The organism is Neobacillus driksii (genome assembly GCF_013409995.1).
Lineage (GTDB): Bacteria > Bacillota > Bacilli > Bacillales > Cytobacillaceae > Neobacillus > Neobacillus driksii.
This window is the reverse complement of record NZ_JACCBX010000001.1, coordinates 583,480-641,150: the sequence shown is the minus strand read 5'-3', so window position 1 is coordinate 641,150 and position 57,671 is coordinate 583,480. Positions and strand designations below refer to the sequence as shown.

The 57,671-nt window shown below is 35.2% G+C and carries 56 protein-coding genes and 1 riboswitch (2 of these 57 only partly in view); of the genes, 11 read left to right on the top strand and 45 right to left on the bottom strand.

Annotated features, from left to right (window positions below; translation table 11 throughout):
* The 29 genes from F4694_RS02930 to F4694_RS02795 form a co-directional block, all read right to left on the bottom strand.
* Positions 1-779, bottom strand: the 5' portion of a protein-coding gene (locus F4694_RS02930; protein ID WP_179595393.1) for an acyltransferase family protein. Its footprint begins 334 nt before the window's first position; the window shows 779 of its 1,113 coding nt (coding positions 1-779); its start codon is at positions 777-779; the stop codon falls past the left edge of the window.
* Positions 780-850: 71 nt separating this feature from the next.
* Positions 851-2,413 carry a lipopolysaccharide biosynthesis protein gene (locus tag F4694_RS02925; RefSeq protein WP_179595392.1) on the bottom strand — a complete coding sequence of 521 codons (1,563 nt, stop codon included), beginning with the start codon at positions 2,411-2,413 and terminating at the stop codon, positions 851-853.
* A gap of 85 nt (positions 2,414-2,498) precedes the next feature.
* Positions 2,499-3,572 carry a glycosyltransferase gene (locus F4694_RS02920; RefSeq protein ID WP_179595391.1) on the bottom strand — a complete coding sequence of 358 codons (1,074 nt, stop codon included), beginning with the start codon at positions 3,570-3,572 and terminating at the stop codon, positions 2,499-2,501.
* A 38-nt stretch (positions 3,573-3,610) separates the two neighbouring features.
* On the bottom strand, positions 3,611-4,750 hold the full coding sequence (locus tag F4694_RS02915) for a polysaccharide pyruvyl transferase family protein (protein WP_179595390.1): 1,140 nt from the start codon (positions 4,748-4,750) through the stop codon (positions 3,611-3,613).
* A gap of 29 nt (positions 4,751-4,779) precedes the next feature.
* Complete coding sequence (locus F4694_RS02910) at positions 4,780-5,862, bottom strand: EpsG family protein (RefSeq protein ID WP_218895488.1); 1,083 nt, start codon at positions 5,860-5,862, stop codon at positions 4,780-4,782.
* A 20-nt stretch (positions 5,863-5,882) separates the two neighbouring features.
* Positions 5,883-6,911 (bottom strand): glycosyltransferase, encoded by a 1,029-nt coding sequence (locus F4694_RS02905; protein WP_179595388.1) that lies wholly within the window; start codon positions 6,909-6,911, stop codon positions 5,883-5,885.
* A 20-nt stretch (positions 6,912-6,931) separates the two neighbouring features.
* Positions 6,932-8,077: a CapA family protein gene (locus tag F4694_RS02900; RefSeq protein WP_179595387.1), complete on the bottom strand. Its 1,146-nt coding sequence runs from the start codon at positions 8,075-8,077 to the stop codon at positions 6,932-6,934.
* Between the two features lie 16 nt (positions 8,078-8,093).
* Positions 8,094-9,254 carry a glycosyltransferase gene (locus F4694_RS02895; protein ID WP_179595386.1) on the bottom strand — a complete coding sequence of 387 codons (1,161 nt, stop codon included), beginning with the start codon at positions 9,252-9,254 and terminating at the stop codon, positions 8,094-8,096.
* 2 nt (positions 9,255-9,256) lie between these two features.
* Positions 9,257-10,198 carry an ATP-grasp fold amidoligase family protein gene (locus F4694_RS02890; protein WP_179595385.1) on the bottom strand — a complete coding sequence of 314 codons (942 nt, stop codon included), beginning with the start codon at positions 10,196-10,198 and terminating at the stop codon, positions 9,257-9,259.
* Between the two features lie 4 nt (positions 10,199-10,202).
* Positions 10,203-10,982, bottom strand: a complete 780-nt coding sequence (locus tag F4694_RS02885; protein WP_179595384.1) for a glycosyltransferase family 2 protein — start codon at positions 10,980-10,982, stop codon at positions 10,203-10,205.
* A gap of 19 nt (positions 10,983-11,001) precedes the next feature.
* Complete coding sequence (locus tag F4694_RS02880; RefSeq protein ID WP_179595383.1) at positions 11,002-11,994, bottom strand: SDR family oxidoreductase; 993 nt, start codon at positions 11,992-11,994, stop codon at positions 11,002-11,004.
* 1 nt (position 11,995) lies between these two features.
* The gene (locus F4694_RS02875; protein WP_179595382.1) at positions 11,996-13,369 is read right to left on the bottom strand and encodes a nucleotide sugar dehydrogenase; all 1,374 of its coding nucleotides are present in this window, start codon (positions 13,367-13,369) and stop codon (positions 11,996-11,998) included.
* A 130-nt stretch (positions 13,370-13,499) separates the two neighbouring features.
* Positions 13,500-14,636: a glycosyltransferase family 4 protein gene (locus F4694_RS02870; protein WP_218895487.1), complete on the bottom strand. Its 1,137-nt coding sequence runs from the start codon at positions 14,634-14,636 to the stop codon at positions 13,500-13,502.
* Positions 14,596-15,615, bottom strand: coding sequence for a transketolase family protein (locus F4694_RS02865; protein WP_179595380.1), 1,020 nt, complete (start codon positions 15,613-15,615; stop codon positions 14,596-14,598). Before F4694_RS02865 ends, F4694_RS02870 begins: the two co-directional genes overlap by 41 nt.
* Positions 15,597-16,433 (bottom strand): transketolase, encoded by an 837-nt coding sequence (locus F4694_RS02860; protein ID WP_179595379.1) that lies wholly within the window; start codon positions 16,431-16,433, stop codon positions 15,597-15,599. The genes F4694_RS02865 and F4694_RS02860 overlap by 19 nt, the downstream gene beginning before the upstream one ends.
* The gene (locus F4694_RS02855) at positions 16,430-17,380 is read right to left on the bottom strand and encodes an aldo/keto reductase (protein ID WP_179595378.1); all 951 of its coding nucleotides are present in this window, start codon (positions 17,378-17,380) and stop codon (positions 16,430-16,432) included. Before F4694_RS02855 ends, F4694_RS02860 begins: the two co-directional genes overlap by 4 nt.
* On the bottom strand, positions 17,361-18,098 hold the full coding sequence (locus F4694_RS02850) for a sugar transferase (protein ID WP_179595377.1): 738 nt from the start codon (positions 18,096-18,098) through the stop codon (positions 17,361-17,363). Before F4694_RS02850 ends, F4694_RS02855 begins: the two co-directional genes overlap by 20 nt.
* 221 nt (positions 18,099-18,319) lie before the next feature.
* Positions 18,320-18,655, bottom strand: a complete 336-nt coding sequence (locus tag F4694_RS02845) for an XRE family transcriptional regulator (protein ID WP_179595376.1) — start codon at positions 18,653-18,655, stop codon at positions 18,320-18,322.
* A 50-nt stretch (positions 18,656-18,705) separates the two neighbouring features.
* Positions 18,706-18,897 (bottom strand): hypothetical protein, encoded by a 192-nt coding sequence (locus F4694_RS31690; RefSeq protein ID WP_218895486.1) that lies wholly within the window; start codon positions 18,895-18,897, stop codon positions 18,706-18,708.
* Positions 18,898-18,907: 10 nt separating this feature from the next.
* The gene (locus F4694_RS02840) at positions 18,908-20,734 is read right to left on the bottom strand and encodes a polysaccharide biosynthesis protein (RefSeq protein WP_179595375.1); all 1,827 of its coding nucleotides are present in this window, start codon (positions 20,732-20,734) and stop codon (positions 18,908-18,910) included.
* 369 nt (positions 20,735-21,103) lie between these two features.
* On the bottom strand, positions 21,104-21,760 hold the full coding sequence (locus F4694_RS02835; RefSeq protein WP_179595374.1) for a CpsD/CapB family tyrosine-protein kinase: 657 nt from the start codon (positions 21,758-21,760) through the stop codon (positions 21,104-21,106).
* A gap of 10 nt (positions 21,761-21,770) precedes the next feature.
* A complete protein-coding gene (locus F4694_RS02830) occupies positions 21,771-22,475 on the bottom strand; it encodes a YveK family protein (protein WP_179595373.1) in 705 nt (234 codons plus the stop codon).
* Positions 22,476-22,712: 237 nt separating this feature from the next.
* On the bottom strand, positions 22,713-23,903 hold the full coding sequence (locus F4694_RS02825) for a nucleotidyltransferase domain-containing protein (protein WP_179595372.1): 1,191 nt from the start codon (positions 23,901-23,903) through the stop codon (positions 22,713-22,715).
* A gap of 145 nt (positions 23,904-24,048) precedes the next feature.
* On the bottom strand, positions 24,049-25,848 hold the full coding sequence (locus F4694_RS02820) for an ABC transporter ATP-binding protein (RefSeq protein ID WP_179595371.1): 1,800 nt from the start codon (positions 25,846-25,848) through the stop codon (positions 24,049-24,051).
* 49 nt (positions 25,849-25,897) lie between these two features.
* Positions 25,898-26,356: a lasso peptide biosynthesis B2 protein gene (locus tag F4694_RS02815; protein WP_179595370.1), complete on the bottom strand. Its 459-nt coding sequence runs from the start codon at positions 26,354-26,356 to the stop codon at positions 25,898-25,900.
* Positions 26,357-26,388: 32 nt separating this feature from the next.
* Positions 26,389-26,691: a lasso peptide biosynthesis PqqD family chaperone gene (locus F4694_RS02810; RefSeq protein ID WP_179595470.1), complete on the bottom strand. Its 303-nt coding sequence runs from the start codon at positions 26,689-26,691 to the stop codon at positions 26,389-26,391.
* Positions 26,692-27,621 (bottom strand): phosphoenolpyruvate carboxykinase (ATP), encoded by a 930-nt coding sequence (locus tag F4694_RS02805; protein WP_179595369.1) that lies wholly within the window; start codon positions 27,619-27,621, stop codon positions 26,692-26,694.
* Between the two features lie 156 nt (positions 27,622-27,777).
* Complete coding sequence (locus tag F4694_RS02800) at positions 27,778-27,909, bottom strand: paeninodin family lasso peptide (protein ID WP_179595368.1); 132 nt, start codon at positions 27,907-27,909, stop codon at positions 27,778-27,780.
* Between the two features lie 15 nt (positions 27,910-27,924).
* Complete coding sequence (locus F4694_RS02795) at positions 27,925-29,862, bottom strand: lasso peptide isopeptide bond-forming cyclase (protein WP_179595367.1); 1,938 nt, start codon at positions 29,860-29,862, stop codon at positions 27,925-27,927.
* 395 nt (positions 29,863-30,257) lie between these two features.
* Positions 30,258-30,374, top strand: a riboswitch (SAM riboswitch).
* A 257-nt stretch (positions 30,375-30,631) separates the two neighbouring features.
* Between F4694_RS02795 and F4694_RS02790 the strand changes: the two genes are divergently transcribed.
* The 7 genes from F4694_RS02790 to F4694_RS02760 all read left to right on the top strand — a co-directional run bounded on the left by F4694_RS02790 (position 30,632) and on the right by F4694_RS02760 (position 40,738).
* Positions 30,632-31,747: a methionine biosynthesis PLP-dependent protein gene (locus F4694_RS02790; RefSeq protein ID WP_179595366.1), complete on the top strand. Its 1,116-nt coding sequence runs from the start codon at positions 30,632-30,634 to the stop codon at positions 31,745-31,747.
* Positions 31,747-32,934, top strand: a complete 1,188-nt coding sequence (metC, locus tag F4694_RS02785; RefSeq protein ID WP_179595365.1) for a cystathionine beta-lyase — start codon at positions 31,747-31,749, stop codon at positions 32,932-32,934. The genes F4694_RS02790 and metC overlap by 1 nt, the downstream gene beginning before the upstream one ends.
* Before the next feature lie 2 nt (positions 32,935-32,936).
* Positions 32,937-34,796, top strand: coding sequence for a bifunctional homocysteine S-methyltransferase/methylenetetrahydrofolate reductase (locus F4694_RS02780; RefSeq protein ID WP_179595364.1), 1,860 nt, complete (start codon positions 32,937-32,939; stop codon positions 34,794-34,796).
* On the top strand, positions 34,777-38,226 hold the full coding sequence (gene metH / locus F4694_RS02775) for a methionine synthase (RefSeq protein ID WP_179595363.1): 3,450 nt from the start codon (positions 34,777-34,779) through the stop codon (positions 38,224-38,226). Before F4694_RS02780 ends, metH begins: the two co-directional genes overlap by 20 nt.
* Before the next feature lie 196 nt (positions 38,227-38,422).
* The gene (locus tag F4694_RS02770) at positions 38,423-38,836 is read left to right on the top strand and encodes a MarR family winged helix-turn-helix transcriptional regulator (protein ID WP_179595362.1); all 414 of its coding nucleotides are present in this window, start codon (positions 38,423-38,425) and stop codon (positions 38,834-38,836) included.
* A gap of 13 nt (positions 38,837-38,849) precedes the next feature.
* Positions 38,850-40,052, top strand: a complete 1,203-nt coding sequence (locus F4694_RS02765; RefSeq protein WP_179595361.1) for an MFS transporter — start codon at positions 38,850-38,852, stop codon at positions 40,050-40,052.
* Positions 40,053-40,174: 122 nt separating this feature from the next.
* Positions 40,175-40,738 (top strand): FAD-dependent oxidoreductase, encoded by a 564-nt coding sequence (locus F4694_RS02760; protein ID WP_179595360.1) that lies wholly within the window; start codon positions 40,175-40,177, stop codon positions 40,736-40,738.
* Positions 40,739-40,778: 40 nt separating this feature from the next.
* Here the strand turns inward: F4694_RS02760 and F4694_RS02755 are convergent, their stop codons facing one another.
* From F4694_RS02755 to F4694_RS02725, 7 genes are all read right to left on the bottom strand, one after another.
* Positions 40,779-41,189 carry a hypothetical protein gene (locus F4694_RS02755; RefSeq protein WP_045519128.1) on the bottom strand — a complete coding sequence of 137 codons (411 nt, stop codon included), beginning with the start codon at positions 41,187-41,189 and terminating at the stop codon, positions 40,779-40,781.
* Positions 41,190-41,310: 121 nt separating this feature from the next.
* On the bottom strand, positions 41,311-41,463 hold the full coding sequence (locus F4694_RS02750) for a hypothetical protein (protein WP_179595359.1): 153 nt from the start codon (positions 41,461-41,463) through the stop codon (positions 41,311-41,313).
* A gap of 12 nt (positions 41,464-41,475) precedes the next feature.
* Positions 41,476-42,696, bottom strand: coding sequence for a helix-turn-helix domain-containing protein (locus F4694_RS02745; RefSeq protein ID WP_179595358.1), 1,221 nt, complete (start codon positions 42,694-42,696; stop codon positions 41,476-41,478).
* Positions 42,697-42,844: 148 nt separating this feature from the next.
* A complete protein-coding gene (locus F4694_RS02740; protein WP_179595357.1) occupies positions 42,845-44,110 on the bottom strand; it encodes a S8 family serine peptidase in 1,266 nt (421 codons plus the stop codon).
* A gap of 273 nt (positions 44,111-44,383) precedes the next feature.
* Positions 44,384-45,322, bottom strand: coding sequence for a magnesium transporter CorA family protein (locus F4694_RS02735; RefSeq protein ID WP_179595356.1), 939 nt, complete (start codon positions 45,320-45,322; stop codon positions 44,384-44,386).
* A 207-nt stretch (positions 45,323-45,529) separates the two neighbouring features.
* Positions 45,530-46,414 carry a cation diffusion facilitator family transporter gene (locus F4694_RS02730; RefSeq protein ID WP_179595355.1) on the bottom strand — a complete coding sequence of 295 codons (885 nt, stop codon included), beginning with the start codon at positions 46,412-46,414 and terminating at the stop codon, positions 45,530-45,532.
* A 26-nt stretch (positions 46,415-46,440) separates the two neighbouring features.
* A complete protein-coding gene (locus tag F4694_RS02725) occupies positions 46,441-46,584 on the bottom strand; it encodes a hypothetical protein (protein WP_179595354.1) in 144 nt (47 codons plus the stop codon).
* Positions 46,585-46,675: 91 nt separating this feature from the next.
* Here F4694_RS02725 and F4694_RS02720 point away from each other — a divergent pair, with 91 nt between their 5' ends.
* Positions 46,676-46,903: a YozQ family protein gene (locus F4694_RS02720; RefSeq protein WP_179595353.1), complete on the top strand. Its 228-nt coding sequence runs from the start codon at positions 46,676-46,678 to the stop codon at positions 46,901-46,903.
* A 46-nt stretch (positions 46,904-46,949) separates the two neighbouring features.
* Here the strand turns inward: F4694_RS02720 and F4694_RS02715 are convergent, their stop codons facing one another.
* Positions 46,950-47,705: a TraR/DksA C4-type zinc finger protein gene (locus F4694_RS02715; protein ID WP_179595352.1), complete on the bottom strand. Its 756-nt coding sequence runs from the start codon at positions 47,703-47,705 to the stop codon at positions 46,950-46,952.
* Positions 47,706-48,086: 381 nt separating this feature from the next.
* Here F4694_RS02715 and F4694_RS02710 point away from each other — a divergent pair, with 381 nt between their 5' ends.
* The gene (locus F4694_RS02710; RefSeq protein ID WP_179595351.1) at positions 48,087-48,260 is read left to right on the top strand and encodes a hypothetical protein; all 174 of its coding nucleotides are present in this window, start codon (positions 48,087-48,089) and stop codon (positions 48,258-48,260) included.
* The gene (locus F4694_RS02705) at positions 48,244-49,605 is read left to right on the top strand and encodes an amino acid permease (RefSeq protein ID WP_179595350.1); all 1,362 of its coding nucleotides are present in this window, start codon (positions 48,244-48,246) and stop codon (positions 49,603-49,605) included. Before F4694_RS02710 ends, F4694_RS02705 begins: the two co-directional genes overlap by 17 nt.
* A gap of 39 nt (positions 49,606-49,644) precedes the next feature.
* Here the strand turns inward: F4694_RS02705 and F4694_RS02700 are convergent, their stop codons facing one another.
* The 8 genes from F4694_RS02700 to F4694_RS02665 all read right to left on the bottom strand — a co-directional run bounded on the left by F4694_RS02700 (position 49,645) and on the right by F4694_RS02665 (position 57,449).
* Entirely contained in the window at positions 49,645-50,271 is a 627-nt protein-coding gene (locus F4694_RS02700) for a LysE family transporter (protein WP_179595349.1), read from the bottom strand.
* Between the two features lie 113 nt (positions 50,272-50,384).
* Entirely contained in the window at positions 50,385-50,816 is a 432-nt protein-coding gene (locus F4694_RS02695; RefSeq protein ID WP_257029084.1) for a GtrA family protein, read from the bottom strand.
* The gene (locus tag F4694_RS02690) at positions 50,785-51,822 is read right to left on the bottom strand and encodes a glycosyltransferase family 2 protein (RefSeq protein WP_179595348.1); all 1,038 of its coding nucleotides are present in this window, start codon (positions 51,820-51,822) and stop codon (positions 50,785-50,787) included. The genes F4694_RS02695 and F4694_RS02690 overlap by 32 nt, the downstream gene beginning before the upstream one ends.
* Positions 51,823-51,841: 19 nt before the next feature.
* Positions 51,842-53,515, bottom strand: a complete 1,674-nt coding sequence (locus F4694_RS02685; RefSeq protein ID WP_179595347.1) for a DUF6044 family protein — start codon at positions 53,513-53,515, stop codon at positions 51,842-51,844.
* 144 nt (positions 53,516-53,659) lie between these two features.
* Positions 53,660-53,812, bottom strand: a complete 153-nt coding sequence (locus F4694_RS02680; protein ID WP_179595346.1) for an aspartyl-phosphate phosphatase Spo0E family protein — start codon at positions 53,810-53,812, stop codon at positions 53,660-53,662.
* Positions 53,813-53,962: 150 nt separating this feature from the next.
* Positions 53,963-54,367: a YugN-like family protein gene (locus tag F4694_RS02675; protein WP_179595345.1), complete on the bottom strand. Its 405-nt coding sequence runs from the start codon at positions 54,365-54,367 to the stop codon at positions 53,963-53,965.
* 88 nt (positions 54,368-54,455) lie between these two features.
* On the bottom strand, positions 54,456-55,802 hold the full coding sequence (locus F4694_RS02670) for a glucose-6-phosphate isomerase (protein ID WP_179595344.1): 1,347 nt from the start codon (positions 55,800-55,802) through the stop codon (positions 54,456-54,458).
* A 483-nt stretch (positions 55,803-56,285) separates the two neighbouring features.
* Positions 56,286-57,449 carry an iron-containing alcohol dehydrogenase gene (locus tag F4694_RS02665; RefSeq protein ID WP_179595343.1) on the bottom strand — a complete coding sequence of 388 codons (1,164 nt, stop codon included), beginning with the start codon at positions 57,447-57,449 and terminating at the stop codon, positions 56,286-56,288.
* Between the two features lie 129 nt (positions 57,450-57,578).
* Here F4694_RS02665 and F4694_RS02660 point away from each other — a divergent pair, with 129 nt between their 5' ends.
* On the top strand, positions 57,579-57,671 hold the 5' end (the start) of the coding sequence (locus tag F4694_RS02660; protein ID WP_034674139.1) for a DUF378 domain-containing protein. The gene runs 138 nt beyond the window's last position; 93 of the gene's 231 nt are visible here — the first part of the coding sequence; it begins with the start codon at positions 57,579-57,581; the stop codon falls past the right edge of the window.

Here is a 57,671-nt window from a genome sequence, read left to right as displayed (position 1 = left end):
TATAAACCGTAGTGGAAAGTAGTAGGGACAAAATTATTAATGTACATTCCAATTAAAAGACTTAATAATGAAGAGATTTCAAATAGAGTAAAATACTTCTGATATTTATTCCAATTTATAGGCTGTTTTATAAAAAGAATAGCAATTAATGTTCCAATTATAAATTCAATCATTCTAAATAATGGAAATATATATAATAACCACCCCTTAATTAAGCTATCACTAAAACCAATAGCGAATGTGGTTGCTACTAACAATAAAATGACTATATATATAAGAGGTTTTAAACCATTTAAATTAAACTTATTGTAAAAATAAATTATTATAGGCATGCAAAGATAGAAGAATATTTCATTTGATAGACTCCAAGAAACGCCATTAAAAGAAAAGTAAACCTCTCTTATTGGAAAAAAACTGTGTAAAAGCATAAGATTCGGTATTGCTTTTGCCAATGTTATTAATGTACTTTCCAAAAAGGCTTTATATAAAAGGGGTAATGATAAAATAAATGTAAGAATGTGTACGGGGTATATCCTTGCGAATCTTGAGATTAAGAATTTTGAAGTGTTATATTTATTAAGTGGGTTAAACTTATCATGATAATTATATGTTAAGATAAATCCCGATAAAATAAAGAAAAAAGATACACCCATGGATCCTTCATAAAAGATATGTACATATAACCATTCCAAATAATTGTATTCTTTAAAGTAACTAAGGTGCGAAAAAAAAACTGCTAATGCAGCAAAAAATCTAAATGAAGTTAATGGTTTTAACACTGAAATTACCCCTTCTACCTTTTATTATGTTTTAAACATGATTGAATCTTAAATCACACAACAAAATCATGTTAATTATTAAGTTTCACTTTCAATTTATTTTTATAGAATAGTCTGGAAAGGAAATTTTTTATAATGGAGTAACAGTATTTAAATTCTTTTGTCCTAAAGAACAAAACTGTAAAAATAATATTAGGTAACAAAATACAAATTATAATAGAAATAAAAAATCCACTCCACGTCTCATTTAGAAACAGATTACAGATAATTTTAGTCAACCAACCAGTCGCTACAAGCAAAAGAAAAAAGGATACATATTTTAAATAAAAAGGCAAAACGGATCGTTTGTATCCATGCTTAAATAGAAAATATGGTTCGAAAATAGTAAAAGTTAGCAATCTTGAAATTGCTGTTCCAAGGAATACTCCCAATACTCCTAGATATTGAACAAGAATTATGGATAATATTATATTTATTATGGCAGCAATTATTGGAATATATAATAACTGCTTAAAGATTCCCATAGTGGTTCTAAATAGATAAACAGCATTTTGCATTCCTCTCATATAGAAATTAATTATTAAAACTAACAAAATTCCATATGAAATTTTATAGTTAGTTCCTAACCATAATGATACAAAAGGATTACATAAAATCCACAAGCAAATACTACAAAAGCCAAATAACCAAAAGTTTGCAATATTTAAAGTAGAGAATACAAAAAAACTTTTAGAATTATCCTCTTTAGCATTTAAATTTCCTATACTAGCAGTTAATGAATTAAATATTTGTGTTACAACCATATCAATTGCACCTATAATTAAATTAAAATTTGCAATTATTCCCACCCATGTAATACCAACAAAAGATGAAATAATTATATTATCTGAACCATGAAGAACAACTCCAAAAAATTTAAAAGTAAAGATAGATGCCATATTTGTATAAATACTTTTTTTCACTTCATTTGAAACTTTTTCGTTCTTACCATACTTTAAAAATGGATATAATCTATCTACTTTTATAGAAATAACTAAGTTGTTAATTATTGTATATAATGTTTGTATAATTAAAAATAAAATATAACTTTTAAAAACAATTAAAATAAGAATCTGTAATAGTGTTTTTAAAATAGAAAAAGTATTTTGGTAAATAGTGATAACATATTCTTTTTGATCAGCAATTATAATTGACCGTTTATATGAAAATAAGTATGAAAATACCGAATCAAGCAAAAACAATAGGTAAATTATAGTCAGGTAAGGAATATTTGTATTCTCTTTAATAATAGAATCTAAAAAAGGAATAATACTTATACCAATAAAAGCTACAAAAGTAGCAATTATTCTATAAACTTTTGCATACAAATTTATTAATGCAGAGATTTCAGAAGTATTATTCTCTGCAACTGGTTTATATAGAGAATAAATAATTGCACTTCCTATCCCCAATTCAGCCAAAGATAACATTAATAAAATATTACTAAATAATCCATTTATCCCTAGATAAATTAATCCAAGAGAATTAATAAAAAAAGATCTACTAACAAAGCTTAAAATAAGACTAATAAACTGGAATGCAACCCCTGTTCCAATATTTCTTATCGAGTTTTTTATTCTACTTTCATTATTCATAATTATCTCCATTTATCTACAAAATCTTCATAATACTTTATATTTTATTTTTTATATAACAAAAAAGATATTATTCTCTTAAAGGCTAAACATTAATATTATATTTCTTACCTGCATTCATTATTGTTAGCTTAGCCACAAGGTTATAACACCCTAATGTAAAAAAAATACTAATTAATTTAAACTTAATACTTGAGATAAATTTCATATTGGATGCTCTTATAAATATAGAATTCCCCTTGATAAAACCGATATCCTTAAATACTTTCATGAAATAAGCATCACTTCTTAATCCTTTATAAAAGTTTGCTATTTCTTTTATTTCCATCCCGGATTTATAAGATAACTGTAACCCGTTAAAAAGGTAGGTAAGTAAAATACAAATAAAAATCTCATCTTTATAGTGATCATTTAATCTTTTTTTCGAAACAAAACTGTAATGCTTATTTGTGAGCCTTAATAATTGGATATGTCTAATTTTAGATGGTGTTCTCTCTAATGACCCTGGTCTAACAAAATAATAGTAGAGGGATTGATTAATAATAGTAATTTTTTTTGTAAAACACAAAAAATATAAATTAAATAGTACGTCCTCCCCCCACCTTTCCTCACTATCATAGTTAATTTGGTTGTTTCTTATGACTGAAGTCTTATATAAACGATTCCAAACATTATGTCCCCAAATTCCTGTATAAAAATACTTTCTAAAAAATTCTTTTATTCCTATATGGTCTATTGAGATATTTAGATTTTCGATTTCCTTTTGTTTTGGGCCTACAATTTTCCCATTATCATCTACACGGATATAATTGCACATTACGATATCAGAATTGTTTTTAACCGCTTCTTTATATAAAACCTTGCACATATCTTTATGAATCCAATCATCAGAATCTACACATGCTATGTAGTCACCAGCAGCTACATCCAAAGCTGCTTTTCTAGCCGAGGCAATCCCACCATTCTCCTTATGAATAACGATTATTCTTTTATCTATTTGTGCATACTCATCTGCAATATTTCCACTGTCATCAGGAGATCCATCATCAACTAAAATTATTTCTATGTCCTCTAGAGATTGATTAATTATACTCTCAATACATCTTTTTAAATATTTTTCGACTTTGTAGATTGGAACAATAACACTTACTTTTGGCATATAATATCTCCTTTAAATAAAATAAGAAAAGAGTAAATTTAACATACTCTTTTCCTATTACTATTGATATCTAAAGATTTACTGAGATAATTAATTGAAGTCTCACGTAACTCTAATATTTTTTTTCTTGATTCCGTAAAATCCAAAGTTAAAATCTCTTCTTCTTTTGGACATTTATCATATAGTATTCGAGATAAGAGTCCGATTGTTTTTAAAAAATCAATTTTCCTTGAATCAGTATTGTTTACTGTTTTATTATCAGTATTTCCAACTGCTACAAAAAATGGCTTTTCAAAAATATTTGCAAAAACAGTTCCATGAAAAGAATTTGTGTAAATTAAAGAAGCATTTTTAAAAAGGCCAATAAACTCCTGTGGTCCAGTACTAAACCGAGTAGTATAACCTTTTAATATATCTCTTATATAATCATTTAAGATTACAACATCATAGCCCGTTTTGGTCTTAAGATATTCTAGATATCTTTTATCTCCCATGTTATTCTCTAAAAAATAACATAAAATATATGGCCTTTTAATATTTGGCTCAATGGCGATTTCGGACCAATCATTAGCAGATAAAAGCAATGTTGGATCTAACACAATTTCTGCTTTTTCATTAACTAAATCTTTTATAAAGTGTGCACCTTGTTCTTCACGAACAGATAATCTATCAATCTTTACAATAAAATCTTTTAGTTTGTTTATGATTGTTTGATTAAAATATGTAGTACCAAAACTTGGACCATAGGCTATTTTTTTCTTCCCTTCAGGTACAAATGTTAGAAAATAAGCGTCTTCATAGTCTGGACAGTTCATATTCCATACCTGATCACTTCCACAAATGTAATAATCATATTGAGGGGGATTTTTTTTGAGTTGATCTGTGCTATTATATTCAACTGGTCCTATATTTAACTTTTCAACCATAAACTGTTCAAATCTTTTACCTTTCTTCTTAAGCTCTCTATAGAAAATAAGCTTAATCAAGTTCTTCGGGATTACTGAAAGTCGGTTACTCTTTAAGAATATTTTATACATGCTTTTTTGTTGATGTGAACGGAAGTTTATTGTCTCCGCTTTAAAACCCAAATTTCCAACTACCCTCCTTAAAGCATAAGCCTGTAAAGCAGAACCATAATTATGTGCACCATGAAAATTTATTAAACCCACTGACTTCATATTATTTCTCCTTTTAATAAGATTTTTATTTAGCTTAATCTGAAAATTAACTGAAAATCGTTTTTAAACATATATACCATTTCGTAATAGAAATAAAAAGTAAATAATACAAAACATAAGTAATATAAAAAGCGCCTTGCTTTTTTATCAAAACCTGAATGAATAATCCATGGTATTAGTAAAATATTATATATTTGGAAGTAAAAACATATTCTTGCAATTATCCAACTATAAGAAGCAAATATCATTACGATTAAATTCAGCATAGAAAAATTAACAATTATATCTGATTTATCCCAATATACCTTTAACCTATCCCTTACAATATATGCTAATATTACGGGTACGGCTTGAACCAAAATACGGATAATATTAACACCATTTCCTTGGTTAAAATAATTAAGATTACTTTCAAATCGACTTTCTCCCAATGCTCCAGATACTAATGGTAACAATGTATTAAAGCCTAAATATCCAGCAATTGAAATTACAATAATCAAGAATGTTGACCAACTCCATGCTTTTCTCCTAACTATAAAATAAACCGGAATCATAATCAGCGCTGATGAATGTAATGATGCGGCTAGTAATACCACCAAAAAGTATTGTTTAAACTTAGCATTAAGGATTAGATAAGTGGCTGCAAATATTACTGAGGCAGCTAAAAACTGCCTTATTCCATTCATTGATAATGCAAAACAACCAGTTGTTATAAATAGAAATATTCCCATTTCAAATTGAACACAATATTTGTACAATGTCCTGAAAATTAAAATGTTTATTATGACTGCTGTTATAATTATTAAAGTCTGGGGATGGCTTGACATCAAATTTAATACCCACATTAATACAGCAAAACCTTTATCTTTATAATTTATAAAATACTCCCAATTATTAATTTTTATATATTGTGCCTTATAAACACCTGTATCTACAAAGTTATTTCTGAATGCTGCCACAAAAGTAACAACAAAAAAAGATAATACTGCAAATGCCTTATTAATGCTTTTCTTCGTTATCAAACTACCATTGGGAACTGCTTGTATTTCAGCTATTAATCCACAGTAGTAAGATAATAACAACATTGGTAGTAGTATCGTCACATCAATCACCCACTATATTTCAATTAAACTTACCCCCCAATACGTTTCATCCGTAAAGTGCTTAAAATCAACAATAGTCCACTTAATTTGGCACGAATTAAAATAAAGTATATACGTCTTTTAAAGTTATCATCTGATAACTGCATATTAACAGCATCTATAACACCGGGAGTTTTAATGATCCGTGAAATTTCCTCAATCTTTCGAAAAAATGATTTAGTATTATTTTTTTTAGCTTCGTTGTCAATTGAACCGAGCACAGCACCTATCAGGGCGTTATCTAATCTTAATTTTGCAGTATCAAATAGTCCCTGGGCTTGAAAGAATTGACGACAATACCTATTTAGTTTTAACAGTTGATCCCATTTTTTGTTTCGATACACATTTGACAAAGAAGCTGAATTATAGAAATAGTAATATAAATTTTCATTAATTACAGTAACACACTTTGCTGTAGAAATAGCATGAAGATTAAAAAGGATATCCTCCGCAAAAAACTCTCTTTCAGAAAAAAACCAATCTTCCTTTATCAATGTTTTTTTATATAATTTCAATGTGATAAAACCAGTAAGATAATCCTCCTCAACCCAATTTTTTCTTCCTGCCATTTTCACTAAAATATCTTCCCTTATTTGGTCAGTCTTGTAAACTCCAGGTTTAACCGGAATAGACTTTGCATACTTTACATTATCCACTACAGTTGAATATGAACACATACATATATCTGCTGCATCTTCGATAATTTTATTATATAATCTCTTATACATATCCCTACTGACCCAGTCATCAGAGTCAACGAATGCTATATATTCACCTCTTGCCACTTTAAAACCAGCTAATCTTGCAGAAGTTAATCCACCATTTACTTTATGAATAATTTTAATTCTTTTATCTTTTTGTGCGTAATCCTCACAAATAATCCCAGATCTATCCGTTGAACCATCATTTACAAGTAATATTTCAATATCTTTGTATGTCTGGTGTATTAAGCTATCTATACAACGTTTTATGTATTGCTCAACATTGTAAACAGGTACAACTATGCTAATTAAAGACATAGTCTCCCTCCTCTGTTTTACTAATTATCGGCATTAAAATTTCGTAGACTGGTCTGGACAACCTCATTATGTGCTTCACAACGTATTAAATTATGAACTACGCGAGTTCTTCTATTAGAATAGAAAAATTTTATTATAATGTTATTAACCCTTTTGTTGATAGCCGTGACAACTCTTCCATGACCAAAAAGCATCGGCAGGTATTCTGCCTGTTTAGACTGACAAAACGATTTCCATGACTCTTTAACAAAGCTTGAATTAAGTATTTGCGTAGATCTTTTATTAAACCTTTTCATAAAATCATCGACTGTACTATCATCCAATAGATCAACTGCATTTGTTTTTGTAGCTTTAATAGGTATATACGACACATTCGTTTCCCTATCTGATAAATTAATTCTAACTAATAACCCTTCATTCCAAGTTTGGGAATTGGATTTATAACCAAACAAGGTATTCCCTTGACCATATAAGATTGTTCCACCCTGATATTTTTCCTCACATCCAACACAGTGACTATGTTGGCATAAAACAATATCAGCCCCTGACTCTATCATTCTGCGGGATTTCTTTTGCAAATCAGGACTAGGATATTGATAGTATTCAATCCCTCCATGATATAAGACAATTACATAATCACACTGCCGCTTCAATGCTCGAATTTCATCAAAACTGTAATATAGATCAAATGCATTTGCTCCCATGTTTGTCTCTGATGCATAATTAAATTCATGTTCTGCATAAGCTAAAAAACCTACGTTCCATCCATTAACGTTTTTAATCAAAGGTGCTTTAGCATTTTTTTCATTTGTCCCTGCGCCAACAAATGAGATACCCTTTTCCTTGCATATTTGCATAGATAGAGCAACACCCGCATCTCCATAATCCCTTATATGATTATTTGCCATACCTAAAACTTGAAATCCTACACTCTTAAACCCTTTTATACTTTCGGGTATAAGTTTAAAAGAAGGACCTGTTTTTATTATCGGATCACCATGTTCTAAAAAAGGTGCTTCAAGGTTACCAATTAATAAATCAGACTTATTAAACTCTTGAATCAACCTATTAAAAACGGGTTCCACGTTTTCTTTAGCAAGTAACATCTGCATTTCAGGTGTTGGACAAAGGTCTCCGCATATTAAAATACTGGAATCTTTTTTCATTTCTTGATCTCCTCTACTAACTATAGTAAAGCTCTTCAACTCTTTTAGTATTTTCGACCACATCAAAACCAAGTTCTGCCAGCTTTTTATATATTTTTTCCTTGTCTAATATTTTGGAATTTAATTTATCCATAATAGTCTCAGCCCACTCTTCTGCATTAAAATCATCCATAAATTCAACTAAATTAAGTCCCATGTCAACATTTTTTGGAAATCCATCCGATAAAACACAAGGAAGTCCAGATGCCTGTGCTTCTGCAGCAACCATTCCAAATCCTTCATGGCGGGATGGACTAACAAAAATATCAAAAGAGGAAAGTACATTTTGTATATCATTTCTATTACCTAAGAACACAACTTGTTCTTGAAGTCCAAATTTCTCAATCTGCCATTTCACTTCATTCATGTATTGTTCATCATCAATTCGTCCTGCACAAACCAAAATACAATCTACTTCTTTCTCCTTAAGTATTTTCATTATTTCAATTAAAAAGCCAATATTTTTTGATCTATTTATTCTTCCAACATTACCAATTACAATTTTATTATCAAATGCCTTAATACTTTCACGAATTTTTGTCCGTGTATCATTAGAAACTTCTAAGAAGGATGAAACATTTATTGCATTATTTATTATTACAGCTTTTTTTTCAATCCACGGAAAAAATAAACTCTTTGCTGCAGGTCTGGAACAAGCCCATAAGTCTGTTGCAAAAAGGCTAATTAGAATTTTTTGGAATTTAAGCTCTATTAAATGAGGTAATACCTTTAATAAACTACCTCTATAGTTAATATCGGCATGGGAATGTACAATAATTTTTTTTATTTTACATAATCTAGCACAAAGAGCAATAACTCCCCCCTTAGAATTTAAATGTACATGTAAAATATCAGGTTTCCCATTTTCCTTTATGATTTGTTTAAAGGCTTTAATAAATCTCGTTATCCCTAAATCCCACTGCGCAGTAACATATAAAAGCCTACCTCCACGTTTTATAATTTCTTCATCAAAGTCACCTTTTGGTAAATCTTTATTGGCTTTAACATTAACTAAAAAATCAAATTCTACGTTTGCAGAAATATTCCTATAAATATCCATTAACATAATTTCTGCTCCGCCAGTATTCATAGTACCTACAACATGCAAAACCTTGATTTTTTCTCTCTCAGTACTCATATTCAATTATTCCTCTCAGGTAGAACAAGCCAGCTTCCAACGATTTCGTCATATTTAGATGGACGGAAATCTGGAGTACCACTTGCAGGGAAAAATGTAAGCTCTCCAAAATAAATTTTCCCATTAACATTATAAAAATCTGCTCGCACATAAGGAAAAGGTTGAGACAATGTTCTTGCAATCTCAACCATCTTGGAAAAATTCTTAGGTTTTTCAAATTTGATATTAGGGTTATGGGGAATATCTTTTCCAAATGGAAGCAAATTCCAGTCCAAATCGTAAAAGTTTCTATAATTTTGTTTATCAAACCTGCCTACGTCTACTTGAACAAACTTCGGTTCTCCATTAAAACAAAAGAACTTATAATCTAAGAGACTGCCAAGTTGATCCTCAATATATTCTTCACAAATGATTCTTGGTTTAATATCTTTATAAACCCATTCTCTTCCATACCAGTATAGGTTTTGTCTCATCCAACTTTTCATTATTAATTTCCAAGATCTCCAGTTAATTTTACTCTTGTCTTTACATATGATATTCCAGGCGCTACCATGACTTCCTTTTAGAACAAATTTATCGGGTAAAGCAGATAAATCGATATCGTCAACATTTTCATATGAATTAATTAAAGGATTTAAAATCTCACCATATCCACATTTAGTTACATAATCTCGCACACTGTATTTATCAGCACATTGGGTCATTAATGGATCACGGTAGTAAAGCTTGAGCCATTGAAGTTTTTCACTAAACTTAGTCGGATTATCAAGATTAGGTACTTGATTTACGTGTGATTTATAGAGTATATCTATTGCTTGTTTATCCGTATACTTTTTTATTTCCTTCTCACCCTGTATCCGTCTTCTTTCATTCCAAACAAGTAATATCCATGGGTTTTTCTTCACCCATCTAAATCTTTTCTTAAATTCTTTAACTATTGCCATTTCATCATCCCTTTAATATTTTCGACCTATATGAAAACATTATCTGTCGTGGAATCAGTCCTACAATTACTGGTCTTAACGCTAAAGGATAATATCTTAAAGGAAAGTTTAATAGGCGATATCCATATAATCTAGTTTGCATTTCATGTATACGATATATCAATTTTTTTCTTTTAAAACTATTCATATCCTCTCTCACTTTATACAGACCCTCTTGTAGAACGTAGCCATTAAATCCAGCTTTATAAAAGCGGAACCAGAGGTCCAAATCTTGTCCTCTTATGGTCCTTTTTAAAATAGAGTAGCCACCCAGCTGTTGATATACTTCTCTTTTAGCCATTATCGTAGCATGTGCAAACGGTACGTTCGTCAATAGAGAATACATATCTGGTTGTTTATCAATACCTCTAGGTATTCCTTCAATATTATTATCGAAGGGTATCATCAGAGTACTTACAAGATCATATTCCGGATTATTTTCAAGAAAATCCACTTGCTTTTCAAATCTTTCTGGAACCGAAATGTCATCTCCATCCATTCTTGCAATATAATCGCCTATTGCATACTTTAAGCAGTGGTTTAATGTCACCGCCAAACCGGAATTCTTTTTATTTTTTATTAAAAAAACCTTTTCTGGAAAACTTTTTCTATAATTCTCAGCAACTTGGACAGTATCATCTGTGGAACCATCATCACACATAATTAATTCCCAATTTTTATAAGTTTGAGCCAAAATTGATTCAATAGCTTGAGATAATGTATCTGCACAATTATAAATTCCCATAATTATAGAAATTTTTTTATTAATAGCTCTTCACTCCTAATAAATTTTCCTTGTACCACTCAATCGTTAATTCGAGCCCTGTTGTAAAGTCATATTCAGGATGATAATCTAGAAGATTCCTTGCTTCGCTTATATCAGCAATGGAATGCTTAATATCCCCTTCTCTATTAAGTCCGAAAATAGGTGTTATCTCTTTACCAAGTAATGTTGATATCTTTCTATAAACATCCATTAAATTTTCTCTATCACCGTAAGCAATATTAAAAGATTTTCCACAGGCTTCATAAGGTGCTAAACAAGCTTTTAAATTTGCCTCAATCACATTATCTATGTACGTAAAGTCCCTTGATTGTTCGCCATCACCATTTATGGTTGGTGAATCATTTACTAATAGTTGACTAACAAATTTAGGAATCACTGCTGCGTATGCTCCGTTGGGGTTTTGGTGTTTGCCAAACACATTAAAATATCTAAGACCAATACACTCTAACCCATAAATATCTGTATAAAGTTTTCCATATTCCTCATTAATTTTTTTAGTCAAAGCATATGGAGAAAGTAAATTCCCTTCATCTCCTTCCACTTTTGGTAAGTTAGGAGAATCACCATACACTGATGATGATGATGCATATATAAACCTTTTTACATGAGAAATCCTTGCTGCTTCCATCATGTTTGCCGTACCCTTTACATTATTTTCTTCATATATTAATGGTTGTTTCATTGATCTCGGAACTGATCCTAAAGCCGCCTGATGAAGAACATAGTCGATATTTGTACAAATTACTTTACATGTATCAAAATCCCGAATATCACCCTCTACGAACTCAAAATTAGGATTACTTAGATGTTTTTGTATATTATCTATGTTTCCAGTTGAAAAGTTATCGATTCCCCTTACTTTATACCCCTTATTTAATAAGGCATTAACAATATTTGAGCCGATAAATCCTGCTGCACCTGTAACTAAAAATTTTGTACCTGTAAGGAAATTTATATTTTTGTAGCCCATTTTATAGCCTCCAGTATAAATAATTCATATTCTCTGCTTTCTTTCTATCAAATAATCCCTTGACATCTATTAATACAGCATCTTTTTCAAAAGACTCTTTAGATAGTAATGCTACTCCACCTCTAATGTCTGTATTGACTTCTGCCCGTTGTCTATACATGGTTTTTATTAGTTTTAAATCCAAACTCTTAAATTCTTCATGAGGTACAGCTATAATGATGGCATCAAGATCATTTATATCCCCTATACTGATAGGATTAATTTTATATTCCTTCCAAAGCTCATCCTTATCAGCAACAGGATCAACAACTTGAACCTCAATCCCATACTCTTCCAATTCCTTAATAATGCTTATTACTTTTGAATTTCGAACATCAGGGCAATTTTCTTTAAATGTAATACCAAAAACTCCTACTTTTGAACCGTTTATTTGTTTGTTTGCCTTTATTAGGTTTTTAACTGTATTCTCAGCAACGTACTTTCCCATATCATCATTAATCTTTCTCCCTGAAAGAATTATCTGAGAATGATACCCTATTTCCTCAGCCTTATACGTCAAATAATACGGATCAACACCAATGCAATGTCCACCTACTAGACCTGGATAGAAATTCAAGAAATTCCACTTTGTGCTTGCTGCCTTAAGTACGGCATTGGTATCTATTCCCATTTTATTAAAAATGATGGAAAGCTCATTCATAAAAGCTATATTAATATCCCTCTGTGAATTTTCAATCACTTTTGCTGCTTCCGCTACCTTAATACTTTCCGCTTTAAATACACCAGCTTTAATAATCATTTCATAAACTTTAGCTATAACATCTAATGATTCATCGTCCATGCCAGATACAACTTTTACGATACTTTCTAATCTATGCACTTTATCTCCAGGATTTATTCTTTCAGGAGAATATCCCACTTTAAAATCTACACCGCATTTTAACCCGGACTCTCTTTCTATTATAGGAACACAAATTTCTTCAGTTACCCCTGGATATACAGTGGATTCAAACACTACAATGGAGCCTTTAATCAAGTTTCTACCAACTATTTTACTTGCACCTATTATTGGATTTAAATTTGGGGTTTTATCAGGATTAATAGGTGTAGGTACAGCTACTATATGAAATTTACAATCTCTTAATAATTTTTCATCGGAAGTAAATAATGCAGTTGTTTCATACAGAGCTTGATCACCTACTTCCTTTGTAACATCAATACCATTTTGATATTTTTTAACTTTTTCCTCTGAAATATCAAAGCCAACAACATTACAAACGTTCGCAAATGTTATAGCTAAAGGTAAACCTACATACCCCAATCCTATTACAGATATTTTTTCTTTCCTGTTCTCAATAGACTCGTATAATTTCATTTTGTACTCTACCCTTCAATTGTTCATTTGAACTTCATTTTTTATAGAATTACTAAAGGTGTACGAATTCTATCACGATTAATTCTTTTACATTAAGAACCCAAATGATTTAAAATCATTTGGGTTCTTATCATTTTCCATATTTGATATGAGAAGGACTATTTCTTTCAAAAAGCCAGTTACGATTTTCAATTATATGTTTTAATAGAATTTGATTATCAAAATTCTCTTTAACATACTTTCTTCCACTTTGCCCCATTTGTTCTCTTAATAATTTATTACTTATTAGTTCTTCAATTTTTTCAATTAAGGGATTTACAGTTTGCTTAGGAACTAGGTAACCGGTAACTCCATCTACGAGTCCATTTTGAGGGCCTGGAATATCTGTAGCAATTACTGGTATAGCCATTGCTTCTGCTTCTATCACAACATTACCAAACCCCTCACGATAGCTTGGAAAAACAAACATATCCATAGCTGATAAGTATTTTTCAGTCTGATCCGTCCAACCAATCTTTATTACATCACTGGAATTTTCGAACCACTTTAGTAAATTAGGACTAACGGTTTTCGGCTTTTCATTTGGGCCCACAAAAAGTAATTTTACATTTTTATATTTTTCTTTTATAGAAATAAAAGCAGTTATTAATTCATCAAATCCTTTTTCTTTTCCTACTCTACCTAAAAAACCAATTACCACTGCATCAGATGGAATTTTATATTTCTTCCTAATCTCAGAATTAAATTTTTCCTTTTTCAAGTAATCAAACTTATCTAAATCCAAACCACTCGCACTGCCATTCCATACCACCCGACTTCTTTCTTCTGAATAAAGTTTTTCTACCCTAGAAAAGTTAAGGTTGCCATGACTATCAGGTTGTATATCTGTAGAAAAACTACATACAAGTTTTTCAATTGCTTTAAAAATTCTACGTTTTATACCTGACATACCAACATAAATTATTCCCCACTGACAATACAACCTAATAGGTACTCTCGCCAACCAGGATGCTATTGATGCATACATGGAAGCATTAGGAGTTGAGTACTGAACAAGATTAAATTTTTCCTTTTTAAATATCCGATACATCCTCATAATCGCCATAATTGAGCCAATAAAATCAATTCCTCTAGTCATAGGAACATTTATACAATTAACATAGGCTGGCATAGATTTAATAAATTTTTCATCCATATCGCAAAGAAGTGTGATTTCAAAACCGTTCTTATTTAGTTCCTCTAGGCTCCAGATCACAAATTGATTCATGGTTAAAGATACCGTTGTAATAATGCATATCTTCTTTCGTTCCATTGATTGAATACCTACTTTTTAAAGTATTAATTACCTTATCAACTATTTGTTGAGCTGAAATACCGTAACAATCTCTTAAATATTCTTGGGATCCAACAATTGAAGAGTATTTATCATCCAACCCAATTCTTATTAGTTGTGCGTGGTTTCCTTGAACACCTGCTAATACCTCAGCAACAGCACTTCCAAATCCTCCAATAATGTTATGTTCTTCAACAGTAATAATTAAATCTACATTATTTGCAGATTGAATTATAGTTTCATAATCTATTGGTTTTACAGTTGGAAAACTAAATAATCCTGTACTAACTCCCATATTATTTAATAAAGTTGCACCTTTTTTTGCCTCTTCTAAGATTTCACCAGTTGAAAATATGGCAACAGTTTCTCCTTCTAACAATTTAATAGCTTTCCCTATTTTAAAATCTATAGCTCCTTCATGAATTGGCTTTCCGCCCCCACGACCTAAACGTAAATAACATGTACCAGGCCATTTGTATATTGCTTTTACAGCTTCTTCAGTTTCTTTGATATCCCCGGGTGCCAAGACTGTAACATTAGGTAAAGCTCTCATAATTGCAATATCCTCTGTAGCATGATGACTCATACCAAGTGAACCGTATGCAAATCCTCCTCCTACTGCTACAACTTTTACGTTGGCATTATGATAAGCTGCATCATTTCTTATTTGTTCGAGGCATCTTATTGTAGGAAAATTTCCAATAGAGTACGTAAAGACCGTTTTTCCTTCAATTGCCATTCCAGCTGCTAGACCAGTCATATTTTGTTCTGCAATTCCTGCATTAATAAATTGTTCCGGATAAGTATCCCAGTAATTCTTTAAAACTCCAAATCCTAGGTCACCGGTTATTAATATTAGATTTTGATCTTCTTTTGCTATATCTTCTAAGATTCTTATGAAAGTATCTCGCATGGCTTAATTGCCTCCAATTCTCTAAGTGCAGCCTCATATTCTTCGCCCTGCGGTGTTCTATAATGCCAAAGTATATTATTTTCCATAAAAGAAATTCCTTTGCCTTTAATAGTATGAGCAATAATACAAGTTGGAGCTTCTTGTTCTTTTTTATTTTGACTATTTATTTGAAGAGATTCTTTTAAACTGCTATGGTTATGTCCATCAACTTCAATTACATTCCAACCGAAAGCACGCCACTTGTCTGCAAAAGGGCTCTTTGAAATAGTATCCTCGCAAAAGGTAAGGCTCTGCATTTTATTATGATCTATGATTACAGTTAAATTGAATAATTTGAAGTGGTTTGCGAAAAGTGCTGCTTCCCAGATAGAACCTTCGTCACATTCGCCATCACCCAAAATAACATAAACCCTGTGTGCTTTATTGTCTTTTTTTGCAGCTAGTGCCATTCCAGCTCCCACTGATAACCCATGTCCCAATGATCCTGTTGAAAACTCTACACCAGGTACACCCTTATGAGAGATATGCCCCGATAATCTACTACCATTCGCATAATGTGTCTTTAGTTCTGCAACATCAAAAAAGCCACATTCAGCTAATGCTGCATATAAAGCAGCCCCTGCGTGGCCTTTACTTAGTATGACACGATCTCGTTTGTCATCATTAGGATTTTTAGGATCATAATTAAGAATGTCGGAATACAATACAGCTATTATGTCTGCGACTGATAGGATTGCGCCAATATGGGACCCTTTTGATATATGGGTCATATCCACACCATGTCTTTTTATTTTCCAGGCTAATTCTTCACTATTCATATTAATACTACCTCTTTTGAAATTTTATCGAGACTTTCTATATATTCTTTGCTTAATTCCCAACCTAAAGCATTAGCATTAGATTCAAGTTGTTTTTTATTTTTAATACCGGTTATTACCACTGAATTAGGTATGTAATCTAATATCCATCGAATCGCTATAGCTGGAATCGGTTTTCCAATTTCACTCGATATTTTTTTTATTTCTTCAACAATTTTAAGATTGTTTTTTAATTTTTCACCATGAAAGTTTATATAAATATCCCTGGATCTTCTATCATTTGGACCAAATTTAATATCCTGATCATATTTACCTGTTAATATTCCTTGACCTAAGCTCCCCCATGTAATTGGTGTGAGTTCTAATTTTTGTGCTAATTTAAACATGTCTCTCTCATTTATCCTAGTCGCCAAACTATATTCATCTTGAAAACTTACAAATTTTCCAATATGTTGCTTAAGTTCGTTAACGTCACCTTTTGTTATATTTGAAAGTCCGTATTGCCTAATTAGCCCCTGTTCTTTTAATGATTCTAGTACTCTAATAACTTCGCTAATAGGGGTTTTACTATCACGATAATGCAACTGATACAGATCAATATAATCAGTTCCTAATCTTTTAAGACTCTCTCTCACAGCTAAATTAATCCACTCAGGTGAATTATCATAGTATGTTCTTCCATCTTTTACTCTAACTCCAAATTTAGTCGCTATTATAGCCCTATTTCTATGTTTACCTAATGCTTTTCCAAGCGTTTGTTCCCCTTCACCTAAACCATATACATCTGCTGTGTCAAAAAAATTCACACCAAGATCTAATGCTTGGTTAACCGCATTGATTAATTCACTTTTGGAAACCTCTCCCCACCCGTAGCCCCCCATAGGGCATCCGCCAAAACATAATCTGGAAACATTTAAATCTGAATTCCTAAGCAGCACCTTTTCCACCTTTTACCTCCGTCTTTAATATGACCTTCAACATTTTATTAGCCGTTCTAATAACAGTTAAATAAAATAGTTTAATATCTAAAAGTAATGATATTTTCTCAGCATATTTAATTCTCAGATGATTTTTTCTCTTCAATACATATTTTTCATACATTTCATCTGCGTTTTGCGATCCAACCACTTCATCAAGGTTAATGAATTCAATTGAACTTATATCTGTAATTCCTGGTCGAACTTTTAAAATATATTCTTCAGCCCCATCATACTGTGAGGTATACCGAATTAATTCTGGCCGCGGTCCGATAAAACACATTTCCCCTTTTAAAATATTGAAAATTTGAGGAAATTCATCAAGTTTTGTTTTTCTTAAAATATGCCCTACCTTGGTTATCCGACTATCATTTAAAGCAGTGGTGCCTCCACCAATTTTGTCAGCGTTCTTAACCATAGTCCTAAATTTATAAATTTTAAAGGTACGGCCATTCAAACCGCCTCTTTCACCTCTGTAAAAAATAGGAAATCCAGAATCAATGATAATTGCAATTGATACAGCAATAAAAAAAGGGAGCAATACTACAAAAATAAACAATGCTAGAATTAACCCTATTATTCTTTTTAAAAATTTGTTGTAAATTCCATTCACCTTTTTTTCAAGTCGCGTTAAGTCATAATTAAATGATTCGTGTTGAACCTGGAATGGTTTAATTTTTTCACTCATCTAAACCCCACCTAATTAACAAAACTTAACAATCACTCCTTATTTTGTTCTATCTTTTGAAAAACTAGAAGCTACCTCAAATTGCTGTTTTCCCTCTACCGGTTTCCTTTGGCATTGCTTTTGTCACATGCAAAAATCTAGTCCCTAGTACAGAGGCAGGTATTATTGCTTTTCAAACTTTTACCAACTATCTTCCCCCTAATTCATATAACCAACAACATTTAATTCTTTTCTTGCCACTTGATAAATTCTATTAGGGTTTTATATTCTTTTATTTTATCCTTATGAATACCTGATGACTCTAGTTCTTTAATAAGTTCAATCCATTCATTATCAATTTGTAAGTTGGTCCCCTGTTTCCCGTCTATTCTTATTAAATCTTTAAGTTCTACCTCAAGAACAGCTGATATCCTATCCAATATTTGGACAGATGGATTTTGATTTAAATTTCTTTCAATATTACTTAAGTATGATTTAGAAACTCTAGACCTCTCTGATAATTCAGAAAGTGAAAGTCCCCTTTTTTTTCGAAGTTTATATATATTATTTCCGATCATCCTTTTACCTCATTTATACTTTAATTTGGATGGGCAGTTCTCTTTACAGTTTATTTACCAATCAAAGAAAGAATCTTTTTTTCTACTACCTTTAAAAAATCACTAATTACTATTGTTTCTGTATCATGACCAATTGTGTAGATATCCTCCACCAATTTCTTAAATTGCTCGTTAGTTATCTCACATTTATCCATAAGTCCTTCATCACCTTTTACGAAGTTGAAAATTTTTTCACCTATCACCGAAACTATTTTAACTAGAAACCGGCATAACTTCTTTATGAATAGGTATATTATTAGCTAGATTTAAAATCTTTTCTCTCAATTCATCTTTATCCATATCTTCGAAGCTTAATAAGATTTCCTCAATTTCTTTAATTGACAGTACAGAAGTTTTACCTATATAAATCTTAGGATAGATTTGCATTTCATTTACTTCATCATCCCTTAATAATTCTTCAAACAATTTTTCTCCTGGTCTAATTCCTGTATAATCAATTCCAATTTCCTCTACCGAAAAACCAGATAATTTGATAAGATTCTTAGCTAGATCGACAATTTTCACTGGTTCACCCATATCTAAAACAAAAATCCCACCTCCCTTTGCCAATGCACCTGCTTGTATGACTAGTCTGGAAGCTTCCGGAATAGTCATGAAATAACGAACCATTTCTGGATCTGTAACTGTAACAGGGCCACCTTTTTCAATTTGTTTTTTAAATAGTGGAATTACACTGCCACGACTGCCTAGTACATTTCCGAACCGAACTGCTACAAATTTAGTGTTACTTTCTTTGTTATAATGTTGTATCATCATTTCTCCAAGTCTTTTTGTTGCTCCCATAACACTTGTTGGATTTACTGCTTTATCAGATGAGATCATCACAAAAGTTTTTACTCCATACCAACTGGCTGCTTTCGCAATATTCATGGTTCCAATAACATTATTTTTTATGGCTTCTTCGGGATTTCTCTCCATTAATGGAACGTGTTTATGGGCTGCAGCATGATAAACCACGTCAGGACTGTATTTGCCCATAACTATCATCATTTTCTTAGCATCTTGAATATCTGCGATCTCCGTTATAAATTCTATATTGCTGGATCCAAATTTCCCTAACAACTCTGCCTCTATGGAATAAATACTATTTTCGCCGTGACCTAGTAAAACAAGTATTTTGGGATTAAAGTTCGATATTTGACGACATATTTCTGAGCCAATTGATCCTCCAGCTCCTGTAACTAGAACCACCTTATTCGTAATTTCTTCAGAAATTGAATCCATATCTAAAATAACCTGTTCTCTTCCTAATAAGTCCTCAACCTGAACATCACGAAATTGATTAACACCAACTTTTCCAGTCATGATATCCTCTATCATTGGAAGAATTTGAGTTCTAGCATTTGTTTTAGCACATTCATTAAAAATAATATTTAATTCCTTTTTACTTAAAGATGGTATTGCAATCACTATGTTATCGATATTTATATCGTAAACTAGCCTTTCAATGTCCCTAACTCCACCCATGACAGGTAGGCCAAGAATTTCAAAATTATGTTTACGAAAATCGTCATCAATAAATCCAACAGGAACTAAGTCTGCCTCTTTATTCTTTAAAAGTTGCCTTACGACCATTGTCCCTGCGGAACCTGCCCCAATAATAAGGGTTCTCTTTTTATTACTTTCTTTATAAAAATAGGAATCTCTTAAGATTCGCCAACAAAACCTAGACCCGCCAATTAATAAAAGATGTAAAGACCATGTAACCGAAAGCAACTTGAAGGCAATTTCATCTAATATCAAAAACTGCACCACAGCCGTAAAAAAAATCGAGATGGTGACAATTTTAAAAATAATAAGGAGTTCCCCGATACTCGCGTACTCCCATAATTTTTTGTAAAGTTTGAATTTAAATGACAAAAAATGGTGACTTAAAAGAAGAGCCATCACACACACAAACATTGGGTTTGTAATAGTATTTAAATTTGAACTAACAAGAAAACGACTTAAAAATATTGCTGTAAGGATAAAACCTGAATCAATAATGATAAATAACGATAACCTCTGGCTATAGGACATAGGTACCTCCTTATTTAATAGTTTGTACTACTTTCTAGTTAACCTCAGGACGTATTATTTGCTCCTGTCAATTCCAAAAACTCTAATTATTATTGCATTCCATTTCATCCCCTTTATTTATGTAAAGATCTTAATTATATGTTCTAGATAAAAAACACATAATTAAGGATCTTTATATAAATATGGGGCATTTAACCCCGCCTCACATCATACTCTCGACGACTAGCGTCTAAGGTATATCTCAACCCACAGTATGACCGAGTGCCTCCATTTATATCGGTTAGGAGACATCACCAAAGTTAAATTGATTATCAATTCTTAATATATATGTCAGATATTCTCTATAACGAACATTATTACATAAAAAAACTATCTTTCATTCAAAATAACACCAACAATATTAGAGTTGGCAAAATCCAAAACTTTTTTTGCTTCAAGTGTCTGTTTTAGCCCTGTTTTTCCAGAGTTTGCGACTAGAATTACACCATCGCAGCGATTTGCTAATACTTTAGTATCGACTGCACCCAAAATTGATGGAGAATCAATTAATACATAATCATATGATTTAGAAATGATTTCAAGTAAATTTTCTAACCTTTTCGACGCTAAAAGTTCAGAGGGAAAAGGTGATACTGGCCCACTTGGCAGTAAATCTAATTGGGGAATTTCTGATTTGTGTATAGCATTATCTAAAGATTCCAAATTTGCCAGCACAGACGTAAGGCCAATCGTATTTGGTATCTTAAAGGATAAATGAACTGTTGGTTTTCTTAAATTAGCATCAATCAAAAGTATAGTCTTTTGTTGAGACATAGAAATCGCAAGATTTGCCGCTGTTGTTGATTTGCCTTCTCCATCATTAGGGGAAGTAATTAATAAAGTGCTCATTGATTGGATTGTAGTTAGGAAGTTAATATTTGTCCTAATTGAGCGGAACTGATTTGATACAAGCGACTCGGGGCTATAGTGAGCAATTAAGTTCTTCTTTCTATCAGTTGATATAGATTTTCTTTGTCCGATAGCCAATCGTTTCACCTCATATTTCTAAATCATTAATTTTATTATTAATTTGTCTAATATTCCTTTTATTCATTTTAGGTACTGTACCTAAAACTGGAAAACCTAATATTTTTTCAATGTCTTCATTCGAGCCAATTGAATCATCTAACATATATAGAAAATAAATCATTCCAATCCCAAGAGTTATACCAATAATTATAAAAATGATTATTGTTCGACTTTTGTCAGAGTTTATAGGATAGGGATTGGCTTTTGCGGATTTCAATAACTTGACTTGTTTAAATCCAATTATATTTGGCAATTCATTTTTATATACTTTTGCTGTTGTATTGGCAATTTCTGCTGCTTTTTCTGGATCACTATCTAATACACTAATATTGACCACCTGTGATCCATCGATACTACTGACACTTATTTGTTGAGCTAACATTTCTGGTGGTTTATCAATCTCCAATTCACTAACTACCTTTTCCAGAACAGCTGTATCTTTAATTAGAACAATAAGAGTCTTCATCATTTCTGCATCTGCACTGATAATAACTCTTGTAGATGATTGGTAGATGGGAGTCGTAAAAAACACACTTTTTATTATTCCAATTGAAGTTGTTATTAGTGTTATGGTTAATAAAACCCATATACGCTTTTTTATTATTGTGAATTGTTCTTTGATATTTATTTCCTTTTTCAGTTCTGGAATGCTCTGATTTTCTTTGATATTCATGGAACCACCTTTTTATTCTGTCTTTAATTTTATTATTTTTTTGCATGTTCTAAATAAAGAACATACAAGACAAAAAAATTTTCCCATTACCTTTAAAAATAAGATTATATAATGAAGTTATTTCTAATTTTAGTTCTATATAAAGAACAAGTCAACACAAATTTTAAAAATTTCTTCATTAAAGAAAAATAATTTGATAACAGGTCAAAGGTGTGGCTCTTTATAAATTTTAATGTATTACATCTTGATCAAAGAATGTTTCTTTGTTTTTCTCCATGCCCATAGGAATGGACGCAAAGGAAAATACAGTATTCTAAAAGGCTTTGACAAAGGTAGTGTTTCTACATCAATCGGGTACGGATATAAGAAACTTAAGATATATAAACATTTCTGCCTTTTGGTCAATATACTAAACAAATGCCTCTTATGATAGTCTGATACATCTTTAGGAATGGATTCTGTATGAATATTTACCGTATTTTCTAAATAAAAAATGGCAGCCTGTGCTAACTTTTTTGATAGATTTCCTTTTAATAATATCCGGCTCTCTGTTTTAATTGGAGTATCTAACAAAGCAGAAGCTAATACGACAGCCTGGCCACCTACAGGTAGATACTGATATTTTTTTAATAGTTTAAGTAAAAAGTCCCAATCAATTTTTTGTTTTACAATTTGATTTATATCTACCAACCATCTTATTCTAAACCAACCATGTCGTGCACCGTGTGAAACAAGAAATAAAAATAAATCCTCTATTCCGAGATAATACAGCGGATTACTTGATAATGCACTTCTTCTTTTCCGGAACCATAAATCTTCGAATTTTGGGCCTGTTCCAGGGAATGGATTTAATCTCCAATGGATTTCTATTATAATTTTTTTTAATGGATGAATATAGCCGATATGATGCTTTCTCCATTTCCAGTCATTTAACTCCTTATTAATATTTTTTTCCTTGATGTATCCTTGCATTAGAAGAAGATTATCAACCTTTTCTAAATCATTTATTGAAACAAGTAAATCTAAATCACCGCATGTACGAAGAGATAAATCCCCATATAAATCTTTTGAAAGTACGGGACCTTTTAAAACCAGCATTCGAATTTGATTTTCCTCAAAAACTTTATTTACGTGTTCTATTTCTCCACTTAATTGAAGCATTTTAAACGTGTTTCTTTTAAATGCTTCCTGTAGGGTATTCAAAACATACGAAGGTATCAAATTATAGTCTATTCCATTTAATTTCCTATAAAGTAACGGGTAAATCCGATGATGCATGGCTAGTTCTAAAAAGTATTCCCAATTAATATCTTTGAACTCCTTTACGGTTTCAACTAAATTATTATCATCAGTTATTACTATAATTTTAAGAATTAACCTCAACTCAATAGGTATTTGGTCGATATTAAGGCAATATTTATTTCCCATGTTTTTCTCCTTCAAAAACCTAGAAAAAGTTTTAATTTTATTTATAATTCACAACCAAAAAATACTATTTGTTCTTAGTAATGAAGAGCAATGCAAAGTATTTTTTAACAAAACACTTTGGTATATTTAAACTACTTAACATAAATTACATGATTGCATTTAGTTGTTTCTTTAACAATTTACTAAATACATTCTTTTTATCTAGAGCTAATTGGGCGAATCCACCCATTTGAACGATTTTCCCATTATCTAACACTACTACTTGATCAGCATTTTTTATTGTGGATAGTCGATGAGCTATCACTATAATGGTCATTTGACCTTTTAAACCTTCAAGGGCTTCTTGAATTTTAGCTTCATTCTCAGTATCTAATGCACTAGTAGCTTCATCCAATATAAGGATTGTTGGTTTACGTAAAATCGCTCTCGCTAAAACAAGCCTCTGGCGTTCACCACCTGAAAGCCGTATTCCTCTATCACCTATAAATGTATCCAATCCATTGGGAAGTTTACTTACAAACTCCGCAGCAGAGGAAAATTCTAGTGCCTCCCATATTTGGTCCTCGTTAGCATTCGGATTCATCATTAATAAGTTTTCCCTAACAGTTGCATTAAAAAGGAAGGGGTCTTGTGGTACATAACTAATTGAACGTCTTAATTGAAGTAAATTTTCCCTTGATAGGATTCTTCCATCAATTAAAACCTCACCTGTTTCAGGTTTGTTAAGTCCCATTATCAAATCTATTAAGGTACTTTTTCCTGCACCAGAGCGGCCACATATTGCAGTCATATTATTTGAAGGGATATACAATTTAATATTTTGTAATGCATATGTAGGATCATTAGAATTATATCTAAAATAGACATTGCTACACTCAATCCCCTGCTGTATACTAATCGGCATTACCTTATGAAGATCTCCTTCGTTTAATTCCTTCGCAGCATTACATTCTTTCTGCATATCCAATAATGCTTTAAAAACTGGGATAACAGCTCCCAATTGTTCTAGATTAGTTTGAATTCCACTAAACCTCGGCCATAATCTTGAAAAGATCATAATGACTAAGATTAACTGAGCTGGTTGTGCTTCTAACATTTTTATTGAAAAAAACAAAAAGAAGGCAATTAAAAATGCAGAAACAATCTTGTATGTAAACTGAGAAATCGTATTTAAACTAACCAATTTAATAACATTTCTCTCCATTTTCATCCCTATAGACTGAAACCATCTTATGTGAGAATCTTCAAGCATGTTGCTTTTTATGTCTTTAATACCATTAAAATGGTCTGTAATTCCTGCTAGAAACATCTCTTGGAGTTCATATGTCTCAATTCCTAAATTGTTTGACTTTTTTATAAATTTTCGGGAAAGGAAAATAATCGCTATGCCAAAAAATAAAACAAGTATGGTCATTTTAGCAGACAACCAAAACGCAAACCCTATCTGTATAAAGGTATAAATTAAAGAAGTTATAAACTGTAAGAACATGTTAGTCCCAGAACCAACACGTGTAATTTCGGTTGTCATTAAATTAATGATGTCTGACTTCCTTTTATTTAAAAAAAACGCCCAGTTTGCTTGTAATAATTCTTTATACATCTTTTCCCTTAAATGACGAATAAAGCCTTGTTGGATTTTAACATTTAAGATTGTTTGCTTTCTCTGAAAATAGCTTTGCGCAAATATTATTAAGATATAGATTCCTAAAATAATTGACAAACTAAGGGTTTTAGGTAAATTATTAAACAACGAAGTTATCCAAGATAGAGTAGGGTTTGATTCAGTGTTTAATCCAAGTATTCCAGTAAGATTAATCAATGGAATCAACAAAAAGATTCCTATACCCTCAAATAAACTTATAAAAACCATCCCTATTAGATTAATATAAAGTATTTTTCCAGCAAAGGACTGAATACTTTTTGCAAAATATAAAATATACTTCATTTCGAATCCTCCTAAGAAATTGAGGGCATTTGTTTTTCAAAATATCGAACTATTTTCTCTCAATCCTTTTGGCAAATTTGCTGACAATAACAAAACGGTCCATTTCTTCAGCTCCAGTTATATAGAATGGACCGCTACGAGTCCATGCATGTGCTATTAGTTTTCCGGCTTCATCTTTTGCAGTACCCAGGTAAATTGTACTTTCAATATTACGTCTTTCTAACATCTTCATTGCTGCAATGGCCCTAACAAGACACATACTTTCCCAAAATGTATATTTACTCATAATATGAACTGACTGCGATATATCCCTTAGTACTTTGTAATTTGCTTTATCTAGACTTAACGTTGTTTCACCCATTTGGGTACCTAAAAAGGAAGCTACCTTTGAAAATTTCTTACTTTTAATGAAACGTGCCCAAGCTAAAAATAAATACGCTTCAAGAAACAACAGTTTAGTTGTATTGTTAATAAATAAAAAAGACTTTATCCTTTTTAAAAGTTTCATTTGTAAATACCTTTTGTATATGAGTTACACATTTAAAGTTTATCTGATAATTCAATTAAACCTTCCTCTAATAAAGGTTCTAAGAATGATATAACATGATCTACACAAACAGACATCTCAACATCATATATTGTAAGTAACGTACTGACTAATTCATTTACTTCAGTTCTTTTTTCAATTAAATCCCAAATCACTCCACCTATTTCTCCAAGATTATAGTACTTTCCATTTTTTACACTTAACATTACTTTCTCATTTCCCATATTACTAACAATATTTCCTTCTACTTGAGCAACAAATTGATTTAATGAGATATTTATATTTTTAATCATTATTTAATCCCCTTTATTTATTGTGTTTAATATAATTGATACTAATCGTTGAACATCAGTTCCTAAGGCAGGACGTTGCAATTGATATAATTTAATTTTATTAAGGATTTCCGTTATAGTTCGAAAGTGCCAGTCCATTAGCCCTAAACCAGGAATAAGAAAATTTCGAAATGTATGTGAAGAGAATGTTGAAAAACTTTCAAGTTTTTCTATTCTTCGTATCCCCACTTCTTCACAATCGGATTTGATAAGTTCAAATACACCAGCCAATGGTAGGGGCGTCGAATAAAAATTTGATGTAATTGGAATACTATACTTATTTTCTCTGCCAAATATTGAACGATAATTACTTTTGTTCATTCCAAATTCACTTAAACTATCTTGCCATAGCTTTTGTTGTGGATACGATGGGATGACATATGGAACTGATCCTTTCCCATAAAGAGAGACAGCTATTACATCGTCGCTTAAGATTTTATAGTCTTTACTTACAAACGCTGAGGCAAGTGTGGATTTGCCAGCACCAGAATTGCCTATGAAAGCATATGCTTTTCCGTTAATGGCCACCACACTTCCATGTAGCGGAAGAATCTTCCTTTGCATTAATAAAGCACTCATACATGTACCAAGAATAAGTAGCCGAATCTGATCCTCGTCTGAGCCTTCCATTGGTGAAACAGTTATTTTATTTCCTCCTGAAATAGAAAACGTTGCTATACTAGAAATTTGAAAAATGACAAAATTCTCTTTAATCACAAATTTATCTGGTTCATTAGATAACTCAAAATATACCTTAGATAAATCCCCAATTTTTATCTCAAAATCTAGAATTAAATTTGTATCATCTAAAATTTCCAGTTCTGGAAAATGAATTTGGCTTGAAAAGGTTAAACCAAAGGCTTTATAAGCTAATCGCTGTCCAACTTCTAACATTTTTCCACTCCAATATTAGTTATTTATTATAAAAGCCCTTATACTCTACTTCTTGTATAAGGGCTTTTACATAGGCAACTTATAAATTAATGCAATCTACATGGCTTCGTATGTAAGAATTCCAAGCAGATTATGAATCATCTTAGATTTAAAAAATTAACTCCAAATGTATCCATCAGGAGTACCGGCAGGATAGTTGGCATCCAATTTAGTATGATTGTTTGTAGAAGCCATTGTCATGTTTACCTCAAGTACCTCTAATTCAGGTTTTTGCCATTCTTTTTTCATATTTATCACCTCCTTTCAATGAAAACTATTAAGGAATCGATTAAGAATTACACTATGCATTAAAATTCTATAATGAGGATCGTCGGCTTTGTCAGGCTGTGCCCCGCTTTCAATTTTTGATAAGCCATCCTTGATTACTTTATTATCTACATATTCCAATAGCGTTTGATTTTCACTAAGTTGACGTACCTCTTCAATAAATGCTTTCCAATAGGGTACCATCCTGTGAACCCAATCAGCAGCTTGAACTCCACGAATACGTTGGTTTAATCTCACTGTATCAGGCAAGAAGTTCTCTGTAGACCTTCTAACAAGTGCTCTATCCAATCCATTCTGGACATATTGTTCTTCTGGAACAGATAAACAAAAACGTATAACTCGCAAATCATTTGTAGGATCCCTTTGCTGTAACGAATATCTCAGTGACAATTTTGTTAATAGTGTATTCGTTGCATTCCAATGAAAAACATCCTGGAAATGTCTCTTCCTTTGTTCAAAAACATTCGGTGTTGAAAACCATCCTGTTTCATCAATTCCATAGTTTTTCAGTTTTCTATATACATTAGTCTTCTTTGCAAATTCAGGATTTATTATTGTAGGCTCTGTATGAGTTCCACCTACAGGAAAAATGCGCTCAATTATGGGAAATGCTTTTCTTGCAACAATTGGAATCCTTCTTAATCCTGGTCCTCCCACTATTTGACTAAATTGTTGCAATTCATTAATTAGCCGGATCCATTTCATTTTCTTTAATAAAATTGCATAATAATCCATGGCTGGTCCCCATGAAATTCCAAGGTTCCCCCTATAACCGGACAACAATACTCCTATTCCTTCTTTTATGGCGTTCTGAAAAATCCCCTCCTGCCAAAAGGAATTGTGGAAGAATTTGTATGGCATTTCAAGGATGTTTAGATAATCATCAATATCAGAATAAGAGTTTCTTCCTTCAAAATCCAAATAGTGTTCTTTAATTCCACCAACGTGTTTTGCGGTTAATTGAATAAAAGGACTCTCATCAGGCATCAAATATTTAGGTGTGTAATCAATAAAATCACTAGGAGGAATATAACTAAATGTATGTAGTTGTTTTTCCGCTTTCAAGGATTTCACGGCAAAACTAACTACAGAACCTGAATCTAGACCACCGCTCAATTGAGATCCAACACCACGGTGAGTACGTAAACATGATCTTACAGCCTCTTGGAAGACGTCTTGAAAGGCTTCAACATACTCTTCATTTGATTTTAGTTTCAACTGATTGTTAACAGATAAAGTACAATATCGTTTCAGCCTGATCTTTCCTCTGTAAATCGAAATACTATGCGATGGCGGTACTTGTTCAAGATTCTTATACGGCGTTATAGATACATCAACGGTATCCACCGGTGCAGTAATTGCTAGAAATTCAGCAAGCCATTGCTCATTCAGTTCTTTTTTCATATTGGGTAAATTAAGCAGAGGGTTTAAGACTGTACAAAAGGCAAACCGCTTTCCATTGCTGTGATAGTATAATGTTCTAGCACCAGAAAAGTCCCTAGCACCAAAAAGTTTTTGTTCACTCTCATCCCAAACCATAAAGGCAAAATCACCAATAAGATAGTTCGGAGAGTCCTCTCCCCATTTATGATAAGAGAGCAAGATTAATTCACTATCAGTGATTTCTTTTCTTTTCCTTTTATCAACCTGTAATCTCTCAAATAATTCATCACGATTATCAATAATCGCGTCAGCTGTAATCGCTAACTTCCGCTCCTGATCATAATAAGGAAGTTTTTCACCTATAGATTCTGGTGTAATCCATTGGGCATGGCAGCCAAGAAAGACTTTTTCACTATGCCATATTTGAACATCATCGGCTGGATATTTTTCTAAATCCTTCATCATTCTTCTGCCGTGTTCGAGATTAATAGGTTCATCGTTTAAATGATATATACCAGCAATAGCGCTCATCTTTTCCTCCTACTGCGTCTACCTTACTGTTTATCTTTAAACACATTAAACTTAGCATTTATTGCAAACGTCTAGTTCTTTAAAGTGAACAACAAAGGCATAGTTAATACAGGGATTCCAAAAAGTAATCCTAAATAGTGCAAATCTATCAATATTGTTTATTTATTGTTGATAAATTCTTTATTTTGACCCTCTGTAGTTCTCAATACAGAACAACCTGATATCCCTATAATAAATCCTCCCATTTTAAGTGTCAACTATTTTTTAATGAATATTATCTTTATATTAAAAGAATTTTATTCTACTAGGTTTTAACGATTTAAAGTAACAACAAAAATGAATTGACACAACCACTAATATGTAGTAAATTTTATAAAAAGTCTAAATATTATACTTTCTTATCAAGAGAGGCTGAGGGAATGGCCCTATGAAGTCTCAGCAACCTTCAATGTTGTTTTTCATTGAAAAGGTGCTAAGTCCTGCAAGTTACTTGATAACTTGTGAGATAAGGAGAATGACCTATGCGTATGAGCAGCCAAAAGTCTTCTTCTTATAGAAGGCTTTTTTTGTTTTATTAGGCTGTTATCGTAAATAATGATGTTAAAATCCTAATGCCGATTTTATGTGGACAAAATATTCAAATTTAAGCTTGCAAGCTCTTTTCTTATAATGGAAGGCTATTTAGCGGGGATGATAGCTTATTCAAGTGTTTTTAATCTCTTAAAGGACAAAGTTTAAGAAATGAGCTTTATATAAGGAGGATAAAAAAATGGTTTACAAAATCGATACGAAGTTAGCTCAAATTGGTAATAGAAGTGATACGGTGACAGGAACGGTAAACCCGCCTGTTTATTTCTCAACTGCATATCGTCATGAAGGCATCGGTCAATCAACGGGTTTTGATTATACTCGCACTGGAAATCCAACAAGAAAGCTACTTGAACAAGCCATCGCTGATTTAGAAGGTGGCGATCAAGGGTTTGCCTGTAGCTCAGGCATGGCGGCAATATTCACGATACTTTCTTTGTTCCAATCTGGAGACGAGTGGATTGTAAGTGAAGATTTATACGGAGGAACATATAGACTTCTAGAACAAGGCTTCAAAAAATGGGGATTAACAACACAATATGTAAATACCTGTAATCCTGAATTGATTGAAAGTAACATTACACCGCAGACAAAGGCAATTTTCCTAGAAACACCAACAAATCCGCTTATGCAGGAATCTGATATTGCGGCTGTTTCAGAAATTGCAAAAAAACACGGAATCTTGCTGATTGTCGACAATACCTTCTACACACCACTCATTCAGCAGCCAATCCTGCTAGGAGCGGATATTGTCATCCATAGTGCAACCAAATATTTAGGTGGTCATAATGATGTTCTTGCAGGTCTTGTTGTTGCCAAGGGGAAAGAACTTTGCGAGGCTCTTGCCTTCCACCATAACGGAGCAGGCGGTGTCTTGAGTCCATTTGATTCCTGGTTAGTAATGCGCGGAATGAAAACATTGTCACTAAGAATGGAAAGACATGAACGCAATGCGAAAGCGATTGTTGAATACTTGTCTAACCATGATGGTATTACAGATGTTCTGTATCCAGGAAAAGGTGGAATGGTATCCTTCCGCTTACAAGATGAAGCATGGGTGAATCCATTCCTTCAAAGTCTTTCACTGATCTGCTTTGCAGAAAGTCTTGGTGGAACTGAAAGCTTTATCACCTATCCTGCAACACAGACACATGCGGATATTCCAGAAGAAGTTCGTATCCAGTCTGGTGTTTGCAACCGATTATTACGATTCTCAGTTGGTTTGGAAGACCCATTAGATATCCTTCAAGATCTTGAACAAGCACTAGCTAAATTAAAAGAAGGAGTGATTGGATAATGAGTTCAGAAAATTATAGTTTTGAAACCAAGCTCCTTCATAATCAGCATAAAGTCGATCCGGCCACGGGAGCGGTTAGCGTGCCGATCCAACATGCTTCAACCTTCCATCAATTTGATATAGAAAGTTACGGAAAATACGATTACGCTAGAAGTGGAAACCCTACAAGAGAAGCGTTAGAGGATGTTATCGCAGAACTAGAGGGTGGAACGAGAGGCTTTGCTTTTTCGTCAGGAATGGCAGCTATTTCAACAGCCTTCCTTCTTCTTTCATCTGGTGACCATATCGTCATTACCGACGATGTGTATGGCGGTACATATCGAATGGTCACTCAAGTACTGACTCGATTTGGAATTGAACATACCTTTGTAGATATGACAGATCTTGATCAAGTAAAAGCGGCCATTCAGCCTAACACCAAAGCATTTTATGTAGAAACACCGTCAAATCCTCTATTAAAGGTGACGGATATTCAAGCTATTACAACTTTGGCAAAAGAGATCAATGCAATCACTTATGTAGATAACACTTTTTTAACTCCTGAGTACCAAAGACCTTTAGAGCTTGGTGCTGATATTGTACTCCACAGTGCAACAAAGTTTTTATCAGGACATAGTGATGTCGTTGCAGGTCTAGCGGTTGTAAAGGATGAAGAATTAGGTAAAAGGCTGTATTCCTTACAAAATTCCTTTGGTGCCGTACTTGGGCCACAGGATGCATGGCTCGTACTTAGAGGAATAAAAACCCTGCATGTCCGACTCGAACAGTCACAAAAATCAGCGATTAAAATAGCAGAATTTTTAGAGGATCATCCATTAGTCGAAAAGGTTTATTACCCTGGACTGAAAAATCATCCACAGCACGAGCTTCAAAAAAGTCAGGCTGCTGGACCTGGTGCAGTTTTATCATTTGAATTCAAGGATGAACAAGCACTTCAAGTCTTTCTTACCAACGTGAAAATTCCTGTGTTTGCTGTTAGTCTTGGTGCGGTCGAATCCATTCTATCCTATCCGGCAAAAATGTCACATGCAGCTATGTCCCAAGAGGAAAGAGAAAAGCGAGGAATTAAAAACAGCCTCATCCGCTTATCCGTGGGCTTAGAGAACCCAGATGATCTCATTCATGACTTTTCTCAGGCTTTACATCAAGTGAAAGAAAAACTACTGGTCTTGCAGCAAGGAGAATAATTATGAGCTTTTTAGAAAAATTAAAAAACCAAATTTTAATAGGGGATGGTGCCATGGGCACCCTTCTTTATTCATTCGGTAAAGATAGCTGCTTGGAAGAGTTGAACCTTTCTCATCCAGAAAAAATTCAAGAGATTCATAAAGCTTATATTGAAGCAGGTGCGGATGTCATCCAAACCAACACGTACGCAGCGAATTATCTAAAACTGCAAAGATATGGTCTTGAGGACTCTGTTAAAGCAATCAATAGTGCAGCCGTCCAAAATGCAAAATTAGCTGCACAAGAAAATGCGTATGTACTGGGGACAGTCGGTGGTAACCGCGGGATTAAGCCATCAACTTTATCAATTGAAGAATTAAAGCGCAGTTTCCGTGAGCAGCTGTATTGTTTATTACTTGAAGGTGTGGATGGCATTTTATTAGAAACCTTTTACGACCTTGAAGAATTAGAAACGGTCCTAGCGATTGCTCGAAAGGAAACAAAGCTGCCGATTATAGCCCAAGTCTCCCTTCATGAGCCAGGTATTTTACAAGACCAAACACCGATTAATGAGGCCTTTACCCGTCTTGAAAACCTCGGTGCGGATGTCATTGGCTTAAACTGCCGGCTTGGACCTCATCATATGTTAAAATCACTAGAGCAAATTGAACTGCCTAAACATGCCTACCTTTCGGCCTACCCAAATGCGAGTCTGCCAGCTTATACAGATGGTAAATTCCATTATGAGGGGGATGCAGATTATTTTAAAAAATCGGCACAAAGTTTCCGTCAGGAGGGAGTTCATTTGCTGGGCGGCTGTTGTGGAACGACTCCTGCCCATATCCAGGCATTTTCAGCTGAATTAAAAAACAGCGTGCCTGTCACCGAAAAAGTAGTTAAATTACAATCAAAGAAAATCGTGATTGAACATAGTACAGCTAAAAGGGATCTACAGCCTCTTGAGCAGATCGTGAAGGAACGTCCGTCTGTTATCGTCGAATTAGATACCCCAAGAAAGCTTGATACGAGCAAATTTTTTGAAGGTGCAAAAGCTTTGAAAGAAGCAGGAATCGACGCAATAACAATGGCAGATAACTCGTTAGCTCAGGTCAGGATTTCCAATGAAGCTTTAGGTTATCTTGTTAAACAAGAATTAGGAATGCGGCCGCTAATCCATATTGCCTGCAGAGACCGCAATATTATTGGTTTGCAATCACACCTAATGGGGCTTCATACCCTTGGAATGCATGATGTACTCGCAATCACCGGTGACCCTGCCCGTGTCGGAGATTTTCCGGGTGCCTCTTCCGTTTATGATGTATCATCCTTTGAGTTAATTCAAATGATAAAACAATTAAATGAAGGCTTATCATTCTCCGGGAAAGACCTTGGTCAAAAGACAGCTTTTAGTATAGCTGGTGCCTTTAATCCAAATGTCCGTTCCGTAGAAAAAGCCGTGAAACGTCTTGAGAAAAAAATTGAATTCGGTGCTGATTATTTCATTTCACAGCCTGTCTTCTCTGAGGAAAAAATAATTGAAGTCTATGAACATACGAAACACCTAAAAGCACCTATTTACATTGGTTTAATGCCTTTAACAGGCAGCAGAAATGCGGAATTCCTTCATAATGAAGTGCCAGGAATTAAAATCGCTCAATCGATTCGAGACAGAATGGCCGCATTGAACGATAATCCGCTTCAAGCCGCTCGCGAAGGAATTGAAATAACAAAATCTTTAATTGACACAGCACTGGATTTATTCAATGGGATCTATCTAATCACACCATTTTTACGCTACGAACTAACAACAGAATTAGCTATCTATGCCAGACAGCGTGCTAGTCAAATTAGGGGGAACAGCTATGTCGAAAGCACCATTTAATGAACAACTACACAAACGAATCCTTGTGATGGATGGTGCGATGGGCACCATGCTGCAGCAGGAAAATTTAACACCAGATGACTTTGGCGGCGAGCAATATGATGGCTGTAACGAGTATTTAAACCTAACAACTCCTAACGTGATCGCGAAAATTCACCGTGAATACTTGGAGGCTGGTGCGGACATTATTGAGACCAATACCTTTGGTGCCACAAGCATCGTCCTCGATGAATACAATCTTGGCTTTAGGGCCTATGAATTAAATAAAGTTGCCGCACAAATTGCCAAAAAAGAAGCAGATAAAATTTCTACGGATGAATGGCCTCGGTATGTGGCAGGGTCAATGGGACCGACCACTAAGACGTTAAGCGTTACGGGCGGGACTACTTTTGAAGCCCTCTCCGCTTCCTATGAGGAACAAGCAATCGGGCTGATTGACGGTGGTGTCGACCTTCTTCTTCTTGAAACAAGTCAAGATATGCTAAATGTAAAGGCTGGCTTTATCGGTATAAAAAATGCATTTAGTAAAACAGGGAAAACCCTCCCTTTAATTGTATCTGGTACAATCGAGCCGATGGGTACAACCCTTGCTGGACAGTCAATTGAATCTTTTTATATTTCATTAGAGCATATGAATCCCGTTGCGGTTGGGTTAAATTGTGCGACGGGTCCAGAATTTATGCAGGATCATATCCGTTCCCTTTCCAATCTTGCTTCCAAAGCGATTATTTGTTATCCAAATGCGGGGTTGCCAGATGAAGAAGGACATTATCATGAAACACCGGAAACATTAGCGAAAAAGCTTGCTGATTTTGCAGCTCACGGCTGGTTGAATATTGTCGGTGGCTGCTGTGGTACCACACCTGATCACATTCGTGCGATTTCAGACGAAATGAAAAAGTACTCACCGCGTGAGGCACAGTCTTCTGATTTCCATATGGTATCTGGGATTGAACCATTTGTTTACGATGATCCGACACTGCGTCCGATTATGGTCGGGGAAAGAACAAACGTGATTGGCTCTCGTAAATTCAAACGCCTCATTAATGAAGGAAAGATTGAAGAAGCAGCAGAGATTGCACGTGCCCAGGTTAAAGGCGGGGCACATGTTATTGATATTTGTCTTGCAGACCCTGACCGTGATGAGCTTAGTGACATGGAGAATTTCATTCCAGAAGTGGTTAAAAAAATAAAGGTTCCGTTAGTTATTGATTCAACAGATGAAAAAGTAATCGAAAAAGCACTCAAATATTCTCAAGGTAAGGCGATTATTAATTCGATTAACCTTGAAGATGGTGAAGAAAGATTTGAGGCTGTTGTTCCACTCATTCATAAGTACGGAGCAGCTGTCGTTGTTGGTACAATTGATGAAAAAGGTATGGGTGTTACTGCTGAAAAGAAATTAGAGATTGCCAAACGATCTCATGACATTTTAGTCAATAAATATGGTTTAAAGCCACAGGATATCATTTTTGACCCGCTTGTTTTCCCTGTAGGAACTGGTGATGAACAATATATTGGGTCTGCAAAAGCAACGGTGGAAGGAATTAAGTTAATCAAGGAACATCTTCCTAAGACACAAACGATACTTGGTATCAGTAATGTATCTTTCGGTCTGCCGCCTGTCGGCAGAGAAATCCTAAACTCTGTATTTTTATACCACTGTACATTAGCTGGTCTTGATTATGCGATTGTTAACACTGAAAAACTAGAACGATTCGCTTCCATTTCGAAGGAAGAAGTTCAATTAGCTGAGGACCTTCTTTTTAACACTACAGATGAAACGTTAGCTACTTTTACCGAATTTTATCGAGGTAAAAAGAAAGAGTCAAAAAGTACAGTGCCAAACATGAGTTTAGAAGAGCGCCTCTCTTACTATGTGATAGAGGGTACAAAGGAAGGTCTATTGCCTGATTTGGCTTTAGCACTTGAAAGTTATCCGGCTCCACTTGATATTATTAATGGACCATTAATGGAAGGGATGAAAGAAGTCGGCCGACTCTTTAACGACAATCAGCTAATTGTGGCGGAAGTTCTTCAAAGTGCTGAAGTAATGAAAGCTGCCGTCTCCTATTTAGAGCCGTATATGGAAAAAGGCGATGTCTCTTCCTCGAAAGGGAAAGTCATTTTAGCAACCGTAAAAGGCGATGTTCATGATATTGGGAAGAACCTCGTTGATATTATTCTTAGCAATAACGGTTATGATGTCCGAGATTTAGGGATCAAGGTATCACCAACTGAATTGGTTCAAGCGATTCAAAAAGAAAAACCGGACATTGTTGGATTATCAGGGTTGCTTGTGAAATCTGCACAGCAAATGGTGTTAACTGCACAGGATATGAAAGAAGCGGGAATTTCAACACCAATCCTTGTAGGTGGTGCTGCTCTTTCTCGGAAGTTCACCGATACAAAAATTGCCAAAGAATATGATGGGCTTGTTCTTTATGCAAAGGACGCTATGACGGGATTATCATTAGCGAATCAGCTTCAATCTCCTGAAGAGCACGAAAAACTAATTGCTGAAAAGAATGAAAAACTAGCTGCTTTAGAAGTGCCTCGGGAACTGCCAAGTCGTTCCGCGGTCTCTACAGCAGTAAAAATTAGACCGTCTGTTTCAACCGAAGCACCAGTTTTCACACCGATGGATACGAAGAAACATATTTTAAAAACCTATTCTTTATCCCATATTGAGCCTTATATCAATATGCAAATGTTAATTGGTCATCATCTCGGTGTAAAAGGAAAAATTGCAAACCTGATTGCTGCCAAAGATGAAAAAGCGTTAAAAGTTAAAGAAGTCGTAGATGGACTATTAGCCGACGCAAAGGCCGGCAATTGGATTTTACCAGCGGCAGTCTATCAGTTCTTCCCTGCTCAGTCACAAGGAAATAAAATTTACATTTACGATCCAGAAGAACCTAATACAATCATTGAAACGTTTGATTTCCCAAGACAGGAATCGGCACCGCATTTATGCTTGGCTGATTTCGTTAAGTCTGTTGAGAGCGGTGAGAAAGATTATGTTGGTTTCTTTACAGTAACAGCTGGCAGAGGGATACGTGAACAAGCTGACAAATTAAAGGCAGATGGCCGTTTTCTTGAAAGCCATGCCCTTCAAGCGTTAGCACTAGAAACCGCAGAAGGCTTTGCAGAATTAATTCATCGCCAAATGCGCGATCGCTGGGGATTCCCGGATCCACTGACGTTTAGTATGCAGGATCGTTTCGCCGCTAAGTACCAAGGGCAGCGTTTCTCTTTTGGATATCCAGCATGTCCAGATTTAGAGGATCAGAAGAAACTATTTGCCTTAATTCACCCTGAGGAAATTGGAATTGAATTAACAGAAGGGTGCATGATGGAGCCAGAGGCGTCCGTATCAGCCATGGTATTCGCCCATCCAGAAGCAAGATACTTTAATGTTCATAGATAAATGAAGTCCGCGGATTAGATTCCGCGGATTTTTTATTTTGTCCATGGGGACGGTTTCTTGGTTTTAGTTTAGACCAAGAGAAACGTCCCCATTGCTTCCCTTGACATTTCCCTCCAAATCCTATATATTTACCTAGGTAAACAATTTAATTACCCAGGTAACTAATGTTCATATATTAATATTGGAGTGAACGCATTTGACCAACCACGCATTATTTCATACGCTGCATCAACTTTCCCGGCAATTGACCAACAGCCTTAATGAAGCACTAAAGCCATTTGGATTATATAGTGCCCAGTGGTCTGTCCTCTTTGTTCTACATACCAAAGGCTCACTAACTCAAAAAGAACTCTCTGAGTATCTGTTCGTCGAAGCTCCTCCCATGACCCGTACCATTCAACGGCTGGTTAAACAAGGGTTTGTAAGACAAATTCCCGGTAAGGACAAACGGGAGAAGTACATTCAATTAACGGAGGAAGCATTGAAAGAGTTCCCTAAATGGGAACATGCTGTTTCGGAGTGCAATAACGACTTATTAAAGAAATTCCCAGAAGACTCACAACAAGAATTATTAAAATTGCAAAGTGTTTGGTTAAAACAGCTTTTGTAAAGGAGTGGAAAACATGAACAAACCTAAACTATGGACGAAGGATTTTATTAATATTTCCTTAAGTAATTTTTTTCTATTTTTAACATTTTATATCCTTCTCGTAACGCTGCCTATATACGCATTACAGGAATTTGACAGTAATGCTTCTCAGGCGGGGTTAATGACAACTGTATTCTTGCTTTCTGCGATCATTTCTCGTCCCCTTGCTGGTCAATGGCTTGAACGAGGCAGTAATAAAAAAGTGCTATTAACTGCACTGATTATTTTCGCGGCTGCTTCCCTTTTATACTTTTTCCCTAATACAGTAACAGGATTCCTAATCATTCGTTTGTTACACGGAGTGGGCTTTGGGATGGCCACTACGGCTGTAGGAGCGATTGTTGCAGACCTTATTCCCGGTTCTCGAAGAGGAGAAGGAATGGGATACTTCGTAATGTCGACAAACCTTGCCATGGTTCTAGGACCGTTTATAGGCTTGACTGCAATCCAACAATGGGGAGCAAAAACAATGTTCATCCTATCGGTCATTGTCGCTGCTGGGGCACTTATCACTGGTCTAACAGTCAAGTTATCAAAGACTGATGAAACAAAAAAGCAGGTTATTGTTCCGGCCTTCTCTATAAAAAACTTTATCGAACCTTCAGCAGTATCCATTGCGATCGTCGGTGGTTTTTTAGCCATTGTATATTCTGCACTGCTGTCCTTCGTATCCGTTTATGCAAATGAAATCCATGTTTCTGAAGTTTCTAGTCTATTCTTTGTGGTGTACGCGATTATTTTATTAATGTCTCGACCATTTACAGGCAAATGGCTCGATCAATATGGTCCTAATGTAATTGTGTTCCCTTCGATTATCTTGTTTGCAATTGGAATGTTTGTCTTAAGTCAAAGCGGCGGGGCAGTTACTTTCCTTGTGTCAGCCGGGCTGATTGGATTAGGCTGGGGTACCCTTTTTCCAACCTTTCAAACGATTGCCATTCAAAATGCAGCACCTAGAAAACGCGGCTTGGCTACGGCCACATTTCTATCAATCTATGATATTGGTATTGCATTAGGCTCATTCTTGGTAGGATTAATCGCTGCAAAAATGGACTTTAGTTCCTTATACTTCCTATGTTCGTTCTATATTCTTATTGGAGCCGTTCTTTACTATTTCATGCAGGTTCGTAAACCAGAAATGAAACGCCAGCGATATTTAAAAGTAAAAGAGCAATAAATTGACTAGAACCATCATTAACTTGATGGTTCTTTTCTACATTCTGAGCAGTGATTTTTACTTTTCTGATTCTTTAGGTTACACTTTTTTTGTATATTTATTTTTCGAATGGAGGTTTTTACATGTTGGATGTTGTTGTGATTGGTGCAGGACCTGCAGGAGCAAGTGCAGCCTTATTGACTGCTAAAGCAGGAAAGAAAACATTGGTGCTCGATAATGATAAGACAGTTACTAAGCGAGCTTGGGTTGAGAACCATTATGGCGTGTTGGAAATCTCTGGTCCTGACCTTGTTGAAATTGGCAAGCAGCAGGTAACTAAATTTGGCGGCGAAATCATCCAAGCTACTGTTACCAACATCACAAAGGTTGAAGGCGGTTTTAAAGTAGAAACTGATAACGGAGAGCATGAAACCAAGCATGTCATCGTTGCTACTGGTTTCCTTGTAGACCTAGCTGAAAAAGCAGGTTTAACCACCAAGCCTGGAACTGAGCCAAGAGTAAAAACAATCCTTGATGTAGATGCACAAGGCAAGACAAATATCGATGGCATTTGGGCAGCTGGAACTGTGGCTGGCGTGAGCGTACATACCATTGTTACTGCTGGTGACGGAGCAAGGGTCGCAATCAACGTGGTTAGTGAATTGAATGGCGAGCGCTATGTTGACCATGATGTATTAAAGGCTTAAGCAATTTATAAGAAGGGTGTCCCGATTTGGGACACCCTCTTTACACCTCTAAATCCTTTCCTTCTTCAACAATATGGAATAGTAGATGGGCTAGATGGTGAATTGGTCCATAATCTTCTTCCTCTTCACTTACCTCTTCATTGAATTCAAGATCATTTAAATAAAGGGCAGTAAATTCATAAAAATCCTTCAACTGGAAGGAGTAACAGCCTACTGGGTCTTCACTTCCATCCTCCCCAGTTGGGTCCTCATATTGAAGCACCATGTATGACACATCACCATCGGCATCCTCAGCGTCAAAAAAGACAAAAAAGCCAATGTTTGTATCTAAGTCAAATAGATGCCTTGTACCACCTTCAGTCGCTTTTTCAAAATCCTCTTGGCTAAGCTTTTGAATCTGCATTGAATCCACATTGTCTTCTTGATGAAAACCTACAACAAATGATTTCATTTTATTTTCCTCCTTGTTAAACACATATAAACTACTTTACCCGTTATTTATAGTTTTCATTAACGTTATGGAAGAAAATAAAAAAAATCCCGACAGTTGACAACTGTCAGGATTATTAGAATTACCCTACTGGTGGATAAATGGGATCTGCTTGCGCAGGTTGAATATTAGTTTTAACTAAATCATACGATGTGTGTTGATTGTTTACATCATTTCCTGGTGTTGCAAAAACAAGTAATGAGAATGAGAATAATAAGATGATAGCCTTTTTCATTTTTCTTCCTCCTCAAGTAATTTTAGATAGATAATTTACTGCCTCTAGATATTTCCCCTGTTGATTATAGTGCTCAGAAAGCAGCTTATAATATCGGATCAGTTCTTCCTTATGTTCTTTTGATCCCTCTAAGTAGGGAATTACCTTCAGTTCTAAATATTTGATTGCTTTTTCAGGAGAATCCATATGAATTAAATAAAATTCAGCTAGAAGACCTTGTTTTTTTATCCCAATATCTTTTGAAAGAGATTTAACTTGAAGAAAGCATTCCTTAGCATTCTCAATTAAATTTAAATTGTAGTTAATTTCACCAATTCCATATAAAGTTACTAAATAATGTTGGTTTTTTACTGGTTGTAAAGATAAGCTTTTTTCATAATAGTGTAATGCTTCTTTCACATTATTCATTTTATCTTGCAAGTAACCCATATTATGATAGATTTGTGGAAGCATTTTTTCTTCCTTTAACAATTCTGCATTTCGAATTAAATGGTTGAAACAAACCTGTGCTTCTTCATAAATTTTTGAATTCGTATAGTTAATACCAAGAAGCATTAAATTATGAAGAATTCGATAAAAGTTATGCTGATTCATAAAGATTTGCAGTGCTAACCTGCCAAAGTGTATGGCATGTCCTGGTTGATCAAGTGCACTCTTTACTAAAGCCCAGTGGTAAAGTAATTCTCCATTCGTTGTTTCGTTATTATTTTCCGCAGATAATTCATCAAAAATCTCGTCAGCCTTTTTATGATTACCCTTTAATATTAAGGATACAGCATTATAATAGCGAAATAAATACATCTCATGTTGGGAAAAATTTTTCTTTTGCTTGGATAAAATATCCCGCTGGGTGTCTGCTTCTGCAAGTAATCCCTTGAATAATAGATACCGATATTTGTATAATTCATAGGAATACATATGAGCAGAAAACGGGATAACATGTTCTATTTCTTTTAATCTATTAAATATTATTTCTATTTCATCTCGTAAATAAAAGTTAATTTTCTCACCAAAATCTTTTAGCAGGCTTTTTATTAACTCTTCTTTTTCCTCCATTTCTTCAAAGCTAACTTCCAGCCTTTCAAGTAATAAGGAAATAGTCTCTTCGTTAGCGTCTTTTGAGTTGTTCTCAATTTTACTCAAATGAGGGATAGAGCAGATTCCAGCAGCAAGTTCCTTTTGCGTGATCCCTTTTTGGGTCCTGTAATATTTGATTAATGGTCCAAATTCCATAGCAAAACCACCCTCTAGAGCTCTTCCTTTTCCTATCATTTTATAACATCTACGTCACCGCTTCCATCTATTTGTTCAGACAATTTAAAAAATTTATTACTGGTATAAAAAGGCCATCTGTTCGCATAAACAGATAGCCTTATTTCTATTATCTTACTCTAGGGAAACCAAATCCAGAAGCATAATCATCACCAGTAGCCGCACCTGTTCCACCTTTAATATCATATAGTTTTGCGCGGTCTTGTAACTCTTTTCGTAGTTGCGTGTGACTCATTGCAGGATTCTCAGCCCAAATTTTTGCCGCTAATCCGGATACATGCGGTGTGGCCATTGACGTTCCACTAATTGTATTATAGGAACCATCATTCCATGTAGACTCAATGGCTCTGCCAGGTGCAGAAACCTCTACATCACGCTCTTGAATGATATAGTCACCATCTGTATTTGGATTTCCTCGTGAAGAGAAATCAGCAACACGATATGTACCGTTCTGCTGAACATCTTCTAAAGCAGCTACCGCAACAGCATTAACTAAAGCTCCTGGATACCCGATTGTATTGCTTGATGGCCCATCATTTCCAGCTGCAGCAACCACTAAAACCCCTTTGCCATAGGCGTAATCTACAGCACTAGAAATCAGTGTGTCTTTTGCGCTTGAACCTAATGACATCGAGATGATTACTTTCGAACCAGTTCTGGTAGCCTCATCAGCAGCCATACGAATAGCTGAAGCAATATCATCTGAGTATCCTGAGCCGCGGTTATTTAGTACTTTATATGCCCAAAGATCGGCTTCCGGTGCTACACCATATATACCTTGTCCCGTGCTGCCGCCATCCGCGAGTACCGTACCCGCTACGTGCGTTCCATGACCATTTCCATCTGAGCAGCTTCCATCAATAAGCGGGGATTTCGTTTGTGTAAAATCCTTACATTGCTCAACTTGATTTGTTAAATCGGCGTGACTTGTATTTGCCCCCGTATCAAGGACTGCCACTTTAATTCCATTTCCTCCAGAGGTTGCTTGAATCGAAGCATCGTTATATATTGCTTGAATTCCCCATGGAGTTCGATCACTTGGACCAGAATTAGTAGAACCACCTGGCTTAGCGGCAGCTTCTTTGTTAGGTGCAAGCTGAACTTCCTCTACTTTTTCAATGGTTAAATTTTTGTTTTTTAATAGCGCCTGGTATTGCTTGCTGTTAACTGTTGTAGTGAACCCGTCTGCTCCAAAATCCCAGCGAACCCCCACGTTCTTTTTGGCTTGTGACTTATCAGCTGTTGGCCCTTGAATGATGACTCGAAAAGATTCATCCTGGCTATTTGGCTGCTGACCAAAGGCACCTGTTGCAAACATGGATACCCCCATAACAAGGCTAAGTACTGATGCTCCTACTACTCTTCTCTTTTTCATCGCTATTCTCCCCTACTCTTTTTAACTCCAGGCTTGTACCTGTCACTTTATTATATTTGGAATTTTCAGAATAAGAATACGAGAATCTACCTAGAAAAGTTGGGAAATTTTTCGATTCCATTAAAAAAGACCCTGAAGATTTCCTTCAGAGCCTTTCCTTTTTTCAATTACAAACTACAGAAGTAATAAAAAGTTGCATATATGTCTGTCCAATTTAGGTTCAAAAAGGGCATAAAAAATCCGTCAGGCTCCTGCGTGACGGATTTTTCTACGTTAAAAGTATTTCTTTTTCCAAAAAATTAACGCAGTGAAGGTAGACAGAATACTAGCTACACCAATCGATATCCAAAAGGCATGTGGACTATTTTGCAGCGGCAGGTCAACATTCATGCCGTAAAAACTGAAAACAATGGTTGGAAACGAAAGAATAATCGTAAATGATGTTAAAAACTTCATCACAATATTTACGTTGTTGGAAATAATCGATGCAAAAGCATCCATCATCCCGCTAAGGATAGAACTGTACGTCTCGGCCATCTCAATTGCCTGTATTTTCTCAATCATTACATCTTCTAATAAATCCTTATCTTCCTCGTACATTTTAATATAACTAAAACGAAGAATTTTATCTAACACCACTTTGTTTGACTTTAAGGAAGTCGTAAAATAAACAAGACTCTTTTCTAATGCTAAAAAGGCATAAAGTTCTTTATTTTTCATCGATTGATGAAGTTCTCGCTCGATTTCGTTTGTTCGTTTATTAATTTGTTTTAAATAACGAAGATAATAGGATGTAATGATAGCCAGAATTTGAAGGGCAAACCGGTTCTTTTTAAAGGTATAAAATTCTTTTATTTTATTATTCTTAAAAACTTCTAAAATTGGCGTATCCTTTAACGATACGGTAATAATACATTCGTCGGTTAACACAATTCCAATTGGAATGGTCTCGTAAATAGGGAATCCAGCATCATCATGAGTAATATAAGGGTAATCTACAATGATATATACTTGCCCGTCTTCCCGTTCGATTCTTGGCCGTTCTTCATCATCAAGGGCGTCTTTAATAAAGTCTACATAGATGTTTGCTTCATTTGCAACTCGATTAATTTCTTCTTCTGTTGGGGCATACATGTTTACCCAGCAGCCCTTTGTAATTTTCTCTACCTGTTCAAGTACTTTTGTTTCCGTGCTTTTGTAAATCTCCAACATGATAAAACCTCCTCACTCACTTTGTTCGAGGAAGCCATACTACCTTCTTAAGAGCTGATATTCCTGAAGAATCCAATTCAAAGATAACGCTGACTTCCCCCTTACTACTAGGGTCCGGGTCTATTGCATAACTCAAAAATATCAACTCCTCAACATTTAATTACTTCATTATCATAAACCCAAAAGCAAAAAAGCACAAACAAGATTTTATTCTGGAAAATAGGGATTTAAGTGAATTAATACCTCGTCGATGTTGTCGTACTTCTCCATCAATCTCCCCTTTATTAACTTAGCAAGGTCGTGACCTTCCTTAATGGTTTTATAGTGGTCAATTGATATTCTAAGATCAACTAAAATATAATGGCCATGTTCCCTCGCTCTAATTCGATCAATCCTCTTTACCTCTTGGAATTCATTGACTACATTAATGTATTCCTGTAGAGTTCCGGCGTCAATGTTTCTTTCAAGTAAGATATCAAAAGCTTCAATTAACATCTCTTTTGAAATTTTAAAGATTAAGTAGGCTACAAATATACTTGCTGCTTTATCACCATAATGCAGGAATAAAACATCAAAGCGTTCCCCCATAATCGAAAGGAGAACCCCGATAGCTGCCGCAATCGACGCAACAATATCTGCTTTGTGGTCAAAAGCAATTGCTTCAATCGCCTTACTATTATGCTCGTTAGCCACCTTTAATGATGAACGATACAAAATAACTTTTGTAATGTATGAAATAATGGCTACCCACATGGCTAAGAAGCTTGGTGTTTCTACTTCATGGAAGAAGCCAATGATTCCCTCATATACAACATATATCGAGACGAGAAAAAGTAAAATTCCTACAATTCCTGATACAATAACCTCTGCTTTTCCATGACCATAAGGGTGCTCCTTATCAGCCGGTTTGTTGGCAATTTTAATCACCAAGAGGACGATGACTGATGCAAATACATCAGCTGCTGAATGGATTCCGTCCGCAAAAACCGCATCGCTGTTTCCATACCAGCCGATAAAAAGTTTTCCTAATGTTAAGATGATATTACTGATCACGCTAATCCAGGCAATTTTCTTAGCTAGGGATTCCCTCATCCTTCAAGTCCACCTCAAAAAAAATTCTATTTCTCCATCTGATTATTCCCATTTGCCTCCATCTTCATTTCTTCCTCTTCTTCCTCCACTGTAATCCTGTTAATGGCATCATGGAGAAAATGGAAGGCCTCGTCTAATTCTTCCCTAGATGGATATTTATCTTTGTTCATATAAATCAGCTCCTAATATTTTTATGAGTAATCCTCGAATAATAAGTAGAAAATACGGTTGTACCTTATTTTTTTTAAAGGAGTGTGTAGCATGGATAAAAAAAATTCTAACACAAACAGTATAGATCTTGCAGGACGGATCTTCGAAACAAGTGACTATCAAAAAAACGATGTTATCTCCACAGGTTTAGCGACCACACATGAACAGGCTACCGATGCTTATACAGAAGGCGAGATTGGCGGCGTTATTGAAGATGTTGATGATGATTTGAACGCCAAGGACCTCCCTATTGCCCAAAAGCCGTACAGAAACACATAAAATTAGAGAAAACAGCTTTCCAAACGAAAGCTGTTTTTTTACTTTTTTATTTATCGTCCTCTACGTATGGATCATGTTCATATGCAGGTAAGTCACCAAAGCTTGTCATGATGCCCTCTTCATCTAGTGACTGTTCATAGCGCTCATGTTGTGGGTTTGGATAAACAGTGATATTGTTTCCATACATATCATTTCCAACAAAGTTTTCAAAGTCCTCCACATACCCTTCATTTTCATCCGGTTCATTATTAACATCGTTATAATGTTCCTGAGGAAAAGCCAGGTCTGATGGTGTATCGGATGTTCCCCATTGCGATACAATCTGCCAAGAGTCCTCTGCATCGAAAGCAACATTCTCATCCTTGGAATCCATGTCAAACTTTCCAAATGGCGGCATTAACACGCCTTCTTCGATGGGACGATCATGTGAAACCACTTGGTCTGGACTGTGTTCTTTACAGTAGGTGGTATTAGGTAAGGCCTCTAAGCGTTCAAACGGAATTTCTTTACCACAAACCTCGCATGTTCCATACGTTCCATTTTCCATTGCTTCCAGTGCTCTGTTAATATTTAACAGCTGCAAATCGGTATGTTGATTTAATGCGATATCCTTTTCACGCTCGTATAAATCTGTTCCTTCATCGGCAGGATGATTATCATAACTTGATAACTCCCCCATCGATTCATGATAATGCCCTCGTTCAAAACCGTAGTGATCATTTTGTTCGAGACGCTCTTCGATTTCATCTTTTTCCTTTAATAATTGCAAACGAAACCCAGCAAGCTGCTCTGTCGTTAACATATAATTAACCCCTTTCAAGGTTTATCGCTTTCTTTTTTCGCCGATTTTATCTATTTCAACTTTATCTAGTACCTTTTTATTTTCATTGATTTAGGCGGCGATTATGTAATGAATTTCATGATTCCAACAAAATCCTAAATTGCTCTTATGAACTTGCTGAATAAGTTTTTTGTGAGCGTGTATCTTAACATATAGAAAGATATTAGAAAAGCGCAAGCGCCCTGTTCAGCGGCGTATGGCCTAGAGCGCTCCAACTGAGATAAAGGAAACACGAAGAGCCGGAGGCGCATTCGTGCTTGACTTATCGTAGGGCGGAGAGCGAAGGACACTAGCCGCTAGGGCGCTGGAGCTAGACATTAGAAAGGAAATGAGGGGACATACATGGTAAATGAAAATTTTGATAAATTCAGAAAAGAACAGCAAGAACATCAAAGTGTATATTTAGGCGGTGCCAATCGTCAGCATGGGAAGAATGACCCTGACTATAATAATCAGGAAATTACAGATAAAACAGTAGGAGCAACTGGGAGAAGCACTAATGGGAAAGTCGAGTAGCGGTGCAAAAGAAAAAGGCAATATGAAGTGGTGGCAGCTTTCATTATTTGGGGTGGGGTGCACAATTGGTACAGGATTTTTTCTAGGCTCAAGTATCGCCATAAAAATGACTGGACCGGCCATTTTAATCGCCTTCATTCTTGCAGCTGCTGGAACCTATTTTGTCTTCGATGCCCTTGCAAAGATGACAGCTCAAGAACCTTTAAAAGGCGGTTTTCGTTCCTATGCGAAAAAAGCCTTCGGCAGATGGGCCGGTTTTAGCAGCGGATGGGTTTACTGGATGTCAGAAGTATTAATTATGGGAAGTCAAATGACTGCACTATCCATTTTCTCCCGTTTCTGGTTTCCAAAAATTCCACTTTGGGTTTTTGCTGGTATTTATGCCATTCTTGGACTTGTTGTGGTCCTAATCGGAGTAAGTATCCTAAACAAACTAGAGAATGTTCTGGCAATTTTAAAAATAGCAGCGATACTAATGTTCGTGATTATTGCTTTACTGGCGATATTCGGTGTTATCGATGGAGAGAGACCGATTCAATATCCTGATAGCCAAAAGGACTTAATCCCACACGGTGTTTTAGGATTATGGTCTGGTGTAATTTTTGCCTTTTATGCATTTGGCGGGATCGAAATATTAGGGTTAATGGCTACACAGTTAAAAGATCCGAAGGAAGCTCCAAAGGCAGGAAAAGTAATGTTATTAACCCTTATGATTATCTACATGCTCTCAATTGGTCTCGCTGTCTTAATGGTGCCTTGGAATCAATTTAATGGCGAGAAAAGTCCTTTCGTTAACGCGTTAGATAATTACAATTTAACGTTTATTCCACATCTTTTTAACGCAGCTTTAATCATTGCTGGCTTTTCAACCATGGTAGCATCCCTTTTTGCCGTTACCAGCATCCTTGTGACCCTCTCTGAAGAAGGAGACGCACCTGGTTTATTTTGCAAACAAGGAAAATTAAAGGTTCCTATCCCTACTTTGCTCATTACCGTACTTGGTATATCAGCATCGATTGTAAGTGCATTACTGATGCCGGGGCAGGTATATGAGTACATTACGACTGCTGCCGGGCTCATGCTCCTCTACAATTGGATATTTATTTTAGCGTCATCGTGGAAACTATTAGAGGTCACAGCGAAGGATAAAATAAAATACTCATTAGGTATATTGTTCATATTAATTGCAGTCAGCGGTACATTATTCCATGGCACAAGCAGGCCAGGCTTCTTTATCAGCCTAGCATTCGTTGGTATTATTGGCTGCATAACCTTGATCATGAATCTTAAATGGAAAAAGAAAAAGAAAAAAGGAAAGGTTTTTAGTCCTTGGCCGACCGCTTAAAATTCTGATTGCCAGCGTTTACTCTGCTGGCTTTTTTTGTTATCCAAATAATACATTGAATGCTTGAAACCCAAAGTAAATACCAAATCCAATCAATGATATTCCAGATAAAAGTGAAATCCCTACAAGCAGCCGGGAAGTTAAATATTTACGGAAATTACTCGCAATACCTGCCATTGTGATATCCCATAGTAGTAATCCGATAAAGATGGCACTGCTATAAAGGATTAGCTGACTCGTTTCATAGGTCGCCGCTGTCTTGGCTAGAACAGAGCCATAAATCCCAAGCCAAAATAAAATCGTCAACGGATTGGATATCGACATAAAGAAACCGGCTAAAAAAGATCTTACTAGTGGTTCATCCTTCCTTTTTTCTCCGATTTTCACCTTATTTGCGGAAAGCATGGTTTCAATTCCCGTATACATTAAAACAAAGCAGCCAAATAACCACAAAAAAGTTTTCATAAAAGGAGTTTCAAGAAGGTGTACAACTCCCATATAAACAACCAACATATAAACACCATCTGCTACAACAGCCCCTACCCCAATAAGCCATGAATGCATAAAACCATGTCTAATTCCCTTATCAATTTGAGCCGCATTAATCGGACCAATCGGAGCAGCAAGTGACAATCCTAGTAAAATATAACTCAAAAATACATTCATTGTAATCTCTCCCTGAATCTTAATAGAAGCCTGTCTATCAATTTTTATTCAGGAAAGAGGGTTTGTACCACTTTTATTTTAAAAAAAGAGTTTTCTTTATATAAGAAAACTCTTTAAGCAGTTTTTACAGTATTAAATACAAAATATTTCTGCCCTATGTAATTACTTATGGTATATAGTACACTTCCAACTAGAACAGCAACATTTTGTTCGACAGTAGTATTTAATAAATGAAATTGGTTAACCCAAACCAATAGCTTTTCGCTAAAGAAATAGGAGCCAAAATAGCAGACAAAAATGATGGTAAAAAATCTAGGCATTCCTCGTTGAACGGAGACACGGCTATTGAAAGTATACGATCGGTTTAACCAATAACTTGTGAATGCGCCCGCTGTATTGCCGGCAAAGGTAGAAGACCAGTAGGATAAATTCACAATATTTAGAAGTAAAAAAGTGATAAATAAACCAACACAAGTATTTATTATCCCAACCATCAGAAAACGAAATAGTGTATTAGTTGGTCTCAGATACTTTCCTATGTTCAATAGTATAAAATTCCTCCTCCGTGTTGTTTCTAATTAAATGGTGCCTTGTGAGCGGCATTGAAAAGGTATCGATATCAATGATAAACTTAGGGCGCTGCTTTGATTCTTTATAAATTTTCCCCACATACTCTCCTATAAGCCCTATCGCAATCAACTGTAAGCCGCCGATTAACCAGATAGAAGTGATGAGTGAAGTCCAGCCTGTCTGGGTATCCCCTAATGCCTTTAACATTAAGAAGTATAAGCCAAATAACAGACTTAAGAAAAAGGAAACAAACCCGATAAATAATACAAACCGAATCGGCGAAACAGAAAAAGATGTAATTCCATCAAAAGCAAATGCAAGCATTTTTTTTAATGGATACTTCGTTTCACCTGCTTGTCTTTCTTTACGATCATAGTAAACGAAACTTGAGCGAAATCCGAGGAGTGGAACAATTCCGCGTAAAAAAAGATTTACTTCTTTAAATTGTTCTAATTCCATTACTGCCCGTTTACTCATTAAACGAAAATCCGCATGGTTATAAACAAGATCGACACCCATTTTTTTCATCATCTTATAAAAACCTTGTGCCGTGCTCCGCTTAAAAAAGGTGTCTGTGTCCCGGCGCTTTCGGACGCCGTAAACAATCTCATTGCCTTCATTAAATTTATGGATAAATTCACGAATAACCTCAATGTCATCTTGTAGGTCAGCATCGATAGAAACAACACAATCTGAAATCTCCTTAGCAGCGAACAAGCCTGCTAATAACGCGTTTTGATGGCCCACATTTCTTGATAGTTTTAAACCTCGGACATGCTCATTTCTTAATCCTGCTTTATAAATCATTTCCCAGGTTCGGTCCTTACTCCCATCATCCACAAACAAGATTTTCGTTGTGTTGGAAACGAGCTGTTCGCTTATTAACTGTTTTACAAGCTGATCGAGCTGATTAATCGTTTCAGGTAATACTTCTTCTTCATTATAACAAGGCACAACAATCGTCAGGACAGGTTCAATCATCCGTTATAACCCCCGATGCTTACAAAGTCTTGTATAAATAAATCTTCCATGCAGATTTTTTCGATTCAAATACCTTATCCAGTTTTAGTTGAATCCTCTCTGAGTTAGCAATAGGCAGTGCAGAAAGTATGTATTTACCACCCATTTCTTTAAATACAGTCGTATTTAATTGCAGATTTTTTAATTTCCGTTTGGAGTCCTTTTTAATCATATATTTTTTTCCGAGCTGTGCAGTAAAGATGTAACAGCGGCCACCCCACTGATCAAAGTATTTGCGGATTGTTTTATTTTTTGCTAACTCCGTATCAATTATTTTCCTGAATTGGTGTTTGTAGGTTAATGGGTAAAAGTTATTATAGGTATCCAATGTATAAAAGCCATTATACTGGGATATCGCGGGATGAATGCCAATACTGGCTACCCGGTAATTTTTTTGTTCATCACCAATGTGTTCTTTTATCTCTGTAAATAGTTCCTCGGCATAAAATTCTCCTACTGAGGGTTTTTTGTGATAGATAATCTCATCGTTAAATAAACAAAGTAATAGAATTTGCGAGATGGCAAACCATTTGGCCGTATTCGCCCAGCTGCGCCCTTGAAGTGTAAGAATTCTTAAGGATAGAGCAAAACCCGCATATATGACCATTGGTCTTAAAAAGTGATAACGGGCAAAATTGAAGGTGTCCATAAAATGAAATCTCTTCGTTAAAGGTAACCAGCCTTTATAAAACCAAAATGCATACCATAGTGATAACAAAAAATTTAATCCAAATAAAAAGACAAAAAGCTTTTCCTGTTTCCAACGTTTATTGGAATAAACAAAATAAAGTGCTATGAACATGACAGGCAGAATAAACAGTCCGTGTACAGTCATTACATGCGTATGTCCTAAAACAAAATTTTTAAAGGTCAGTCGCACTACTCTCCATAAGGGTAAGTAGGCATGAAAATATTCATCGCGGCTATTTGGTTCCGTCAAAAATAAAAAGGAATTAACCAACCGATACTCAACGAGCATAAAAATACAAGTCATATAGGCAATAGATAAAAAGAAACGAAGATTCCAGCCCTTTCCTCTAAGAACATCCGTGAGCCAAAAGATTCCCATTGCGCTTAAGAAAAAGAAAAAACCTAATACTATGCTAGCGTAAAAAGGAATTAACGTAAGGACAAGGTAATCTTTTTTTGTGCCTTCTCCATTTCGGATATTAAGGAAAGCCCACAGTGCGAGCGGCATTCCCAAAGTACTGAGCATACCTGATGGCCAAAAGGGGGTTAAGGCAAATGCCAGCGAAACACATACTTGCAGGAATCCCCATTTTTCGCCAGGAAGGAAATGCTTTTTTAAGAGTAAATACATTCCTATAAATGCCACAACCCTGGTTAAAGCTTGACTGAGACCATAAGCAATCATGGTTGGAAACAACGCATAAAGCCAGACAATAATACTGTATTCCGTTCCAAACGCATTTCTTGGTACCCCGTTAATAATTTGGGGTATTACCGCATCCACATCCCCAAACATTTGACCGCTCTTTGCAAGAACTTTGTACCATGCTAAATTCGAATCCAAGTTATCATGAACACGTATATGAGCATTTTCTTGGAGAATAAAGAGTGGGGAGAGATATAGTGTTAAAATTAGCAAAGCAAAAAGGATCCATCTTAGCTCTTTTTTCTTATCAGTGAACACTCATTACACCTCGTAAGCCTTCTTTCTCTTGTTTAATAAAGTTTGCATATGGGAAGGAAATTATTCCTTTTAAAGATTAGTTTTCCTAAACGAGCGGTCAATAAAAAATACCTTCCAGGTTAATGGAAGGTATTTCTTATGAATTTAGTGTTTTATCTGTTTATTTTCGAAAACATTTAAAAGAAAATCGAGCTTTTGGCTGCATTGAACAACATTTGGGTTTGAATATCCATATTGTTGAGCTAATTCAATCATTTCAATTCTGGTTTTTTCAATATCAGATAACAAATAGTTCATGCTCGTCTCCACAGCTCTGACCTCTTTTCATGTTTATAACATATTTATATTATTAACCTTAATTTAAGAAATTTTTCACTTTAAAACAAGTAGTCTACATAAAAATAATTGTAACTTTCGTGAACATTATACTAGTTCAATATTCCTCTTCTATGAGAGTTGGTCAGAACTCAATATCGATTCAAGTTCTTTGACAAGAACTTTTCCTGTTTCAATATACTGTTCAGGAAAACTGGCATCCTTATCAACCGGTTCAGAGAACTGTTTTAAGGTCCCTGCACTGATATGGTCATCAAGACCGATTTGATACTTATGGGACAACAGGAATGGCCTTCCAAGCTCTACTCTACAGTTGCGTGCATCTAGCTGACCATCTATGGCTGAAAACGGCAGCCTTAAAAACTGATAGCCAACTTCATCATTTATTTTGTAATCAAAGGCACCGTGATCATAATCCCAGTTACCTCCGATTGAATATCCGATTGGCTTTAGCATTTGTTCGAGCTTATACAAATCAAACTGTTTACCTTCTACACTTGATGGTATTTCAATCATCATACAGCCCCCTTTTTCATCATTATTTATTAGTTTTCCCAAAAAACAAAAAATAGAGTACTGAATTTCTCAGTACTCTATTTTTTTATTAAAGTCTTCTTTCAAGTTCTGCTTTCTTTTCTTCAAATCCTGGCTTTCCTAACAAGGCGAACATGTTTACTTTGTAAGCCTCAACTCCCGGCTGGTCGAAAGGATTGACGCCTAGTAAGTATCCACTCATTGCACAAGCCTTTTCGAAGAAATAGACGAGGTAGCCAAATGTGTATTCATCCATTTCAGGAATGGATACGATTAAATTTGGTACGCCTCCATCAGTATGTGCAAGCATGGTACCTTGGAATGCTTTATTGTTTACAAAGTCTACGGATTGTCCTGCAAGATAATTTAAACCATCTAAATCACTTTCAGCTTCTTCAATCGTCAATTCATGGCGTGGTTTTTCAACCTTAATGACGGTCTCGAACAAATCACGGCGACCTTCTTGTACATATTGTCCTAAAGAATGTAGATCGGTTGAGAAGTTAGCAGAAGAAGGGTAGATACCTTTTTGGTCTTTTCCTTCACTTTCTCCAAATAACTGCTTCCACCATTCAGAAAAGTACTGAAGTCCTGGCTCATAATTGATTAGCATTTCAATGGTTTTCCCTTTATTATAAAGCGCATTTCTTACAGCCGCATATTGGTAGGCTTGGTTTTCTTCAAGCTCAGAAGTGCTGTACTCTTCTTGTGCTTTCGCAGCCCCCTGCATCATTTTATCAATATCAGCCCCACTGACAGCAATTGGCAATAATCCTACCGCTGTAAGTACAGAGTAACGTCCGCCAATATCATCGGCAATCACAAATGATTCATAACCTTCTTCGGTGGCTAAAGTCTTCAGTGCACCTCTTGCCTTGTCCGTTGTAGCATATATTCTCTTACGTGCTTCTTCGACACCATATTTCTCCTCAAGAAGCTTACGGAAGATCCTAAAGGCAATCGCAGGTTCTGTTGTTGTTCCTGACTTGGAAATAACATTTACTGAGAAGTCTTTTCCATCAAGCAGGTCCATAACATCTCTCATATATGTGGAACTAATGTTATTACCTACAAATATAATTTGAGGTGTTTTACGCTTCTCTTTTGGAAGGGCATTGTAGAAGCTATGCTGCAACATTTCAATTGCCGCTCTTGCTCCTAAATAGGAACCGCCAATTCCGATTACTAAAAGAACATCTGAATCGGATTTAATTTTTTCCGCTGCCTTTTTAATTCGTGAGAACTCTTCTTTATCGTAGTTTGTTGGAAGGTCAATCCAGCCTAAAAAGTCACTTCCTGCACCTGTCTGCTCATGAAGCGAATGATGTGCAACCTTTACGGCATCACGTAAGTATGTAATTTCATGTTCTGCGAAGAAGGTTAACGCTTTTGAGTAATCAAAACGTATGTGTGTCATGTATGTAATCCTCCAATAAATTTATTTTCAATTCTCACTTTAACCAATGCTGGACAGATTATCAAGAAGGGGCTCCCCTTGTAAGCGTACCCATTTTCGCCATTTTTTTTACATTCTACATATTTTGTCGAAAAAAAGAAACGAACACCAAAAAGTGCCCGTTCCGTTTTGAATAGCTTTGTTAAATTGGCCTGTTGATTTCCGCTCCACTAAGGAAAGCTTCTTTGAATAATCACCGCAGGGACAGGCCGTCTCTGCCTGTCACGAGACACTTCGCTTTCCGCGGGCGTGCGGGGAGCCTCCTCGGCGCTGAAGCGCCTGTGGGGTCTCCCCAGCCCCGTACTCCCGCAGGACATTGATTTACTTCCTCGAATCTGCCCACGCACGAAGAAAATGCGATAGCATTTTCGAGGAGTCTTCGTGCCTTCCGCTCCAATCAACAGGGTGCAAAATCAACATTTAACGTTTAAAATAGTCTTCTGTTTAAAGTGACTCACGATAAATGGCTAACACGTCTTCTCTATTTAGTTTTGCAAAGTTTCCGAATTCGCCGTAGACCATTGCTCTGTCTGCCATGAGTTCTAGTTTGCTGTCATCGATGTTATAGTCTGCTAGTCGCTCTGGTGCACCGATACTGTTCCAGTATTCACGTAATTTTTGTATTCCTTCAAGGCCTGCTTCTTCAGCAGTTTTTCCTTCTGGATCCACCCCAAAGACTCTTACAGCAAGCTGTTTAAAACGCTCTGGTTTTACCTTAAGGTTATGTTTCATCCAGTGTGGGAATAAAATTGCCAGACCTCCGCCATGTGGGATATCATAAACCGCTGATACGGCATGTTCTAAATTATGTGTAGCCCAATCACCTCGATAGCCCATATTTAAGATACCGTTTAAAGCCATTGTTCCGCTATAAAGGATGGTAGCTCGATGTTCATAGCTTTCGAGATTTTCAAGCAATTTAGGTGCTGTTTCCATAACCGTAATGAGTAATGATTCACACATACGATCCTGGAATAATGTATTCTCTTCCAAATGAAAATAATGCTCTAAAACATGGGACATCATATCGACAATTCCATATATGGTTTGATCCCGTGGAACGGAAAAAGTATGTACAGGATCCAAAATCGAGAATTTCGGGAACGTAAACGGACTTCCCCACCCATATTTTTCATTTGTCTCCCAATTGGTAATAACGGAGCCTGAGTTCATTTCTGAACCAGTAGCCGCTAAGGTAAGGACTGTCCCAAATGGCAATGCTTCATTTACCACTGCTTTTCTAGTAACCAGGTCCCATGCGTCACCGTCATACTTTGCACCTGCTGCAATTAACTTCGTACAATCAATAACACTGCCGCCACCGACAGCTAAGAGTACATCTATACCCTCGCTTTTACAGATTTCCACCCCTTTACGGGCTGTTGTAATCCGTGGATTCGGTTCAACACCAGGCAGTTCAAACACCTGTGCGTCGATTTCATTCAACAAGTTAATCACATTGTCATAAAGACCGCTGCGCTTAATGCTGCCACCGCCGTAAACCACAAGCACTTTCTTTCCATAACGAGGGATTTCAGATTTTAATTGTTCAAGCTGTCCTTTTCCAAAAATTAATTTGGTTGGATTCCAAAACGTAAAATTTTGCATGCTATGCACATCCTTTCCACATCCCATTATTATTGAAAAAAAAATATTTTGCAAAGGTTAAACAGATGAATATTTCATCCCAATTTTAGCAAGCTATTATTGAAACTATATTGATAGGAGGAATTTACCTTGAGTACAATTCAAAGAATTGCTCTAATCCTTACGATCATTGGTGCTATTAACTGGGGATTAATTGGTTTTTTTGGATTTAATTTAGTTGAA

What these genes read in the sequence shown, in the direction of transcription:
- F4694_RS02840 (WP_179595375.1), bottom strand. Translation starts at nt 20,734, where the DNA reads ATGTCCTATAGCCAGAGGTTATCGTTATTTATCATTATTGATTCAGGT.
- F4694_RS02860 (WP_179595379.1), bottom strand. Translation starts at nt 16,433, where the DNA reads ATGAATAGTGAAGAATTAGCCTGGAAAATAAAAAGACATGGTGTGGAT.
- F4694_RS02680 (WP_179595346.1), bottom strand. Translation starts at nt 53,812, where the DNA reads ATGAACTATTTGTTATCTGATATTGAAAAAACCAGAATTGAAATGATT.
- F4694_RS02740 (WP_179595357.1), bottom strand. Translation starts at nt 44,110, where the DNA reads ATGAAAAAGAGAAGAGTAGTAGGAGCATCAGTACTTAGCCTTGTTATG.
- F4694_RS02735 (WP_179595356.1), bottom strand. Translation starts at nt 45,322, where the DNA reads ATGTTGGAGATTTACAAAAGCACGGAAACAAAAGTACTTGAACAGGTA.
- F4694_RS02710 (WP_179595351.1), top strand. Translation starts at nt 48,087, where the DNA reads ATGGTAAATGAAAATTTTGATAAATTCAGAAAAGAACAGCAAGAACAT.
- F4694_RS02895 (WP_179595386.1), bottom strand. Translation starts at nt 9,254, where the DNA reads ATGAGTACTGAGAGAGAAAAAATCAAGGTTTTGCATGTTGTAGGTACT.
- F4694_RS02870 (WP_218895487.1), bottom strand. Translation starts at nt 14,636, where the DNA reads ATGAATCAATTTGTGATCTGGAGCCTAGAGGAACTAAATAAGAACGGT.
- F4694_RS02885 (WP_179595384.1), bottom strand. Translation starts at nt 10,982, where the DNA reads ATGGGAATTTATAATTGTGCAGATACATTATCTCAAGCTATTGAATCA.
- F4694_RS02755 (WP_045519128.1), bottom strand. Translation starts at nt 41,189, where the DNA reads ATGAAATCATTTGTTGTAGGTTTTCATCAAGAAGACAATGTGGATTCA.
- F4694_RS02765 (WP_179595361.1), top strand. Translation starts at nt 38,850, where the DNA reads ATGAACAAACCTAAACTATGGACGAAGGATTTTATTAATATTTCCTTA.
- metH (WP_179595363.1), top strand. Translation starts at nt 34,777, where the DNA reads ATGTCGAAAGCACCATTTAATGAACAACTACACAAACGAATCCTTGTG.
- F4694_RS02790 (WP_179595366.1), top strand. Translation starts at nt 30,632, where the DNA reads ATGGTTTACAAAATCGATACGAAGTTAGCTCAAATTGGTAATAGAAGT.
- F4694_RS02905 (WP_179595388.1), bottom strand. Translation starts at nt 6,911, where the DNA reads ATGTCTTTAATTAGCATAGTTGTACCTGTTTACAATGTTGAGCAATAC.
- F4694_RS02700 (WP_179595349.1), bottom strand. Translation starts at nt 50,271, where the DNA reads ATGAATGTATTTTTGAGTTATATTTTACTAGGATTGTCACTTGCTGCT.
- F4694_RS02830 (WP_179595373.1), bottom strand. Translation starts at nt 22,475, where the DNA reads ATGAATATCAAAGAAAATCAGAGCATTCCAGAACTGAAAAAGGAAATA.
- F4694_RS02670 (WP_179595344.1), bottom strand. Translation starts at nt 55,802, where the DNA reads ATGACACACATACGTTTTGATTACTCAAAAGCGTTAACCTTCTTCGCA.
- F4694_RS02865 (WP_179595380.1), bottom strand. Translation starts at nt 15,615, where the DNA reads ATGCGAGATACTTTCATAAGAATCTTAGAAGATATAGCAAAAGAAGAT.
- F4694_RS02900 (WP_179595387.1), bottom strand. Translation starts at nt 8,077, where the DNA reads ATGAAAAAAGATTCCAGTATTTTAATATGCGGAGACCTTTGTCCAACA.
- F4694_RS02850 (WP_179595377.1), bottom strand. Translation starts at nt 18,098, where the DNA reads ATGAGTGAAAAAATTAAACCATTCCAGGTTCAACACGAATCATTTAAT.
- F4694_RS02675 (WP_179595345.1), bottom strand. Translation starts at nt 54,367, where the DNA reads ATGATTGAAATACCATCAAGTGTAGAAGGTAAACAGTTTGATTTGTAT.
- F4694_RS02880 (WP_179595383.1), bottom strand. Translation starts at nt 11,994, where the DNA reads ATGGGCTACAAAAATATAAATTTCCTTACAGGTACAAAATTTTTAGTT.
- F4694_RS02690 (WP_179595348.1), bottom strand. Translation starts at nt 51,822, where the DNA reads ATGATTGAACCTGTCCTGACGATTGTTGTGCCTTGTTATAATGAAGAA.
- F4694_RS02725 (WP_179595354.1), bottom strand. Translation starts at nt 46,584, where the DNA reads ATGAACAAAGATAAATATCCATCTAGGGAAGAATTAGACGAGGCCTTC.
- F4694_RS02795 (WP_179595367.1), bottom strand. Translation starts at nt 29,862, where the DNA reads ATGAGCGCTATTGCTGGTATATATCATTTAAACGATGAACCTATTAAT.
- F4694_RS02820 (WP_179595371.1), bottom strand. Translation starts at nt 25,848, where the DNA reads ATGAAGTATATTTTATATTTTGCAAAAAGTATTCAGTCCTTTGCTGGA.
- F4694_RS02720 (WP_179595353.1), top strand. Translation starts at nt 46,676, where the DNA reads ATGGATAAAAAAAATTCTAACACAAACAGTATAGATCTTGCAGGACGG.
- F4694_RS02805 (WP_179595369.1), bottom strand. Translation starts at nt 27,621, where the DNA reads ATGTTAGAAGTTGGACAGCGATTAGCTTATAAAGCCTTTGGTTTAACC.
- F4694_RS02800 (WP_179595368.1), bottom strand. Translation starts at nt 27,909, where the DNA reads ATGAAAAAAGAATGGCAAAAACCTGAATTAGAGGTACTTGAGGTAAAC.
- F4694_RS02925 (WP_179595392.1), bottom strand. Translation starts at nt 2,413, where the DNA reads ATGAATAATGAAAGTAGAATAAAAAACTCGATAAGAAATATTGGAACA.
- F4694_RS02715 (WP_179595352.1), bottom strand. Translation starts at nt 47,705, where the DNA reads ATGTTAACGACAGAGCAGCTTGCTGGGTTTCGTTTGCAATTATTAAAG.
- F4694_RS02845 (WP_179595376.1), bottom strand. Translation starts at nt 18,655, where the DNA reads ATGATCGGAAATAATATATATAAACTTCGAAAAAAAAGGGGACTTTCA.
- F4694_RS02705 (WP_179595350.1), top strand. Translation starts at nt 48,244, where the DNA reads ATGGGAAAGTCGAGTAGCGGTGCAAAAGAAAAAGGCAATATGAAGTGG.
- F4694_RS02825 (WP_179595372.1), bottom strand. Translation starts at nt 23,903, where the DNA reads ATGGGAAATAAATATTGCCTTAATATCGACCAAATACCTATTGAGTTG.
- metC (WP_179595365.1), top strand. Translation starts at nt 31,747, where the DNA reads ATGAGTTCAGAAAATTATAGTTTTGAAACCAAGCTCCTTCATAATCAG.
- F4694_RS02780 (WP_179595364.1), top strand. Translation starts at nt 32,937, where the DNA reads ATGAGCTTTTTAGAAAAATTAAAAAACCAAATTTTAATAGGGGATGGT.
- F4694_RS02815 (WP_179595370.1), bottom strand. Translation starts at nt 26,356, where the DNA reads ATGAAACTTTTAAAAAGGATAAAGTCTTTTTTATTTATTAACAATACA.
- F4694_RS02730 (WP_179595355.1), bottom strand. Translation starts at nt 46,414, where the DNA reads ATGAGGGAATCCCTAGCTAAGAAAATTGCCTGGATTAGCGTGATCAGT.
- F4694_RS02760 (WP_179595360.1), top strand. Translation starts at nt 40,175, where the DNA reads ATGTTGGATGTTGTTGTGATTGGTGCAGGACCTGCAGGAGCAAGTGCA.
- F4694_RS02875 (WP_179595382.1), bottom strand. Translation starts at nt 13,369, where the DNA reads ATGAAATTATACGAGTCTATTGAGAACAGGAAAGAAAAAATATCTGTA.
- F4694_RS02665 (WP_179595343.1), bottom strand. Translation starts at nt 57,449, where the DNA reads ATGCAAAATTTTACGTTTTGGAATCCAACCAAATTAATTTTTGGAAAA.
- F4694_RS02745 (WP_179595358.1), bottom strand. Translation starts at nt 42,696, where the DNA reads ATGGAATTTGGACCATTAATCAAATATTACAGGACCCAAAAAGGGATC.
- F4694_RS02750 (WP_179595359.1), bottom strand. Translation starts at nt 41,463, where the DNA reads ATGAAAAAGGCTATCATCTTATTATTCTCATTCTCATTACTTGTTTTT.
- F4694_RS02890 (WP_179595385.1), bottom strand. Translation starts at nt 10,198, where the DNA reads ATGGCAATAGTTAAAGAATTTAAGAAAAGATTTAGATGGGTGAAGAAA.
- F4694_RS02915 (WP_179595390.1), bottom strand. Translation starts at nt 4,750, where the DNA reads ATGAAGTCAGTGGGTTTAATAAATTTTCATGGTGCACATAATTATGGT.
- F4694_RS02920 (WP_179595391.1), bottom strand. Translation starts at nt 3,572, where the DNA reads ATGCCAAAAGTAAGTGTTATTGTTCCAATCTACAAAGTCGAAAAATAT.